We start from the raw sequence: 55,331 nt of genomic DNA, 5'->3' as shown, positions 1-55,331 counted from the left end.
GTGAGCCGGTGCTCCAGATCGTTGACCACCATCGCGCCGCCGTACCCGGCCCACCAGCACACCCGCCCGTCGGGCACTTCCGGGGCCGTCTGCCGCTGCGGCAGACCGTAGCCGATACCGAACCGCAGCGGTACCAGCAGCGCGAGATCCACTCCGTCGGACTGCTGCTGGAAGATCAGATCGATCGTCTCGTCCGACAGCAGTCTCCGGCCGTCCAGCTCTCCACCGCAGGACACCAGCGATTGCACCCGCGCCACCGACCGCGCGTTGCCGTGCCCGTTCACCGCGCCGATCTCGGCTTGCCGCCACGCCGCGCTCGCCGTCTCCGCGATGTCGAGCAGCGGACTGGTGAGCGTTTTGACCAGGACGCTCTCCTGGTCGAGCGCGGCCAGGTCGAATTCCGGCACCGCCGGTGGAATCAGCGTGGCGATCCGCCCGTGGTGTTCGGGTGCGGTGCCGATGTGGAAGTCCGCGCCCAGCGGCCCGGCGATCTCGTCGGCGAAGAACTCGCCGAGCGAGCGTCCGGTGATCCGGCGGATCACCGCGCCGATCAGATGGCCGTAGTCCAGCGCGTGGTACCCGGACGCGGTGCCCGGCTCCCACCACGGCGGCTGGCTCGCGAGCCGGGCGGCGGCGGCCTCCACGTCGTAGATGTCGGTCAGCGCGATCGGCGGCTGCCATCCGGAGACGCCGGAGGTGTGCGCGAGCAGATGACGAATCTCGATGCCGCCCTTGCCGTTCGCCGCGAACTCCGGCCAGTACCTGGCCACCTTCGCGTGCACGTCGAGTTCGCCGCGCTCGACCAGCAGCAGTGCGCACAGCGCCGTCATGGTCTTGGTGAGGGAGAAGACATTGACCAAGGTGTCGCCGGTCCACGGCGTGCTGCGCTCGGGATCGCGGTAGCCGCCCCACAGGTCGACGACGGGTTCGCCGTCGACCGTGACGCAGATCGACGCGCCGAGTTCGTCGCCGGACGCGAGCCGCTGCTCCAGCTCCGTTCGCACCCACGCGAATCGCTCGGCGCAGAATCCCGAGGTGGTGGTGCCTGTCGTAGTAGTCATCGCCGCCTCACACGTGCTGCGGCGCTCGGGCCGGAACCGGCAGCGAATTGCCCGCGGCGGCGGCCCTTTTCGCGCCACGCGCCAGTTCACGCTGCATATCCCGCACGTACGGTTCGAATTCGATTTGGATGGTGTGCCGGGGTGAGTCGTAGTAGCGGCCCGTCCTGGCCGATTCCGCGGACCGGATGGCTGCCAGCATCTCGTCCGCCGTCGGCGGGTGGTAGCGGCCGGTGAGATACGCGGCGACGAACTTGCTCTGCTGCTCGGCGAAATTCACCAGCGTCGGCAGCGGCTGGGCCAGGCCGAGGAAGAACAGATTGTCGATGCCCGGCTTTATCATCTGCTTGAACAGCGGAAAGCGATTCTCGCTGTCGGGCAGCAGGTCCGGATCGGTGAAGAAGGGAAAGGAGATGCGGTAGCCGGTGGCGCAGACGATCACGTCCACCTCCTCGGCGCTGCCGTCGGCGAAGCGCACCCGCGGCCCCTCGAGCGCGGTGATCGCGGGCTTGAAGGCGATGTCGCCGCAGCCGGCCCGGTGCAGGAACTCCTCGCTGGCCGACGGATGCGCCTCGAACGGCAGATGGTCGGGCTTGGGCAGACCGTAGTCCTCCATGTTGCCGCGGAACTTCCGGACGAAGCGCTGCTTGAGCTTGAGCCCCACGGTCGGGGGGATCCAGCGCGGCATCGAGCGCTTGTCGCCGACCTTCCCGTTGACGTACTTCGGCAGCACCCACACCCCGCGCCGGGCGGAGACATACAGCTTCTCGGCGAGGAACCGCTGAGACAGCTCGGAGGCGATGTCGAGGCCGGAATTGCCCATGCCGACGACTACGACGCGCTTGCCGCGCATGTCCACGGGGTCGAACGGGTCGTTGTAGGCGTGGCTGTGCAGCAGCGTTCCGTCGAATGCACCGGGATAGTCCGGAATTCGAGGATCCCAGTGATGCCCGTTGCAGACGACCAACACGTCGTAATCCCGGGTCTGTCCATCGGCTGTGGTGATCAGCCAGCGGCCGTCCTCGCCGCGCTCCGCGCCGGTCACCTTGGTGTTGAACACGATTCGGTGACGGATGCCGAAATAGTCGACGTAGTCGCGGAAGTACCGGAACAGCTGGGAATGATGGGGGAAGTCCGGCCACTCGTCGGGTGCCGGGTAGTCCTCGAACGCCAAACGGAACTTGGACGTGTCGATGTGCAGGCTCTGGTAGCAGGCCGACATGCCGTTGGGGTTCTTGAAATACCAGTTGCCGCCGACCTCGTCGGAGGCCTCATAGCAGTCGAACGGGATGCCGTGGTCGTGCAGGCGCTTGGCGGCGGTGATCCCGGACGGTCCCGCGCCGATCACGCAGACCCGGGGGAGTGCGGTTGACGTCATTCGCTGTCCTCGTGCTGGGCGGCACCGTGCGTGGTGCCTGGCCGAACCGTCCGGCGTCGAGCGCCGGAGTGACGTAGGCAACAAGGTAACACTCGGTAGACTATGTGTCTAGTGAATGACGTAGTGTCTAGTGAAAGCGCTCATGTCTTCGCCCGACGTAGACTCGCTCAGCGGGAGTCGCACGTCAGCCACTGGTTTTCCACGAACGCGAGGTATCTGTTCAGCATGCGAACGAACGCGAACACCAGCCTTCGGGAGGAGCAGAAACAGCAGACCAGGGCCAGGCTGATGGAGGCCGCCAAGCAGCTGTTCGCCGCCCGCGGCTACGCGGCCGTGCGGGTGGACGACATCGCGGCCGCGGTCGGCTGCAGCCGCGCCACCTTCTATCTGCATTTCGCGGGAAAGCTGGAGATCCTGCGGGCGATCGCCGAGCAAGGCACCGCGCCCAGCGCCCTGCACTTCTATCAGGATCTCGACCGGGTACTGGAGACCGGTTCGCGCGCCGAGTTCGTCGGCTGGGTGACCCGCGCGATCGAATGGTTCCACGAGTACAAGGACCTGCTGCCCGCCTGGGACGAAGCGACCGCGCTGGAGCCGGAGTTCCGCGAGATCGCCCGCAACGGCATCCTGGCATTGCCCAACGCGATGACTGCCTACCTCGCCGCCTGGCCCGACGACCGCAAGGAAGAGGCACGGTTGCGCGTGGAACTGCTTGTGGCGCAACTGGAACGCTTCTTCACCCGGTGGGCGATGCAGGGCACCATCGAGGTCTCCGCGGAGCAGGCCGCCGAGGTGCTCACCGACATCTGGTTTCCCGCACTGCGTGCGCCGACCACGCCGAGCTGACTCGGCGCCCGAGCGCTGTGGCCTATTCGTCGGGCCGGTCGAAACCTCGCATGCAGAGGGTGATTCCCCGGTTCGGCCACCCGACCGCGTTCGAGCCGTCGGTGTCACGCGGGCAGGTGTCGGCGCCGGTGGTGTAGGGCAGGACGGCGGTGACCCGGATGATCTTCTTGCCGACTCGGGCGCAGTCCACCTTTCGGGGCAGATGCCAGTCGGTGACGTCGTAGCAGACGCCCGCTTGCCAATCGGGCGCGAGGCACAGGTTGGCCTGTTCCCGCCCGGCGCGGCCGGTGGGCCGATGCTCCCGTTCGACACGCGGATCGCTGCAGGAACCGGTCTGGAGGACGCGGAAGTTGGCGGGCAGCGTGTCACAGCGCGCGGGGAGAACGGTGGCGGGGACCCCGCCGGAGGCGTGGGGCGCGGGAATCGCCACGCAATCGCCGGGCCGCGTTGCGGCCAGCGGATCAGGCGCTTCCGCGGCGGTGTCGTCGGTTGCCACCGGCGCGATGAGGACGAGGCAGGCGATGCCGCCGAGCAGCGCCACGACGCCGGCTGCCGCGCCGACCAGGAACGGAATGTCGCTTGTCCGCATGCCATAACGGTGGCCGGTGTCGAAAGGCGGTTGTGGCCTGCGGTTTCCGGCGATCATCGCCAAGACGATCACACCCGCCGCGAGCACGGTGACGGTGACCGCGCCGAAGAGCGGTCCGGTGTGTAGTGGTGCGGCGGCGAGCACCGCCGAATGCCGCGCATGGGTCATGTGGCCCCCCTGGTCGCCTCGTTCCAGTTACCGGTTCGACGCGGACCGCTGCGGGTCGCCGCCGGATCATCGGTGCTGGCAAACGGATTCGCCGGAATCAGATCATGCCGTCCATGCCGGTGTCAAAGCGGGTTGCCGAACGCCCTGCGAGGGTCAACGCGAGCGTAGCCAGAAGTTCGCTGTCTGTGCGGAGCTGGGTGCGGGCGACTCGATTCGACGCCTGCCGCGAGAATCTGTCGGCGTCGTGCGGCATCATCTGTGCACGCAGCCAACCACGAACTTGCTCGGAGTCACCATGCCGTCGCCACGAACCAAGCCGCAGCCTCTGTCGGACAGCGAGATTCAACAGATCGCCACGGACATCGCCGGTGGCCGCCCGCCTATGGTGTGGTTCACCTCGGCCGCGGTCGGCGTCCCGGAGGGGCGCTCGGGCAAGGTGGTCGCGCTCGGCGACCCGGCCGACGGAGACTTCCTGCAGATCCGGCCGACCGGATCGAAGGATGTACTGTCCTTCTCGCCGACCGAGGTGACCTTGACCAAGCCGCCGCGAGGGGCGGCCGGTAGCACCGCCCAGCCGAAGTCGACAACCAGGAAGGAATCCGCTGTGACCCAGCCGTCTACCGTGACGAGCACCGCGCCGGCTCCCGCGAGCGCCCCCACCCCGAAACCGCTGGCGAGCGCCCCCGCAGCGAGCGAATCCGACAGCGCGGGCAAAGGCGCGGCCAAGCAGGCCCCGGCGGCGAACGCGGCGAAGCCCGCGAAGGCCGCTCCTCGCAAATCGAAGGCGCCCGAGGTCACGGTGACGCTGGCCGGCACCGCCGACGGCGAGTGGTCGGTCGACGTGGTGAGCGGCAAGAAGCGCACGGTGCGCGGTCTTCCGGTGGCAAGTTCCGCGGTGGCGCAGGCGGCCAAGATCCTGCACCCGGAGGTCGCCGAGGTGGTCGCCGGGGTCATGGAGACCTTGCGCGGCGCGCAGGAAGCCAAGGTGCAGCAGTTGCAGGCGGAGCTGGCGGAGGCCAAGCGCCTGCTGGAGGAACTGAGCGACTGAGTCACACCGCGGTGCTCGTCGCGCGCCGGACCCGGTCGGAGCGATCGCGTCGGTCTTGTCGACCTGGCCTGCCGGACCGGGGTTCCTCGGCATCGGCGGACGGGCGCCGCGCGTCCTCGTGGAAGGCGTAACCCAGCGAGTACTGCTTCGCGTGGTACATGGCCGCGTCCGCGTCCCGGATCAGCCCGTGCACGGCGGTGTCGGAGCCGCGCGGACCCGCGCAGGCGATGCCGACGCTCGCGGTGATCGGAATCTCGCCCGCGCTCAGCCCGAACGGCCGGACGAACGCGCCGATCAGCCGTTCGGCCAGCACGGATGCCTCCGGCCGTGCGAGCGGGGACAGCACGACGAATTCGTCGCCGCCGTATCGGGATACGACGTCCTCGCGGCGCACCACACGGCGGATGCGGGCCGCGGTGGTCGCGATCAGCTCGTCGCCCACCGCGTGTCCGTAGCTGTCGTTGACCCGCTTGAAGTCGTCCAAGTCGATGAACAGCAGGCAGATCGGTTGCTCGGCCCAGCGTTCGCGATGCTGCCGCAGCGTGCGCAGCAGCGCGGCGCGGTTCAGCAGCCCGGTGAGCATGTCGTGGTCGGCCTGGTATTGCGCGCGCCGCTCGCTGCGGGCGCTGCGCACGATGGCACGCTCGCTGCGCACCAGCATGCCGATCAGTAACAGCGCGAACAGCGACGACACCACCACGCGGTCGAGCTGGTCGAGGCTGGATCCGACCACCGGAACCAACGAGGCCACGATCAAGGCGATCGCGATGAGGCTGGCGCGCTGTCTGGAGTGATGCGGGTGGATGTGCCGCGGCGCTCCGAGCGTCGCCATGGTGGGGTGCAGCGCCGCGGCCCCTACGGTGGCGTAGGCGGCCAGCAGCGGAGCCAGCAGGGCCTCGCGCGCGAGCACCGTGGCGCCCGCGGTCTGCAAGCTGTAGCCCAGATCGCCGAGCAGGATCGCGATCAACCCGGCGTGCAGCACCCACAGCGAGGTTTCCGCACGGGTGGAGGTGGCCATCGAGTGCGCGACCAGGGTGAGCAGCAGCGCGTCGAGCACCGGGTAGACCGCCGCGAGCAGGATGTCCGCGCCGGCTTCGGTGGAACGCAGGATCGGCGAGATGAGGAAGGTCCAGGATGCGAGCAGCGCGCCGAGCCCGATCAGCGCGGAATCGAGCATCAAGTCGTAGTTGCCGTGTACCTGGCGCGGCCACAGCCAGATCAGCGCGGCGAGACCGACACCGAGGTAGCCGAGCAGGGTGAACGCATCATCGATCGGATCGGGATAGCCACCGGACGCGCCGCGCAGTGTGGTGCCGATCGCGAACAGCACGGCGGAGGCCGACAGCAGATACCACGGCAGGGGGTGCGCGGGCCGGTGCGTGTGCACGCCGACGGCGATCATGGCGAGCGTCTCTCCGACGATGATCACCATCGTCACCAGCGACAGCAGCCGTGAGTCGATCGCCAGGTGCATCGCGATCGCGACCGCGCTTCCGCCCAGAAACACTGCGTACCAGCGAAATCCGAGGTGGCGCCGAGAGCTGGTCTGCGGCTGCTCGCTGGGTGTCATCAGCCCCCCTTGGTCGCTCCGTCCCCGGTGAACCGGGCCGCGTAGTAGATCTGTGAATCCTCCACCGCGACTTCGACGTCCGCCTGTTCGTCGAGCACTGCCCGAATACTGTCGGCGAACGAGAACCGAGTGTTGTTGTACGAGCAGATGTCCCAACCGACCGCCGCGCGTTCGGCAACCAAAACCTGGACAACTGATTTGATCATGGCATGGAACGCGGCCCCTTGTCGGGCAGTTGGCGCAACAAGGGTGAAACCCGCGTAATAGATCGCGTCCCGTGCCGCGTGTTCGGGGTAGCGGGCGGCGAAATAGTCCGGGCTGATCCACGGCACGGTCTCGAGATGCCTGGTCAGGGTGGTCACGCCGACGGGCTCGCCGGAGCGGCCGCACGCCACGTGCTTCTGCACGCGCGGATCGCTCATCTCCTCGCGGAACTCCTCGGGATGCAGCACCTGCCGTGCGATCGCCTTCGCGCGCAGCGGGCCGAACGCCTCCTCGTAGAGGCGATGGAACACCTCGATGCGTTCGTCCGGAATCGTCCTCTCGACGGTCACGGAGATCTCGTTCATCGCGGACCCCACGGGCTGGTGTGGTAGGCCGCGAGAACCAGCGCGCAGGCCGGATCGCCGTCGCAGGTGGTGTCGACCGTGCACAGCTGAACCGGGCCGAAGCCGTTGCCGCGGTGGCGGGTCATGTCGGCCAGGCTGGCCCGGATCAGGGCGGTCACCTCCTCGGCCGTCTCGGCCTCGTGCTCCACGAAAAGCCCCGCGCCGGAGCCGTCGTCACGCAGCGTCCAGCCGATGCCTGCCGCGCCGGTCGCCCCCTGGCCGGTAACGTGCCGCACGGCGTAGACGCAGTACAGGCGATCCCCCCAAGGGATCGGCTTGCGCACCCGGTGGATGCGTTCGACGGTCGCGCGCGGCGGGATGACCGACGACAGCCGGATCAAGTTGGCCTCACCGACGCCGAGGCCACGCAATGCCGCGTCGAACGCCGACATGGCGGTCGGCCCCGCGCCGGTCGCCGCGCCGATCTCGATCGTCAGTGGCGCCGGGATCGGACGCAGACGATCGGTCCGAGGCCGTGCGCGTAACTCGCCGAGCGGAATGTCGTGAATCATCATGCCCTCCCGATTCCGGGCGGCCACAGATTTGCAGGGCCGCCTTCCGTCAAAATCGACTGTGCGGGAAGAACGCCGATCGCGCATCCGAACGCGCGGAAAGCCCTGTTCCGGTGGCGTGTCTCGTAACCTGACACGAGCGACGAGGACAGCGAGGTACGAGTTTGCGGACGTGGGTGGCACCAGGGCGGGTCAACATCATCGGTGAGCACACCGACTACAACGAGGGCTATGTCCTGCCCATCGCGCTGCCGCTGGTGGTGCGCTGCACGGCGGCGGCGCGCACGGACGGGCGAGTGTGCGTCGGCTCCCGGCAGCGGCCCGGCGAGCCGGTGGTCGTCGCGGTGTCCGAACTCGCCGCGCAACGGACGCGGGTGCCGGGATGGTCCCGTTATCCGCTCGGTGTGGTCGCCGAGTTCGCGCGGCGCGGGCTGCGGATTCCGGGCGTCGACCTCGATCTGGACGGCGAGGTGCCGATCGGCGCGGGGTTGTCGTCGTCGGCGGCGCTGTCGTGCGCGGTAGCGGTCGCGCTGCGGGACCTGTTCGCGCCCAGCCTGACCGACCGCGCGGTGATCGATGTGGCCAGGGCCGCCGAGAACGACTACGTCGGTGCGCCGACCGGCCTGCTCGACCAGTCGGCCGCGATCCTGTGCACCGCCGGGCACGCGCTGTTGCTCGATGTACGGGGTTTCGCCGCCGACACCACCGCGCCGCGCGGGGTCGCGCACGAGCAGATCCCGTTCGACTTGGACAGCGCCGGACTCGAGCTGCTGGTGATCGATACCGGGCAGCCGCACGAGCTGGTCGACGGCCGCTACGCCGAGCGCCGCGACCAATGCGCGGCCGCGGCCGCCGCGCTCGGCGTCGCCAGCTTGCGCGACGTCGCCTCCGCGGCGGACGCCGACCGGATCGCCGATGACGTACTGCGCCGCCGGGCCAGGCACGTGGTGACCGAGAACGCCAGGGTGCTTGCGGTTGCCGAGAAATTGCGAGGCGGCGTCGACCCGCGGGGTATCGGCCCGATCCTGACCGCGGGGCACGCCTCGCTGCGCGATGATTTCGAAGTGTCCACCCTCGCGTTGGACGCCGCGGTCGATGCCGCGCTGGCCGCGGGTGCGCACGGCGCGCGCATGGTGGGCGGCGGATTCGGCGGCAGCGCCATCGCCCTGGTCGATCAGGAGCGGACCGAGGCCGTGGCGGAGTCGGTGCGAAGGCGGTTCGCCGACATGAATGTCCCCGATCCCCGGACGTTCGTGGTCGTGCCATCGGCCGGAGCGCACCGGATCGGCTGAGCGACCGTCCAGATTTCTGCGTGAATGTGCCACGCCGGCGGGCATGATCACGCACAGTATGTGTCAGCCGACACCATTCGGCGGGCGACGAGGAGGTCGCGCGCGCCGGCAGGACCAGCACGACGCACGATCTCGCACGACGAAACGACCTCGTTCGACGCCCGGTTTCACCGCCAGGAGGAACGCTGTGCCGCTTGCCGATCCATACGTACTCGCCGTGCCGGTCATGTCGCACCACGCGGCGCCGACCACGCACATCGAAGCCGCGGAGACCCTCCGGCTGGACGCGCAGCCGGTCGATTACGCGCTGGTCGCCCTGTACTTCGTGTTCGTGCTCGGCATCGGCCTGCTGGCCAGGCAGCGCGTGTCCTCCAGCATCGACTTCTTCCTGTCCGGCCGCTCACTACCCGCCTGGGTGACCGGTCTGGCGTTCATCTCCGCCAACCTCGGCGCGGTCGAGATCATGGGCATGTCGGCCAATGGCGCCGAGTACGGCTTCCCGACCTTTCACTACTTCTGGATCGGCGCGATTCCGGCGATGCTGTTCCTCGGCGTGGTGATGATGCCGTTCTACTACGGGTCCAAGGTCCGCAGCGTGCCGGAGTTCATGCGCAGGCGTTTCGGCACCGGCGCCCACCTGGTCAACGCGCTGAGCTTCGCCATCGCGCAGATCCTCATCGCGGGCGTCAACCTGTATCTGCTCGGCTCCATCGTGAACGTGCTGCTGGGCTGGCCGCTGTGGGTGTCGGTGATCGTGGCGGCGGCGATCGTGCTGTCCTACATCACCCTCGGCGGCCTGTCGGCCGCGATCTACAACGAGGTGCTGCAGTTCTTCGTCATCGTGGCCGCGCTGCTGCCGCTCACCCTGGTGGGACTGCACAAGGTCGGCGGCTGGGAAGGGTTGCGGGACAAGGTCACCGCGTCGCCAGGTGGAGCGCAGCAGCTGGAATCCTGGCCGGGCAATGCGTTGAGCGGGTTCGGCGACAACTTCCTCTCGATGCTCGGCATCGTGTTCGGACTTGGGTTCGTGCTCTCGTTCGGGTACTGGACCACCAACTTCGTCGAGGTGCAGCGCGCGATGGCGACGCACTCCATCTCGGCGGCGCGGCGCACCCCGATCATCGGCGCCTATCCGAAGATGTTCATCCCGCTCATCGTGGTGATCCCCGGCATGATCAGCGCGGTCCTGGCGCCGCAGATGGCCGAGTACAAAGCGGCGGAGACGGCGAATCCGGACGTCGAGAGCGACACCACCTACAACCAGGCACTGCTGTATCTGATGAAGGACGTGCTGCCCAACGGTCTGCTCGGCGTGGGGCTGGCGGGCCTGCTCGCGGCGTTCATGGCGGGCATGGCGGCCAACGTCTCCGCGTTCAACACCGTGTTCAGCTACGACCTGTGGCAGCAGTACGTGCGGCGCGAGCAGGCGGACGGCTACTACCTCGGCGTGGGCAGGCTGGCCACCGTGGGGGCGACCGTCGCCGCGATCTTCACCGCGTTCATCGCCTCCGGGTTCAGCAACATGATGGATTATTTGCAAACCCTGTTCAGCTTCTTCAACGCGCCGCTGTTCGCCACGTTCATCCTCGGCATGTTCTGGAAACGGATGACCCCGACGGCGGGCTGGCTGGGCCTGGTTTGCGGAACCGGTTCGGCGATCGTGGTTTTCATCCTGCACGAGACCGAGGTGTTCCAATTGTCCGGTCAGGGATCGAGTTTCGTCGCGGCGGGCGTCGCGTTCGTGGTCGACATCGTGGTCAGCGTGGCGGTGACTCAGGTGACCCAGCCGAAACCGGCGGCCGAGCTGATCGGGCTGGTGTACTCGGAGACGCCGAAAGAGGTGCGCACCGACCCCGAGGCCGACACCCTGCCCTGGTATCAGCGCCCGGTCCTGCTGGCGGGCATCGCGCTCGCCCTCGTGATCGCCCTCAACATCTTCGTCGGATAAGGAGCTGGCGCAATGCTTTTCGATATCCGCACCATTGTAGGCGCACTACTCGGCTGTTACGCGGTCGTCCTCGTCGTCACCGGCCTGGTGCACGACACGGCGGCCGAGCAGGCCAAGACGGGTGGCGTCAACGTGAACCTGTGGTCCGGGATCGGCATGGGCGTGGTGGCGCTGGCCTTCGTGGCCTGGGCACTGCTGCGTCCGGTTCAGGTGCCTCCCGAACCGCACGTGCCCGCGGACCACACCGCCGCGGGCACGGACTCCGTGTGACCGTCGGCGGCGCCCCCAGAGCTGGGTGGCGCCGCCGGTCGTCGCGCTGATCAGGCGTCCGGGCGGGGGATGTCACCGCGCCAAGCGCCGGTCTCGTAGCCTTGGCCCTCGATGAACTGCTTGAAGCGCTGCAGGTCACCGTTCACCCGGTGCTTCAGGACGCCGAGTTTGTCGGCGACGTTCTCCACGAACCCTTCGGGATCGACATCCATCTGCGCGGTCACTCTGGTGTGGGTGTCGTCGAGCCGATGGAACGTGACGACGCCCGCATGGTTGGGCCCGCTGTCGGACTTCCAGGCGACTCGTTCGTCGGGATGCTGCTCGGTGATGGTCGCGTCGAACTCCCGCGTCGACGGGCCGACATGAATACGCCAGTGCGTGTGCCGGTCATCTAGCTGTCGGACAGCTTCCACACCCTCCATGAACTGCGGAAACGACTCGAACTGCGTCCACTGGTTGTAGGCGGTGCGAACCGGGACCTCGACGTCCACCGTGGCGGCCATGGTGCTCACTGTGTACTCCTTTCCTCGCCCGGCCGCGCGTAGGCATGTGGATCGGCGGCTGCCTCGCCCTTGCCCGGCCCGGCGCTGGTCTGCGGTCGTACTTCGTCCGGCGCGCCCCTCGGGCGTCGTGGTCGACACCTTCGGGGCGAGTCGGACAGTGGTCGCGTACCCGGGCAACGTGGGCACAAACAGCCGCCTACACCAGCAATACGCCCGCCGCGTAGGAGTCCAGCTCGCGCACCGGTTGCGTCGACGCCCACGGTTCGAATTTCGCTCGCGTCTGCGCGTAGGCCTGCCGCACCCGTGGCGAGGTGTTCTGCGCGGCCAGCTCCAGCGCGGTTCGGGCGGCCTCGCACGCGCGGTCGACATCGTGCGCGACCGTCAGCTGCGCGAGGCTGAGGCTCCACAGCGCACGGTCGCGACTGGCGTGGGCCGGGATGAGGCTCAGCACGTCCTCGATCGTGTCCGCCGCCACGCCCACCTCGCCGCCCTTCTCGAGGCACCGGGCGGTCATGGCGCCGGTCGTCCACGCACTCTGGTAATAGCAGTACGACTCGTCCGGTGTGGTCTGCTCGGTGAAGTCGCCGCTCACCCGGAAGAGTTGCAGCCACGCATCGGATTTCCGTCCGTCGGACGCGAATGCCTGTGCGGCGCAGAGCTTTCGGAAATCGTCGACGCGACCGTCCTGCACGGGGATGCGCAGCATGCCGTCCGCGATGCCCGCGGCGGTGCGGAACTGTCGCTGTTCCACCGCCAGTTGGGTGCGGTGGCAGAGAATCCCGGTCGCGATGTCGGCGTCACCGGATTCCTCCGCGTGCTGGTAGGCGATCCGGAACAGCTGGTAGGCCCGCTCCAGATCGCCTTGGTCCCACGCCGCCCATGCGCTGCTGGCGGCGGCCTCGCCGGTCAATGATTGCAGCGCGGGGCGCAACGCCGCGGGACACTCCCGTAGCAGAGCCGCGCAGGTCTGTGCTTGAGCTTCGATGATCGGTCGAGCGGCATCGGAGCCGAGCTGATCGTCCAACAGCTGCGCCGCGTGCAAGGTACTTCGCAGGTGGCCGATCGCGTCCGGCGTGACGGTCGGAGAACCACCTTTGCTCAGTGTTGCCGCGCCGACGACCGCGCCGGTCGTGGCAATGAAGTCTCGCCGGTTCACGTCCAAGTCTCCAATCAACACTCGGAAACGCTTTTGTGCCCCATGGTCCGCATCTTTGAGAACCCTGTCCAGCCGCGCCTGAAAGCCGACGCTCACCTGGCGGTGTAGCCGGCTTTCCCAAAAGCTGACCGTTCGCTGACCACAACGCAGCAGCTCAGCGAGCTCGCTCTGGGTCAGCCTGCACGCGTCCCGGAGCGCCTTCACCTCCGCGCCGGTCCACATCGTCACCACATCTGCCACGGTGCCCCCTTGCACTGTCAGACGGTCATTGCTGTCGATTGCTGAAGGCTGCATATTCGTTACCTTCCAGGAGGGATTGTGACCCGGCATGATCGGATGTGTACCCGGAACCGGGAAACCTTGTCGCACAACCGAACCCCTATGCGACGGGACATCCGAATCGTGCACGAAGCATGGTGACGGCTGGCGTACCCCCGCGCCCCGGTTCCGGGTCACCCCATGGCGATGAGGGCCGAAATCCATTTCCAGCGACCACAGGCGGCCTCATGAACTACGACCATCGAGCCATGGCCGAGATCGCTGTTCTCGCCGACCTGATCGCGGCGATCGACACCGCCCTGGCCGATGCCGCTTGCCGCGACCGATATCCGGGCACCCGGCGCGCACATGTCTTCGCGGTCGTGCTGTACGAGCTGATCGCCAGCGCACGCACGGTGGTCGGCCCCGACGCCGGACGCGTGTACGCCGCGCCGATCCTGGATTCGCTCATAGACGACGCACCCGCCGCCGACGAACTCTCCATCCTGGACCTCTTGGTGCCGGTACTCGTCGCCTGTCACATCGCGAACGAGCCCTGACTGTCTCGCATGCCCTGCTCATCCGCGATGTGCGAGGACCTTGTGCCGGTGATGTGATTCGCTCTCTCCTCAGAGCCGTCGCATGGAGAAGTGCAGCGAGACATGCGTCAGTCGGGCTCATGGTCCCCGGTAAGTGACGAGTGCACGAAGCAATCGAGCCAAGGAGGACTACGGAATGAAGACGATCGAGATATTCGAGATGCCCACGCGCGGCGACCTGCAAAACCCGTCCGAGGCGCTGAACGATTACTTGTCGGCCGCGGGCGCAGGCCGGGACGACGCGACCCCCGACATCTTCCAATTCGCCTGCATGATGGCTGCCACCCAGGCGGAAGAGGGCGCGAGCGACGACGAGCAATGCCTGAGCATCTTCCAGAACGCCCTGCCGGGCTGGACCAGCCGCTTCGGCTTGAACCTGAAAATCCACGGCTACGGCGTCTTCTATCCGACATACGGTCCCTACGGTGCCGATCGTGGAGACGCGTCGTCGATCTGTTGGGCAGCAACGGGATTCAGCGACAGGCCCCGCGCCTACGAGGCCATCGCCCTATCGCCCGATGCGCCGACGCCCCCCGACTCGCTTGTCGATCAATACAGCGATTGGTCTCAGAATGCTGCCGCTGCGGCGGACGAGGAGACCAACGACTCGGCGCGTTTCTCCGCATTCGTCGACGCGATGAACGAGTCGTTGAGCGCATCCGGTCACGCGTCTGCTGGAACCTCATATGGCTACTTCAACAGCGGGGGTAGTGAGATATACACCCCCGAGCTGCGGGAATCCGGAATGCTCTGGAACGTAGCGCCATTCGGATCCTGGGGCGACCATCGGTATCAGTGCATCACCGTCCTGCCACGATGAGCACCTTCCGGCCCGACGTTTGATCATGCCGACGTCGCGTGAGTTGCTCTGGGGGCAAACGCGCATTCGCCTCCAGAGCACTGACAGATCCGTAGCGGCGTCCGCGCGATAGCAGTTCGCACGTCGGACCGTCGCGGTCCCGATTCCGTTGCATGACTGCGCAGGGCCGGCCGTCGCGCGGCGCCGGATTCGTCGGCGCACTATCCGAGGCGGCGGCCGTCGGAATCGACCGCCGAATTCACCGGCAGCAGTTGGGGTCCAGCACCACACACAGTGCGGCCAGGGCGTCGCGGCGGGCGCGGTGGAAGGTGTTCATGCCGCGGCGTTCGGACTCGACCAAGCCCGCCTTGCGGAGCTGGCCCAGGTGATGGCTGACCGTCGATTCCGACAACCCGACCGCCGCCGCGAGATCGCCGCCGTTCTCCTGCCCATCTTCGCTGGTCAGCAGTAGCGACAGCAGCCGGACGCGCACCGGATCGGCGATCGCCTTCAAGCGCAGCGCCACTTCCAGCGCGGCGTTCTCGTCCACCGGCCCGGCCGCGACCGGCGCGCAGCAGACCGGAGCGGACATGTCGATCACAGGCAACGTCTTGGGCATGCGATCAACACTACCCGCGGCATTGACATATGTCGAAAAGGCGACCAGACTCGACAGCGTCAGTTCTTCGACATATGTCTCACAAGTGGAGGTTGTTTCTCATGTCCCGCATCCAGCTAGCTCTCAACGTCGACGACATCGAGCAGGCCGTGCAGTTCTACTCGACCTTGTTCCATGCCGAACCCGCCAAGCGCAAGCCCGGCTACGCGAACTTCGCCATCGCCGAGCCACCCCTGAAACTGGTGTTGATCGAGAACCCCGGCCAGGGCGGCAGCGTCAACCACCTGGGCGTCGAGGTCGAAACCTCGGACCAGGTCCATGCCGAAATCTCCCGCCTCTCGGAAGCGGGCCTGTTCACCGAGGAACAGATCGCCACCACCTGTTGCTTCGCCACCCAGGACAAGGTCTGGGTCACCGCACCGGACAAGGAGCGCTGGGAGGTCTACACCGTCCTCGCGGACAGTGAGACGTTCGGCACGGCGCCTGAACTCGGTGCCGCACCCGAACTCGGCGATGCCGAAGCGGTCCAGGCGTGCTGTGGCACCGCCGAGGATGCCACGGCCGAAGGGTCGTGCTGCAGCGCCACCGCGAAGAAGGAAGCCATCGCCTCCGGTGCCGGCTGCTGCAGCTGAACTGCGTTCTTCGAACATCCGCGCAGCGAAGGCTTGGGCGGGTGCGGTCCGTCGCTCTCGCAATCTGTGGCCTTCGGCAGCGGGTGCTCGCTGATCGGTCAGCTGGATTTCGCCGACGATCAGGGCGGGGCCCTGGAAGGAAGCGTGCCGTGGGCGGGGGATTGATGCCGAACCGCTCGATCTGCGCACATTTCGAGTGGTCGCCGCGCTGGACTCCAGTTCGGTAGCAGCGGTCGCCGACCCGCCGGTTCGCCGGGGCAAGTTGTTCACCAGGTGTTCGCTTGCCCACTGATTCGATGGACATCAATATCGATGCATGTCTATATCCGAGCTGCCGCTGACGGACGTGACCTCGCCGTCGTGCGAGGTCACGCCCGTCGTTCGGGAACCGCTGACCGCTGCGGCCGCCACAGAGCTGGCGGGCGTGTTCAAAGCACTGGCGGATCCGGTGCGGTTACGGCTGCTGTCCGTCGTCGCCAGCCGCGCCGGGCAGGAAGTTTGCGTCTGCGATCTGTCGGCGGGGTTCGACGTGAGCCAGCCGACCATCTCGCACCACCTGAAAGTCCTGCGCGAAGCCGGATTGCTCAGCAGTGACCGGCGCGGATCATGGGTCTATTACCGCGTCGAACCCGTCGCTCTCCGGCAGCTGTCGCGGGTGCTCGACATCCCGGTCGCCCGATGAACGATCTCGCGCGGCGGCTGATCGCCGAATTCACCGGCACCGCGTTGCTGGTCGCCGTGGTGGTCGGCTCCGGCATCGCCGCCCAGCAGCTCTCGCCGCACGATGTCGGCCTGCAATTGCTGGAGAACTCGACCGCGACCGTCTTCGGGCTGGCCGTGCTGATCCTCGTCTTCGGGCCGGTCTCCGGCGCGCACTTCAACCCCGTCGTCTCCGCGGCCGACTGGCTGCTCGGCCGCCGCCGCGGCACCGGCCTCACCGGCCGCGATCTCGGCGGCTACCTCCTCGCCCAGGTCGGCGGGGGAATCGTGGGAGCGATCTTGGCCAACATCATGTTCGACCAGGCCGCGCTGCAGATCTCCACCCATCACCGCGTCACCAGCGGTCACCTCATCGGCGAGATCGTCGCCACTGCGGGACTGATCGCGGTCGTCTTCGCTCTCGCCCGCAGCGGCCGCGCAGCGTTGTCGGCAGCCGCTGTCGGCGCGTACATCGGCGCGGCCTACTGGTTCACCAGCTCCACGTCTTTCGCCAATCCCGCCGTCACCGTCGGCCGCATATTCTCCGACACTTTCGCCGGAATCGCCCCGGCCTCGATCCCCGGATTCATCGCGGCCCAGATCGTGGGCGCCCTGATCGGGCTGGTGCTGGTCGGCGTCCTGTATCCGGCCGCAGCAGCGGCTGCCGACAACGTCGTCGTCCCGCACAGCACCGACTCCGACCACTCGATTGCCGATTCCCGCTGAACCGCCCGGAGACTCTGATGACAGACAGCCCGCTCGCACCCATCGAGCACCTGCGCAATACCCTCACGATCGATCAGCAAGTCGCTTTGAAGACCGCCGCCACCCGGTTGCAGTCCGAGTTCGCCGACACCTTCGGCGTCGAAACCATCGAACGCTTCCTCTACTCCAGCTACGACCAATTCGCCTCCCGCGCAACTGTTCTCACCTTCCTGCCGTTGCTGGCGGAGCGGTTCGCCCGTCAGCGTCTCCAGGCACTGGCGAAGGTCGAGGGCAAGGCGCTGACCGGCAAGCCGACCGTACTGTTCCTGTGCACCCACAACGCCGGACGCTCCCAAATGGCGCTCGGCTTCTTCAACCACCTCGCCGGCGACGCGGCGATCGCGTGGTCCGGCGGCTCGGAACCCGGCGAGGAGATCAACCCCGTCGCCATCGAGGCGATGGCGGAGATCGGTATCGACATCGCCCGCGAATACCCCAAACCCTGGACCGAGGAAATCCTGCGGGCCGCCGACGTCATCGTCACCATGGGCTGCGGCGACGCCTGCCCCATCTACCCCGGCCGCCGCTACGAGAACTGGGAGCTGCCCGACCCGGCCAACCAGCCGCTCGATGTCGTCCGCTCGATCCGCGACCAGATCGAAGCCCTCGTCCGCACCTTGCTCACCGAACTCGAGACGCCCGCCCCCTGAAAGGCCGCCCACTACCAATGGATTCCAAACCCAGCGTCCTATTCGTCTGTGTCCACAATGCAGGCCGCTCCCAGATGGCCGCAGCCTTCCTCACCCACCTTTCCGACGACCGCGTCGAGGTCCGTTCGGCCGGCTCCGCCCCAGCCGATCAGATCAATCCGGTCGCGGTCGAGGCGATGCGGGAGATCGGCATCGATATGTCCGCGGAAGTTCCCAAGGTGCTCACCACCGAGGCAGTGCAAGCATCCGATGTGGTGATCACGATGGGATGCGGGGACGCCTGCCCCTACTTCCCCGGAAAGCAGTATCTGGACTGGAAACTCGATGACCCAGCGGGTCAGGGCATCGAAGCGGTCCGCCCGATCCGCGACGAGATCGGACAACGCATCCGCGGCTTGCTTGCCGACCTCGGCATCCAGTCCGGCTTCTGATCGCCGTCCGCGCGAGTCAGGTATTCCCGCCGAATCTGCGGCTCGCCACCCGGCGCGCCGGATAGATTCAGCCCACCGACGAACCTGACTAGGAGCCAAGAGTGCCTATCGAGCACGAAGCCAAGATCCTCGGAATCGACCCCGACACCATCGAACAGCACATCCTGGACAAGGGCGGCCGAAAGCTCGGCGAGCGGTTCATGCGCCGCTACGTGTACGACGTCACGCCAGGCGATGAATCGAAGTGGATCAGACTGCGGGACAACGGAGACGGCACCACCCTCGCGGTCAAGCAGATCACCAGCGAGGCCATCGACGGCACCCACGAAGTCGAGGTGAGCGTCGACGACTTCACTGCCGCCAACGCCCTGCTCGAGATGCTGGGCTTCACCGCGAAGTCCTACCAGGAAACGAAGCGGATCAGCTTCGTGCTCGATGGCGCACAGCTCGAGATCGACACTTGGCCGCAGATCCCGCCGTACCTGGAGATCGAGGCCACGAGCAAGGACGAAGTGATCCGGATTGCCGAACTGCTCGGCTACACCGAGGCCGAGCTCACCGGCGAAAACACGATCAAGATCTACGCCAGTCACGGTATCGACCTCAACACCGTCCGCGAACTACGTTTCTGAGCTGACAGCTCACTCGGATTCCTCCCGCAGCCTGTATCCAAGTCGTTGGCGCGCAACGTATTACCGTCAGACGGCCCGGTCGGGTTGGCAATGCCCTCGGTACCGAGAGACGTGCTGTCTCGGTACCGAGGGCCACTGCGGTCTGAGGTAGAACCCGGCTGGTCGCCGGGCATTCCACTACTTCTGCGGTTCGGCCGGCTTGCTCGGCATGGGCGAGTTGACCGTGCTGAAGTACTGGATGGCCGCGCCGATGGCGACCGGGGCGGTGACCAGGATCTGGCCGGCGACCGTGCCCAGTGCGCCGACCGCGACGATGCCGCCGAGGCAGCCGACTGCGGCGGCCGGGATGAACGGGCCGAACATGCCGACGATGGTGGCGGCGGCGACGGTGGCTCCGGCGATGCCGCCGAGGATGCAGCCGACCGACGCGCCGCCGATGCCGCCGACCAGGGTGCCGATGGAGGCGCCCATGGCGATGGTGCTGGTCATGCGGGACCAAGCGGCCTGCTCGCGGTCGTATTCGGTCTTCCAGGGGGCCTTGTCCTCGAAGGGGAGGGCGACCGGCTTGTAGGTGGCGTGCGCCATGTCGAACTGGGGTGTCAACGTGGCGGTGCGGTCGGAAATCTCGGCGGTGATGGGGAATTCGAAGTCGTCGATGCGGAAGGTCAGGGGTGCTCCCGCGATGACGGTGCCGTCGGCTGCCTTGATCTTCAGCATTTGGTCCTCGACCACCAGCGAACCGGCGTCGGTGGTGATGACGCTGGAGGTTTCGGTGGCGTAGGCGGTGAAGCCGACGGCTTCGCCCTTGGCGGAATCGGCCTCGCCGGGCTCAGCCTCCGTGGACGCGCCTTCGCCGGACGCAACCTCGACGGACGTGGCGTCGACGGGAGCGGCGGAGCTCGTCCCCGCGGCAATGCTCACCGCGGCGGTGGTGAACGCGGCGGCCAGGGCTAGTTTCGTGATCTGCATGAGGAGTCCTTGGGTTTCGAGGCATGGCTGTACGACGGCCATACCTATGACGTTTGGTAAGTCGTGGAGGTAACGGGCCTTCGCCCGGTGGGTTTGCGAACTACGAGGTGGCGCGCACCCGTCCGACGAGGCCGAGCAGGATGTCGACGGCGAGGAAGGCAACCAGGCTCAACCCGACCAGCGGGACGAACCAGCCGACCACCAGCGCGGCGGCCGCCAAGGGAACGACCAGCCACGGCGAGCTCTGACGCAACGCGCCTCGCCGCGGAGCCCGGCCCATGGCGAGCCGCCCCGCGTCGCGCGTCGGTCGCCTGCGCCACCACAGGAGATAGCCGCGCACGATCACGGTGATCAGGCCGATCATCGCCGCGAGCAGCAAAAGCTGGTTGAGCAGCCCGAACATCAGACCCATATGGAACTGGATGCCCCAATTGGTGAGCTTGGCCATCAGCGGCCAGTCGGCGTAGGCGAGGCGATCGGTGACCGTGCCGGTAGCGCCGTCCACCGCGACGGCGTCGACGGTGTAGGTGCCGGGCATCCGGCGTTCCTTCACCGCGAAAGCCTTCCCAGGTGCGGCCGGAATCGCGATCTCGGCAGCTCGGGTGATGCCCTCGGCGCGGGCGGTCGTATATACCTGATCCAGCTGGGCGATCCGGTCGGCCGGGTCGGTGGGCGGGTGCTCGGCATGGCCGCCACTGTGATGATCGGAACTCGAATCATGCTCGAGCGCGGTGCTTCCGGGCAGTGCAGTGCTGACCGCCGGGGTGGTCCAGCTCAATTGCTGACGCAGCTCGGTGATGTTCTCGCCCGCGTACGTCGACCAGGTCATGCCGGTCGCCGACAGCAGCAGAGCCAGGAGCAGCACCCACATGCCCACTGCGCCATGCCAATTCAGCGTGCCCCCGCGTGCGCGTTGCGACCGGTCGGCCGCGAACAGCCAACCCCAGCCGTTGCGGGCACGTCGGCTCCGCACGCGACGCACCCACACGACCAGACCGGCCAGCCCCACGATCCACAGCCAGGACGCGGCGAGCTCGCTGTAGATCCGGCCGGGCTCGCCCAGATGCAGGTCCCGGTGCAGTTTGTCGATCCAGGTGCGCATCGGCAGCGCACCCGAGCTGCCGTAGACGACGGAATCGCCGACCGGCAGTGCGGTGTAAGGGTTGACGAACACCGCCCGCCGCTCGGACTCGCCCAGCGAGGGATCGCTGAACAACACCCTGGTGGTGTCCTCGGCGCCGGCGGCCGGAGCGACCGCGACCACCTGCAGATCTGGCTGGATAGCGAGCTGCGTCGTGACGGCAGCGCTGACCTGTTCCGAGAGCGGCTTCGGTGTTCCGGTCTGCGTAACCGTCAACAGGTCGCGCGACGTGATCGACTCGAGCGTCGGCGAGATCGCGTAGAGCGCGCCGGTGATCGCCGCGACCAGGATGAACGGTCCGACGAACACACCTGCGTAGAAGTGCAGCCGCATGGCAAGCCCCGATATGCCGCGGCGCGTGGACTGGCGGGCGGCGGGTGTATCCGATGCCTCAGGTAAGTCGTCGGACGTGGTTATTTCAGTTGTACTCACGGTCGTTTCGTTTCTTATGTCGGGAACCCGGGCGGGAAGCAGGGCAGTTGTCCTGGGTGGCCGATGCGCACGTAGCGCTCCTGGCGATGGCGGACAGCGCGTACCTCGCACACGGCCGACGTTCGCTCGCGGAACTACATTCGGCGACCGACATCTGGACGAGGTGCACGGCGGCGGGTGCGCTCACCTTGCGGAGGCGCGATATCGCCGGGGTACGCGGAAATTGCCGTGCAAACCCGCGCGACTGCGTCGCCCGCACGCTCAGGCGTGCGCACAGGGTGCGGATGACGTTGTGCTGCACGGTGAAAGACCGTGGGCAAGAGCAACACTGACCCACGGCGCTTTTCGCACCGGGTGTGGGGAAAGATCAGACAGCGACCGGAAGCGGCGGACCGCGCGTGCGCAGCGCTTCCGCGGCGAACACCCGCAGGATGACGCGGTCGCGATGGTCCGTATGCAGCGGCGCTCGATCCGCGACGACGGGCGGAATGTGGCGTACCGGTAGCACGCGGGAGAGCACCGCGGTACCGATCCGGTACGCGGCTTCCGCGCCACGGATCACGATGGAGGCCGCGAGGGCCGCGAACAGGTGTGTGGTGAGCATGGTGGGTGTCAGCTGGGCATCACCGTGATGCACATGTCCCGAGCTGATGCCCATGGTGAAGTGACCGAGTAGCTGCCCGGCCACGAGCGCCGCGACCAGCCCGGCCGAGGACTCGCGCAGCGGGGCCAGACCGGCGACCAAGGCGCCGACCACGGCGGACGCGGCGGCGAGCAGCGCCAGCGTGGTGCTGTCGGGCGGCATTCCGCCGGACGCCCACCCGTGTGCGGCAACGGAAATGGCACCGGAGATCGCACCAGCCGAACCACCGCGCACGCGCGCGACGGCGCCGCGTCGTCCCGCGGCAGGCCGGTCGGTCTCAATCACTCGCTGATGATAGCCGACGGCCTGCAACGCAATTCTCGATGAAGGACCGTCCGGTCACAGACGGCGATCCGGCTACCGGTCGAAGAACGGCGTCGGCGGCCCAGCAGGCTCAATCGGACTTATCGGCAGGCGCGGCGACGAGGACGCCGCGCCTGCCGGTCCGGAACGCGAACCGATCAGCCCGCGTCGACCTCCATCTCGATCAGCGGCTTGCGCAGCAGCTTGCCGGTCGCGTTGCGGGGCAGTTCGTCGAGGAAGATCACCTCACGCGGGACCTTGTAGCGGGCCAGGTTCGCCCGGACGTAGTCCTTGATCTCCTGCGGGTCGCGCTTGGAGTCGGGGCCGGGCACGACGACGGCCCGCAGCCGCTTGCCGAACTCGCGGTCGTCCACGCCGACCACCGCGGCTTCGAAGATGTCGTCGCGGCCCGCGATGAGGTTCTCCACTTCGAGCGGAAAGACGTTCTCGCCGCCGGAGACGATCATGTCGTCGTCGCGGCCGTCGATGTAGAGCAGGCCGTCGGCGTCGAAATGCCCGACGTCACCGCTGGACATCATGCCGTCGACCATCTCCTTGGTGCGGCCGTCGGTGTAGCCGGTGAAGGCGAAGCCGTTGTCCACGAAGATGGTTCCGGTGACGTTCGGCTGGGTGATCGGCTTGCGGTTCTCGTCCAGCAGCACGATCCGGATGCCGACCGGGGGTTTGCCCGCGGTGGTCGGCGCCTTGCGCAGGTCCTCGGGAGTCGCGACGGTCATGACGGCGCATTCGGTAGAGCCGTAGAGGTTGTAGAGGCTGTCGTTGAAGTGGTCCAGCGTGCGGGTCACCACGTCCGGCGGGATGGCCGAGCCCGCCGCGAAGATCACCTTGATGCTGCTCACGTCGTACTCGGCCAGCACTTCCTCGTCCAGATCAAGGATGCGCTGCAGCATGGTGGGCACCACCACCAGCGAATCCGCCTTGAATCGGGCGATATTGGCCAGGGTCTGCTCGGGGTTGAACCGGCGCTGCTGGAAGATCACCCGGTTGCCCAGGGCGAGACCGAGGGTGAACTGGGAGAGTCCGGTGCCGTGGAAGATCGGCGCCGCCATGATCATGGTGCCGTTGTTCGGCAGCGGCACCCGGTCGACGAACTGGGCGGAGATGAACGGGCTCACCCGGTCGCGGGGCGCGCCTTTCGGCGTTCCGGTGGTGCCGCTGGTCAGGATCACCATGCCGCCCGGCTTGGCGGGCGGGGGCAGCGGCGCGGTGGAGCGGCCCGTGCTGAGCGTCTCGATGGTCGGAATCGACGGATCGACGTTGTCGGCCTCGTCGACCCAGGTGAGGACGCGCGGGATGGCGGCGGGGATGGCGCTCATCAGGTCGACGAATTCGCTGTCGTGCAGCACCGCTTTCACGTGCTCGCGCTCGGCCACGTCCGCGAACTGCGGTTTGGCGAAACCGGTGTTCATCAGCACCGCGCGCACGCCTAGTTTGCCGGTGGCCAGCAGGCTCAGCACCATGCCGCGGTGATCGCGGGCGAGAATCGCCACCACGTCACCGGGATTGATGCCTCGGGCCTGCAATCCTCGGGCCACGGCGTTGGACTGCTCGTTGAGTTCGCCGAAGGTCAGCTCGCCGCGCTCATCGACGATGGCTCCGGCGTGTGGCCTGGTCTGCGCGGCGTGCATGACGACCCCGGCGAACGGCCCGAATTTCAGCACGTTGCGTGCCGAGCGCGCCGCGTGGTCCGGGCGCAGCGGATTGAACAATCGCCGCTTGACCATCACGTTCACGCCGAGGGCCAGATCACCCGCCTTGCGGGCAGTGTCGGCCAGCGGGGGCAGGGAGAGAGACATCGACAACCTTCCGGCGGCGCACCCGGCGGTCCTCCGAGTGGTGTGGGCCGCAATTTAGAGGGCTAGTGCTGCCGCTAACAGTAGCAAGCTTCTGTGACCGACAGTGTCATTCATCTCACAGATTCCTACCCGCGGGTAGGTGCCTCTCCCTGCCCCTGTCGATCAGGCCTTGACCTCGTAGTCCACCAGCACGCGGCGCAGCAGCTTGCCGGTCGCGTTGCGCGGCAGGTCGTCGAGGAAGACCACCTCACGCGGCACCTTGTAGCGCGCCAGGTTGTTCTTGACGTACGCCTTGATCTCCTCGGGGTCCGGCGTCTGGCCTGCCTCGGGAACGACGAAGGCGCGCAGCCGCTTTCCGAACTCCACGTCGTCCACGCCGACGACGGCCACGTCGAAGACGTCGGGCCGCTCCAGCAGCAGGTTCTCCACCTCCTGCGGGAAAACGTTCTCGCCGCCGGAGACGATCATGTCGTCGTCGCGGCCGTCCACCATGAGCAGGCCGTTCTCGTCGAAGTGGCCGACGTCGCCGCTGGACATGTAGCCATCGATGATCTGCTTGTTCCTGCCGTCGGTGTAGCCCTCGAAGGGCGCGCCGCTGCGGACGAAGATGCGCGCGGAGGTGTTGATCGCGGTGACCCGCTGGTCGTTCTCGTCGTAGAGCCGGACCTCACAGGTGATCGGCGCGCGTCCGACGGTGCCGGGCGCGAGGGCGAGATCCTCCGGGTTGGCCACGGTCGCGACCGCGCATTCGGTCGAGCCGTACAGGTTGTAGAGCACCGGGCCGAACACCTCGGTGGCCTTGATCGTGAGCTCAGGGGACAGCGCCGAACCGGCCAGCACGATTGCCTTCAGTGAGGACGTGTCGTACTTCGCCCGGATCTCCGGATCGAGTTCCACCATCCGGTGCAGCATGGTGGGCACCGCCACCAGCATGTCGGCCTGGTGGTCGGCGATCAGCTTCAGCGTCGCCTCGGCGTCGAAGCGGCGGCGCACCACGGTCTTGTTGGACAGGGCCGTGCCGACCAGCCAGGCGGCCAGTCCGGTGCTGTGGAAGATCGGCGACACGATCACCTGGGTGCCGCGTTGCGGGAAGGGGATGCGGTCCACCAACTGCGCCGTGGACAGCGGGGTGACCTTGGTACGCGGCGCGCCCTTGGGCAAGCCGGTGGTGCCGCTGGTCAGGATGATGAAGCCGCCCGGCTTGCTCGGCATGGGCAGCGGTTCGGTCGAATTGGCCGCGACCAGGTCATCGAGCGTCTGCGCGCCCGGGGGCAGCGGGGTGCCCTCGTCGACCCAGGTGAGGTAGCGCGGCAGGTCGGAGGGCAGCGCGTCGAGCAGGCCGAGGAACTCACTGTCGTGCAGCACCGCCTTGACATTTTCGCGCGCGCATACCTCGGCGAATTGCGGTTTGGCGAACCCGGTGTTCATCAGCGCTATCCGGACGCCGAGCTTGCCCGCCGCCGCCATGGACAGGATCAGGCCGCGATGGTCGCGCGCCAGGATGCCGATCACCATGCCCTCGGTGATGCCAGCCGCCTGCAGGCCGCGTGCGATCGCCGTGGACTGTTCGTCCAGCTCGCGGTAGGTCAGCGTGCCTGCGTCGTCGGCGATACCCGGCGCATCCGGCGCCACCCGCGCGGAATGCCGGATCAGCGTTGCCTGCGGGCCGAGGATCTTCGACTCCTTCATCGTCCGCAGCGTCTCCAGCGGCTTCCGAGGGTCGCTGACGCCCCGGTGCCGCAGCACCCCTAGCGCCTTCACAACCTCCAGCGTGTGCGCCACTTTCATGTCGAAAAAACCTCCACAAAACCCTCGCGTCGGTACTCGACCTAGCGAACCAGTACGGCGTGTTGTCCGCCACCGTAGCAGTGCGGAGTGTGACAGGTCACAACGAAATCAGACAAATCAGTCTCAGAGCGGTCACGGCAGAGAGGGCAGGCGGATCACGGACCGGATTCTGTCCTTTTTGTCCTGTGCCACCAGGCGGACGGGCTACCCTCGCAACGGCTCGAGACCGCTCGAAGGGAGACGCGGCCAATGTCCGATCCGAAGGACCGTGAACCGTTCATCGAAGTTCCCGGCGATCTGCCCGGTATCCGGGGTCTGTTCGCCTTCAAACCCGAAACCGGCGCTGCGCTGAGCGAATTCGCGCAGACCTTGCTGCGCGGGTCTTCGCCGCTCAGCCCGGGGGAGCGCGAGACCATCGCCGCGTTCGTGTCGTCGCGCAACAAGACCTACTTCTGCACCCAGTCGCATGCGGCCACCGCGGCGGTGCTGGTCGAGGGCGGTCGCGACGCGATCGACACCGTCATCGACGACGTGGAGTCCGCGTCCATCGATCCGAAACTGCGCGCGCTGCTCCGGATCGCGGACAAGGTGCGCCAGTCCGGCCTCGATGTCACCCAGGAGGATGTCGAGAACGCTCGCGCGGCGGGCGCCAAAGACGAGGACATCCATGACGCGGTCCTGGTCGCCGCGGCGTTCTGCATGTTCAACCGCTACGTGGACGGCCTCGCCACGATCGCGCCACGGGAGCGCGCCACCTACGAGCAGATCGGCCGGCTGCTGGCCACCGCCGGGTACGTCGCCGCCGGAGCGGCGCAAGCTCCGGGCGCTGCCGAGGGCGACCAGTAGGCAGTCCGGCGGGCGGCCGGTGCAGCGACTCGGTCGCCCCCGAGCCCGCCGCGGACCGGGAAGGCCGGCCTCAGGGCAGCCCCCAGGCGAATCCCGCTGCGATCACAATGCAGCTGACGACGGCGATGAGAACGATGCTCCACATGGGTGCGAAGGCTACGGAGCATACGGCTCCAGGTCCATAGCCGAGACAACACTTCGTAGCCCGCAACAGCAATCCGGTGCGAGTTGAAAACCCGCATCGGATTGCTTTGTGGGACTGTCTAATTCACATCACTTCAGCTCGGCGCTGGTCTTGCCGAGGACACGCCGCGCCACGATGAGCTGCTGGATCTGCTGGGTGCCTTCGAAGATGTCCAAGATCTTGCGGCCGGTTCCGGCTGACTTGGTGAAATAGCACCAAAACCACTCCTGAGCTGCCCGTAAGCGTCTCGGGGGTTCTCGCGTGTTCTGGCCCGTTTTTGGCGTCCCACGGCCTGTAAACGGCCTGAAGCGACCAGGCATGGCCCTGTTGGGTGGTGGGTTGCACCCAGAGGTGGGCTGGCTGCGCCTGCCCCTTATCGGCCTGCCATTCGCGCGTAGAGGCTCCGGGGTCAAGAGTGAGCGAAGCTCATCACGCCAGTGACGCCGTAGGCGCTCTTGACGCTGGAGGGGCGCGGGAACACAATGCAGGCCACTACACAGCAGGGCCAAGCGGCCGAAGGGCGCTCAGCTTCTTGATATCGGACTTACCGCAGCACGAAGTTTTCAATGGCATACGCCACGGTCATCCCGATGGTCGGGACGAGGATGGCTGCCAAGACTCCCGCGAGTGGGCCGGTGGAGTCGAGTTGTTTGAGTCGGACCCGTTGATAGGCCCAGAAGCCTTCGAGTCGGGCTTGGTTCAGCTGCTCAATGCGCTGAACTTCGCGATGGATGGCAATCTCAAGTACCTGGCGGTCTTCTCGCCCTAGGAGATGAGACTTGTCGAGGATCTCGACCAGAGTCTTTAAGGTTTCGTATGGGGTTCCTTGAGCGGTTCGTAGAGCAATTCCCCCAGCGATGATTGCTGCGATGATGACTCCACCCCAACCAAGTATCGGCTGCCACCACGGTGTCACGAGGGGATCATCGCATCGATCCCATCTGTTGTCTTAGGCCGATGGCGATGAGTTTCCGAGCTAGACAACAGCTTTCCTCGGCTGGTCGGCGGTACACGGGGAAAGGGGCCGAAGCCCCCTCCGGGATCAGTACGGGTACCGGGCCGCGGTCTCGATGTTGCGGCGGATCTGGGCGTCGCACTGGTGGCAGCGCCACCGGATCTCCTGCTGCTCGCCGTGGGTGGGGAACTCGTAGAAGAACGGGACGCCGGCGGGGTTGTTGCATCCGCGAAGCTGGCAGGTGGTGGGCTCGGTGACGTTCATTTCGGTTCCTCTCCGGTTGGGGTGGTCTGGCTGAGGGCGTCTCGATCACGACTCCGGCGGGTGTCAAGAGTGGCGACAGCCATCACGCAGTGACGCCGCCGTAGGCGCTCTTGATGCCCGCTGGTGGCGTGATAGCCCTCGGATCAGTCAGACCGCCACGGCCGGAGAGGAACTGGTGACCACCGAGCGTTGTCGGCTGGATGCGGTGACCTGCACGTGTATCCGGGGACCTCGGCGGGACCACAGCCGGTGGACCGGACAGAGTGCCTGGCGGATTCGTGCTCGACTGCGGGAGGTAGGTCGGGTACGGCTCTCGTCGTGCCCAGCACTGCTTCGGTTGATGCAGAAGTGGCCAGACAGGAACTCTGTGCGCCCCGGCGGCCGAGTGTCGCCGACGCGCTCGACGCGCCGCGGGCGACGCTCCATCAGCCGCGTTGCGCGTCGCAGCGCGGCGGCGGCGCGAAGCGCCGCCGGGGCGCTCTTGATCCTGTATGGCGAAATTCGGCAAGAACTCGCACAAGCTCGCACAACGCGCGGCTCGGTCGGTCAGGTACGCCGCTCGGGCCTGAAAGCCGGTCGGATCGCGGTCCGCGGTGGGTGACGTCCTGGCCGATTGGTCGAGTGCCGGAACCTGTTGCGGTTCAACGATTCCTGTCAGCGCGATCACGTAGGGTGGATGCACCTCCAGCCGAGGGGCGGTGGACTTGGTCCACACACCGCGCCCAGGAAGGAGGTGGTGGGGATGGCGAAACATCGCCGGAGAAAGAGGAAGACCCCGGTCGATTACGGCATCGTGTTTGCACTTGCTGCCGTGATCGCCGGGGCTCTCGTCCTGGTCCGCCGAGTGCGGGCTAGCTAACCCACCTGGTGGGGCGTCGGGCCAACGGCGTCCCACCTCTCGGCATCACTGAGGTGACGGACTCGATGTTACTTGACATAGGACCGAGCTGGATAGCGCCTGTCAGTCGATCGGGTCGCTAGTGCCGCGTCCAGGAAGGTTGATGCGGTAATCGCCGGAGTGGCGGATTGATCGTGGGCTGGGAACCGATCAGTTCTCGACAGGCAGTTCCGGATCTGCGTAGTCCAGCTCCTGAGTGACGTTGCACGGACGACGATCCGCCGACCGCCTTGTACTGCCGGTGCAAGGCGCCGACTGGCAGCTGGTAGGAAACCCCATCCAGCGCCAGGTCATGCCGTGCGGCCATCGGCGACTGCGTCTCGCAACGCCCAACCCGATACCCGCTGCGACTTCGCCAGGTAGTCGGCCCGGTTCGCCGCGGCGTTCCCCGGCGGCCTTCGAGGTCAGGGATTGCGGTACCGAAATCCGAGGCCAGTGTCGACTCGGCCCGCGTTTGAGAGTTGATCGGCGCCAGACCCGTCCTCAAGTGCACAGTACGTGATACTTCGAGCATTTACTAGAATAGTATTGACTAGATGATTCAGAGCTGCAATGCTCGATTCATGCGAAGGGCAGACGGTGATCTCACCGTGGAGGAGCTGGCTGCGCGAGCCGGTGTGCCGACCAGCACTGTGCGGATGTATCAGACGAAGGGGTTGCTGCATGCGCCTCGTCGGGTCGGCCGCACCGCACGCTACGACAGCTCCCACCTGCAGCGCCTCGAGTTGGTGCAGCGACTACAGGATCGTGGCTTCTCACTCGCCTCGATCACTGAACTGCTGACCGCCCGCGCACAGGGTGCGTCAGTTGCCGATCTGCTCGCGCTGCCCGGCGGCCCCGAGGATTGGGTACCGTTCGGCCTGCGCGAAATCCGACTGATGATCAAGTCGAAGGACCTGCGGCCGAGCTTGCTGCGCAAGGCAACTCAGCTCGGGCTGATCCGTTGGCGGCGCGGCCGCCCGCAGGCGCGACGCTGGGCGCTGACAAGCGGACTCCGGGTCGCTGAACTGGAAATACCAGCGAGTGAGGTGCTCGACCAAGTCGTCCGGTTGCGTGACCACACCGATCAGATCGCGGCCGACTTCGCCGACACCTTCGAACGCACGCTGTGGCCACGCGTCCTGGCCGACGGCACCGAAACCGATCAGCTCGACCGGGTCAGAGCGCTGCTGGAGGAGCTGACCAGCCTGGCGGAAGGAGTGGTGGTCAGCGCGTTGCGCGAGTCGGTCCGGCGCCATGCCGAGCAATTCGCCGAACGACATCAACTGCTGCCCGCAGAGGGCGAACGGCCTTCTTGGCTGGACCACCCAATTCCTATCCTCAGCGAGCGTCTCCTCGAACCCACCGACGACGACGTCGAGGCCGTGGATCAATTCCTGGCCACCGATCACTCCCCGGAGAACTGATGAATCCGAACACCGGGCCCATTCGGCCCGGCCGAACTGAATACTCTTACGCCGGACTCTGCACCCGGCCTCGATGCATTCACCGCCCGTCGATGAACGGACCGAGAGGGAATGATATAGACAGAGGGGCAGGCAAATGAATGTCCGCAATACGGCCTTGACCTGGTTCAGGTGCTGCTGGCAGGTGATCCTTGGTGTCGCATCGGGCGCCGCTCTGTTCTTTTTCTGCGTGATGGCCCTGGTTGAATTCCTTTCATTCTGGGCCTTGCCAGTGGGATCGTTCTTGGCCCTGGCAATCTGGATTGTGATCGTTGCCATCAATGCCGTACGTATGCACTTTCGTGGCTGGAATTTCGCGCGGATCCAATTTCTGTCCGGGCTCGGAATCATACCCTGCTACTTCGGCATATCCATGATTATCATCGTGTCCATTGAGGGGATGTGGTGAAGTCTAGTCTTTGAATGGTGACGGCGTATGGCATTGAGGCTGGTGGCACCTCTTCCGAGGACACCGCTCTGACGAACACATCCGGATGGCGAGCCACCGACACCACCTCCACCGGCAGCATCATCGGTTCCCAGTCCACGATCAATCCGCCACTCCGGCGATTACCGCATCAACCTTCCTGGACGCGGCACTAGTCTCAGTACAGTCCGCTGCTTCCACCTCGCATCTCAGCCTCGCTGGGCCATCGGATTCCTGGTTGGGGCATCCTGGGGCGTGTCGCTCGGCGTGGTCTGGTCTGGGTGTTTGCGGTAGTGCAGCCCGACGTCACCGATGACCATCCAGGGGCGAAGGTCGATACGGCGAGAAGCATCCCGATGTCTTCGGCTATTGGTAACGCCATCCAGCCGCCGACAGCGATGAGTAGTTCGCGGCGAATGCATATGGTCGCTGGATGAACGCTAAGCACGTCCAGTGCAGTGCTCGACGCGATCGACCAGCACATGAAGTTGTTTCCGCCGCAGCCGGTCACGCTGCCGTGGGGCTCGGCTGATGGTGATCCGGTCACGGTCCGGCTGTTGATCGTCAACGAGCAAGGCGACGCGATGAGTGGGGACCTGTTCACCAAGATCGTGTGGAAGCCAGCGTTCGGCAAAGCGGGTTTGGACTACCAGAACCGGGCCGACGGGATGCACTGCGGGCTCCGGCTTGGTCAAAGAGCTGGCCGACTACCTCGGGCATGAGGACCCTGGCTTCACTCTCCGGGTCTACACGCACTTGCTTCCGTCCAGCCATGAGCGTGCCCGTCAGGCCGTGGACGAGGCGGCCCGAATCTGGGAGCTTCCCGGCGATGACGGCCTACAGGCGGCCTGAGCGAGCAGTTGCCCGATGTGCCCGATGTCGGACGCGAAGAAACCGGTGCGAGTTGATGAGCGGACTCGCACCGGTTTCTCGTTGTCTCCCAGCTTATTTCAGCTCGGCGCTGGTCTTGCCCAGTACGCGCCGCGCCACGATGAGCTGCTGGATCTGCTGGGTGCCTTCGAAGATGTCCAAGATCTTCGAGTCGCGGCCCCACTTCTCCAGCAGCGTGCGCTGCGAGTAACCGACCGCGCCGGCCAGTTCCACGGCCTTGAGGGTGACGTCGGTGCCGGTGCGGCCCGCCTTCGCCTTGGACATGGACGCCTCGAGCGAGTTGGGCTTCTTGTTGTCGGCCATCCATGCCGCGCGCAGGGCGAGCAGGTAGGCGGACTCGTAATCGGCTTCCATCCGCAGGAATTCGGCCGCGGCGGCGTGCTGGTTGTTGGGCGGGGTGTCGTAGGAGATCTCCACGCCCGCCGCGGTCAGGATCGAGCGCAGCTCCTCGAGCGCCGCGCGGGCGACGCCGACCGCCATCGCGGCCACCAGCGGACGGGTGTTGTCGAAGGTCTGCATGACCCCGGCGAAACCCTTCTCCACGTTGACTTCCGGGCTGCCGAGGATGTTGTCCTTCGGAATCCGGCAATCCTGCAGCAGCAGCACGGCGGTGTCGGAAGCCTTGATGCCGAGCTTGTGCTCGAGCCGCGCCACCGACAGACCCGGGGCGTCGCGCGGCACGACGAACGACTTGATCGCCGCGCGGCCGAGGCTCTTGTCGAGCGTGGCCCACACCACGATGTGGGTCGAGCGCTGCCCCGCGGTGACGAAGATCTTCTCGCCGTTGAGCACCCACTCGTCGCCGTCGAGCACGGCGGTGGTGGACACGGCGGCGGAGTCGGAGCCGAAGGACGGCTCGGTGATCGCCATCGAGGCCCACACCTTGCCGAAGCGCTTGAGCTGCTCGTCGGTGGCGACGGCTGCGATCGCCGCGTTGCCCAGACCCTGGTAGGGGATCGACAGCATCAGGCCGACGTCGCCCCACGAGGTCTCCAGCGCGTTGAGCAGCGCGGACATGTTGCCGCCGTTGGTGTTTCCGAGCAGTTCGGTGGCGTGGCGGTCGCTCTCGCTGTCCTCCGCACGGCCACCGGCCGCGCCGCCGATCTTCTGGGTGCCGGAATCGGCCAGACCTTCGACCATGGCGGCCATGGTGTCCAGCTCGACCGGGTAGTCGTGCTCGCCGAGGTCGTACTTGCGCGAGATCGGGCGGAAGATCTCCTGGGCGACCTGGTGGGCCTGGTTCGCGCTGGCCCGCAGCTTCTTGGGAAGTTCGAGGTTGATCATGGGTGGGTCTCCTGAAACGGAACGGGCCGGTTAGACGAGCACGACACCTTCGGCGACGCCGATGGCCCGCAGGTCGCGGTACCAGCGCTCGACCGGGTGTTCCTTGGTGTAGCCGTGGCCGCCGAGCAGCTGCACGCCGTCGAGGCCGATCTGCATGCCCTTGTCGGCAGCGAGCTTGCGGGCCAGCGCGGCCTCCCGGCCGAAGGACAGGCCCTGCTCCGCGCGGGAGGCGCCGCGCAGGGTCACCAGGCGCATGCCGTCGAGTTCGATCGCGATGTTGGCGACCATGAACGCCACCGCCTGGCGGTGCGAGATCGGCTCGCCGAACGCTTCCCGCTCGTTCACGTACGGGATCACGTAGTCCAGCACGGCCTGTCCGGTACCCGCGGCGAGCGAGGCCCATCCGAGGCGGGCCAGGCGCACGGCGTCGGCGTAGTCCTCGGCGCGGGACTTGGCGTCACCATCGCCCAGGATGGCGTCGGCGCCGACGGCGACGTTGTCCAGGATCACCCGGCCCAGTCCAGCCGCGCGCAGACCCATACTCGGGTCGGCCTCGACGACCAGACCAGGTGCGTCGGACTCGACGATGAACAGCGCGGGACGACCGTCCAGTTCGGCGGCGACCAGGAACAGTTCCGCGTCGGCAGCGGCGGGTACCAAAGACTTCACACCCGAGATCCGGTAGCCGCTCGGCGAGCGCACCGCCTTCGTCTGCAGCGCGAACGGGTCGAACAAGGCGCGCGGCTCGCTGATCACGACCGACGCCTGCGGCACGTTCTCCCCGGTGAACGACGGCAGATAGGTCTTCTGCTGTGCATCGCTGCCCCACTGCGCGAGCGCGACCGCGACGCCGCTCGGCGCCAGGATGGGCAGCGCCAGGCCCATGTCGCCGTGCGCCAGCGCCTCGGCGACCAACGAGTTGGTGACCGCGCCGCGCTCGGCGGCAGCGCCCTCGAGTTCCTCCGGCACGTTGATCAGGGTGATGCCGAGCTCGGCGGCCCGCTCCAGCAGATCGTGCGGCGCCTTGGCGGCGTTGTCGGCCTCATAGGCGGCCGGGCGCAGGATCTCGGCGGCGAATTCCTTCACCGTCTCGACGATCATCCGCTGCTCGTCGGTCGGGGTGAGGTCGAAATAGTTCTTGTTCTTCGCCTCGTTCGCCGCCAGGCGCTTGGGCGCTCCGGTGCCGGCGACCTTGGCGAATGCGCGAGTCGCGGCGCCGAGCGTCCGGAAGCCGGTCTTGGTGCCCTCGTAGGTGACGCGCTCGATCGGCTTGCGCAGGTTGTACTTCTCGGCCAGTTCCGACCCGGTCAGGGTCGTCATGACTCGCATCGCCGCGCCCATCCAATCCCGCTTGGGTTGGTTCAGGCCGACCGCGGACGTGTCTGGACGTCGCTTCGTCGCGCTGTCTCGAGTGCTCATCATCTACCTGTTTCTCGGATTCTCGGATGGGTGGTGCGGTCTGTCCCCAGCAATCTTACTCTTGAGTAAGGCTATCTTACTTCAGAGTAAGAAAGGCGTCGAGATGCAGAATATTCGGCGGATGCAGGTCCGGCTCGACATGTGCAGGACGCGCACGGCCGCAGCGAGGCAGAGGGACGCCGGGGCAACATCGACATGAGCGGCCGACGGCGTCGTCGCAGTTAGAATCCGACTCATGTCAGCGATCTTCGACTGGGCCCGGCCGGACAACGTCCAACCCGAGCCGATCACGGTCGACATCTGGCGCGAGCTTCCAGAGGAATTCTGCCGCCTGGTGGAGGTGGTCAACGGAGACGCGGTGCGCTGCGAATCACCGACCCGGGCACATCAGAAAGCCGTCCATCGGCTGCTCGCGATGCTGGAGACGGCGGCCCGAGAACACATGGGCGAAGACCCGTCGGCGTGCCTGGACGCCAACCACGATTTCGATGTGGTGCTCTGGGAGGCCCCCCGCGCGACCATTCGACGTCCCGACATCGCGTTGTTCGAATGCGTACCGGCGGATGTCCGACCGGTACCCGCGCGGCATCTGAAGATCGCCGTCGAGGTCATCTCGCCCAGTCACGTCAAAACCGACCGGCTCGAGAAGATGGGCGAATACGCTGCGGCCGGAATCCCCTGGTATTGGCTGGTCAGCGTGTCGGACAGCGAGGTGACCTCGATCGAGACCTTCGGCCTCGACCACAGCGTCGGGCATTACCGCCTCGCCCGCGTCCTCAAGCCGGGCACAGCGTTCGCCGTCGATCTGCCGATCCGGATCCACCTCGATTGGGACCAGCTGACCGACCTCGTGCTGTGACGCGCCGTGCGGTCCGGTCGGCAAACCGTCTTCGCCAACGGTAGGCGGGTGGTAGAGCCGGTCGAACTGATGAAGCGGATCTCCGGCTCAGGCGATCATTCGCGGACGTAGTACCGCAACGTTCCGTATGCCGTCAGCGCGGCGAACACTATGCCGACCGGGGCGATGACCAGCGCGGTCGTCGCGATGTCCTCGCCAGTGATACGGGGGAAGACCTTGCTGGCGAACAGATCGCCGAGCGCGCGGTCGATCACGAGTGGGCGGGCGGCGAGCAGGCCGAGCATCGCGAGCACCGAACCCGCCAGTGCCGCGACCACCGCCTCGAGCAGGAAGGGCAGTTGGGTGTACCAGCGCGTGGCGCCGACCAACCGCATGATGCCCACCTCGGTGCGCCGGGTGAACGCGGCGATCTGCACCATGTTCGCGATCAGCAGCAACGCGGCCAGCGCTTGCAGCACGGCCAAGCCGAATGCCGCGTTGCGCAATCCGTCGAACAGGCTGACCAGCCGGTCGACAATGTCCTTGTCGTTGCGCACCATGCCGACGCCGGGCCGATCGTAGAACTTCTCGTAGATCGTCGGATACAGCTGCGCGTTCTTCATCTTCACGCGCAGCGACGCGGGCAGCGGCGTCTCGCTGACGTATTTGGCCAGCTCGGGCTGGTCTTTGAAGGTCTTCTCCTTGGCTTCGCGGATCGCCTCGTCCCGGTTGAGGAACTGGACCGATTCCACGCCGCCGGTCGCCTTCAGATCGGCCATCAGCGCCCGGCACGGGTCCTGCGAGCAGTCCGGGTCGTTGGCCGAGACGTCCTCGGTGAGATACAGCCGCACCTCGAGGCGGTCCAGGAAGTACTGCTCGGTCTTGTCCGCGATGCGCACCGCGAGCAGACCGCCACCGAGCATGGTGAGCGAGACCGCGGTGGTCAGGATCATCGCGATGGTCATCGTGACGTTGCGGCGCAGACCAGCCGCGACCTCGCCGAAAAGGAAACTCGCACGCATTATCGGCCCACCCCGTAAACCCCGGTCGCCTCGTCGCGCACCAAGCGGCCGTGATCGAGCTCCACCACCCGCCTGCGCATCGCGTCGACGATGTGGTTGTCGTGGGTGGCCATCAGCACCGTGGTGCCGATGCGGTTGATCCGCTCCAGCAGCATCATGATGTCGGCGCTGGTGTCGGGATCGAGGTTGCCGGTCGGCTCGTCGGCCAGCAGCACCAGCGGCCGGTTCACGAACGCGCGCGCGATCGCCACACGTTGCTGTTCACCGCCGGAAAGCTCGCTCGGCAGCCGGTCGGCCTTACCGCCGAGGCCCACCATGTCGAGCACTTCGGGGACGGTGCGCTGGATGACCTGGCGTCGTTTGCCGATCACCTCCAGCGCGAACGCCACGTTCTCGTAGACCGTCTTCTGCTGCAGCAGCCGGAAGTCCTGGAAGACGCATCCCATGCGCTGGCGCAGCTTGGGCACCTTGCGGCCCGGCAACCGGTCCACCCGGAAGTCGGCGACCCGGATCTCGCCGGACGTGGGCGACTCCTCTTTCAGCAGCAACCGCATGAAGGTCGACTTGCCCGAGCCGGACGGTCCGATGATGAAGACGAACTCGCCCTTGCCCACATCGACGGTGATGTTGTCCAGCGCGGGTCGCGTCGAGGTCGGATACGACTTGGTCACGTTCCGCATGGTGATCACGGGGAGCCAGTGTAACCAGCAACCGCGCGCGGCCTGCGTCGTCAACCGTGGGTGACAGCGTGGCGGCGGTCGGTCCGCCCGGATCAGGGGCTCGGCTGATCGGATAGCACCGCCGCTGGAATGGCGTTGACCAGCGTGGTCGGCACGGTGGTCGTTTCCTCTGGTTTGACGAATACGTACAGCACGAAGGTGGCGACCCAAGTGGCCATCAGGATCGCCGTGGATCTACGTGGTCTCACTGATTCCCTCCCGGCGCAAGGCTGCGGCGACCCGCACCCGCAGTTCGCGTCCGACTTCGAACTGTTTGCCCGGCAATGTCCTGGCAACCATTCGGATGTTCATCTGGTCTACGGTGAGGTCTTCGACACCCATGACGGACGGCTCGTCCAGCAGTAGGGGCTTCAGACGGCCGTCTTCGTACGCCTTTGTACCGACCTCGTGCAGGATCTCGTTGACCCTGGTGATGTCAGCGCTCGCGGCCACCGGCACGTCGATCGCGGCGCGCGCCCAGTCTTTCGACAGATTCGTGACTTTCACGATCTGGCCGTTGGGCACGGTGATCACCTCACCGTCGGCGTTGCGCAACGTGGTGATCCGCAGCGTGACGTCCTCGACCGTACCCTCGGCCTGCTCCGCGGCTCCAGTCACCGCGATGCGGACCACATCGCCGAATCCGTACTGCCGCTCCGTGATCAGGAAGAACCCCGCGAGGATGTCCTGCACGATGCGCTGTGCGCCGAAGCCGAGCGCGGCGCCGAGCACGGCGGCGGGCGCGACCAAGCCGGTGACGGCGAAACCGAGCCGCCGCAGCACCTCCATGGTGATCAGCACGTAGACGATGGTCAGCACCACCCACGTGATCACCTGGGCCAGCGCATGCCGGTGCTTGGCCGCCTCGGTGCGCACCAGCGCATCGCCGCCGCGGAATCCGGCATCGATCTTGCGGGTGACCCGGTCCCTTGCGTACGTGGCGAACCGGCTGAACAGCACCGCCCCGAGAATGAGCAGCACGATCTCCAGGCCCGAACCGCGTAGCCACGTAGTGAAACCGGTGGAGGCGATCGCCTGGATTCCCGCGACATTCATCTAGCTCGCCTGCTCTCGCATTCGCCAGCGGATACCGGACTCGATGAACCCGTCGATGTCGCCGTCGAGCACCGCCGACGGGTTGTTGACCTCGTGGTTCGTCCGCAGATCCTTGACCATCTGGTACGGGTGCAGCACGTAGGAGCGCATCTGATTGCCCCAGGACGCGCCTTCGTTGGTCTTCAGCGCGTCCATCTCGGCGCGCTCCTCCTGCCGCTTGCGCTCCAAGAGCTTGGCCTGCAGCACGCGCATGGCCGAGATCTTGTTCTGCAGCTGGGATTTCTCGTTCTGGCAGGTGACCACGATGCCGGTGGGAATGTGGGTGATGCGGACCGCGGAGTCGGTGGTGTTGACGCTCTGGCCGCCAGGACCCGACGAGCGGTACACGTCGACGCGGATCTCCGTCTCCGGCACCTCGATGTGGTCGGTGGTCTCTACCACGGGTAGCACCTCGACCTCGGCGAAGGAGGTCTGGCGACGGCCCTGGTTGTCGAACGGGCTGATCCTGACCAAGCGGTGCGTGCCCATCTCCACCGACAAGGTGCCGTAGGCGTACGGCGTCTTCACCGCGAAGGTGGCGCTCTTGATGCCCGCCTCTTCGGCGTAGGAGGTGTCGTAGACCTCGACCCCGTACTTGTGCCGGTCGGCCCAGCGGATGTACATGCGCATCAGCATCTCGGCCCAGTCGGCGGCGTCCACACCGCCCGCGCCGGAACGGATGTTCACCAGCGCGTCGCGCTTGTCGTATTCACCCGACAGCAGCGTGCGGACCTCCATCGCCTCCACGTCACCGTGCAGCGCGGCGCGCTCGGCGTCGGCCTCGGCGATCGCGGCGGCCTTGGCCTCGCCCTCTTCCTCCTCGGCCAGCTCGTAGAGCACCGGCAGGTCGTCCAAGCGCTGGCGCAGCTCCTCGACCCGGCGCAGTTCACCCTGGGCGTGCGAGAGCTCGCTGGTGACCCGCTGCGCATGGTCCTGGTCGTTCCACAGGTCGGGGTCGGCGGCCTGGTGCTCGAGCTCGTCGATACGACGGCGCAGCTCGTCGATGTCGAGGACCGATTCGACCGTCTTGAGTGTGGCGTCGAGTTCGGCGAGATCAGCGGAAACGTCAGGATGCACGATCGTCAAGCCTAGCTGCCCCTCGACGGGCGCAGCACACGAGTGCGCGCAGGGTGACGTGGTAGGGCACCGGCACGGCTGAGCGGCCTCGATGGCGGTCCGAGCGGGCAGATCGCCGGGAGGTGCAGCGCTAGCCCCTCACCCGGCACCGCGCGGGTGCGGTGTGATGGACGCGTCATGGCTTCCTACCCTAAACCTCGACCGCGATTGGCGCAGTTGCTGTTTGGAATTCGGCGTGCTGAGCGTGGTGGTCGGCCGTGTGCTCGGTCGCCGCTGATCAGTGACGGGGCCGGGTTCACTCGGCGATAAGTATCTTTGTCGAACTCCACCAGGCTCGGTAATTCGGCGAGCCCATCCTGCGCGGGGCGGTATGTGCTCGGCGTGATGTGAGCCACCTACCAGTCGTTCAAGTCCCAGGGGTAGCAGGCTCACGGGTCTCACGGCGGCCATGCCGACCACTTTCTGGCGAACTTTTGCGGGACGGTGGACCGTTAAGTGGTGCGTCATCGCCATCTCAGTGCGCGGGAATGCTTACGGCGGTGGTCTGGTCGCCGACCGACCGAAACCTGTCGCTGTGATGTTCCCGGCGGGATGCCGGTCTGTCAGCCGGAGACGGCGCGCAGTGCGCCGGGGCGACGGCCGGTGAGGGTGTCGAGCGCGGTGGCGGTGGCGTCGTCCGCGGGGAGATAGACGATCACCTGCTGGTCGTCGTCGGCGGAGAGATCGAGGACCTCGTAGGCAAGGCGGAGCGGTCCGGCATCGGGATGGGCCAGCCGGGTGACACCGGTGGCGGCGGCCAAGCTGGGCACGGTGGCGACGCGGTCGGTGAACGCGGGACCGACGGTGACGGTGAGCTCGTCCGCGAGAGCGGCGATATGCGGGTCCGCGCGGAACGGTCCTTGTTTCAACGTGGCGACCGTCTCATCGGCGACGTGTTCCCAGTCCGCGTAGAAGGTCCGGGCGTCTGCGCAGCGGAACACCGAACGCGCCAGGTTGGGCGGGGTGTCCGGCTCCGGCCCGGTGAAGAGGCCGGTCGGCGCCATCAAGCGGTAATAACCGTCGGTGTAGGCGAGAACCTCGGTGAGGCGGTTGACCACCACGGCGGGCGCGGGCTCGAGACGGTCCAGGATCGCGCGCACCGTGGGCCGCACCTCACGCAGCGGCTGCGCGTCCCCCATGCAGCTGAATCCGCTGTCGACCGACTTGCTCAGGCGGTGCAGGTGGACGCGCTCGGCTGGGCTCAGCCGCAACGCGTCGGCCAGCGCGGACAGCACCGGTGGCGAGGGATGACGGTCGCGGCCCTGTTCGAGGCGGGTCACGTACTCCACGCTCACACCGGCCAGCATGGCCAGTTCGGCCCGGCGCAATCCGGGGGTGCGCCGCCGCGGTCCGGTGGGCAGGCCTGCCTGGGCGGGTGTCACGGCTTCGCGGCGGGTGCGCAGGAAGAGTCCGAGCTCGTTATCACTCACGACTGCGCCTCGCCGGCGCTCGGCTGCGTCGTGCGCGATGGCGCGCTGTGCTTTCGGTTCAGTCGCTGACGCTCGCTCACGTCGACGAACCTAACAAGGCGAAGCGACCGGAGGGTGTCCCTGCCACTACCACTCTTACGGCGGTCTCCCTGGACTGGGCCGCGGGCCGGAGATTGGGGACCAGCGGCCGATCCAGGTCGCTGGGAGTGGTCCGAGGAGGAACAGCATGTCCAACGCCCCACTGAAGCTCGCGGTGATCATCGGCAGCGTCCGGGAGGGACGCTTCGGACCCGTCGTGGCCACCTGGTTCGCCGAGCACGCGCGGCGGCACGGTTCGTTCGAGGTGGACGTCATCGATCTGGCCGAGGCGCAGATTCCATTGGAACTGCCCGCGGACCCGCCGGCGCTGGATCCGGACCCGCAGCGCCCCGCCGGTATGACCGATCTCACCCGTCGGCTCACGGAGGCCGACGCTTTCGTCATCGTCACACCGGACTACAACCGCAGTGTCCCCGCTTCGCTGAAGGCCGCCATCGACTGGCACTTCACCCAGTGGGACGCCAAAGCGATCGGTTTCGTCGGCTACAGCGGAGCCAGCGGCGGCCTGCTCGCCATCGAGCACCTGCGCCAGATCTTCAACGAACTCAACGCGCACACGGTGCGTAATTACGTCTCGTTCCCGCGGTACTACCTGCTCTTCGACGGCGAAGGCCGGTTGCTGGAACCCGACGAGCCCGCGGCCGCCGCCGCGGCGATGCTCGACCAGTTGCACTGGTGGGCAAGCGCGTTGACCGCGGCCAGGTCGCTGCCGGTGGCGTGAGCGCTCGGCAGCCGCATCTGGCGGCATGGTTCGCACGCTCGGTCACCGCACGGCTCCCACGAAGCCCGGGCCACGCGCGGAGGTGCGGTATCCGACGCGTCTGCCGGCCGGTGCGGAGCAGCCCGGGGCGATGTGTCGGAGGCTGGGTTGAACTCGGCCGTCCCGGGGCGATCCCTCCCGGGAGGGCGGTTGGGGCGGAGTGCCCAGCCGATAGGGTGCGGGGCGTGGCTGTGTACTCCTCCGACCTCGAACTCGCCCTGCGGCTGGCCGACGCGGCCGACGCCATCACCCGGGCTCGCTTCGGCGCGCTCGACCTGAAGGTCGACGCCAAGCCGGACCTGACGCCGGTGTCGGACGCCGATCTGGCCGTGGAGAAGGCGATTCGGCAGGTGTTGTCCGAGGCCAGGCCGGAGGACTCGGTGCTCGGTGAGGAATTCGGCGGCGCCGCCGAGTTCAGCGGACGGCAGTGGGTGGTCGATCCCATCGACGGCACCAAGAACTTCGTGCGCGGGGTGCCGATCTGGGCGACACTGATCGCGCTGCTGGTCGACGGTGAGCCGGTCGTCGGTGTGGTGAGCGCGCCGGCGCTGGTCCGGCGCTGGTGGGCCGCCGCGGGTTCGGGGGCATGGGCGAGCTTCGAAGCGCAGCCTGCCAAGGAGATTTCGGTCTCCGCCGTCGGGGAGCTGAACTCGGCCAGCCTGGCGTTCTCCAGCTTGTCCGGTTGGCATGACCGCGGCCTGCGCGATGGATTCCTGGCGCTGACCGACGAGGTGTGGCGCGTGCGCGGTTACGGCGATTTCCTCAGCTATTGCCTGCTCGCCGAGGGCGCCGTCGACATCGCCACCGAACCGGAAGTATCCCTGTGGGATTTGGCCGCCCTGGACATTCTCGTCCGGGAAGCAGGTGGTCGCTTCTCCTCCCTGGACGGCACACCTGGCCCGCACGGCGGCGATGCCGTCGCCACCAACGGCTTGCTCCACGACGAGGTCCTGCACCGTCTTCGTGGCTGATCGCGGGCTCCGAATGGCGTCCTTCTGCTATTCGGTTCCGGCCGCTCCCGCAGGTGTAAGCACGGAAGCGCCGTAGCACAGGTCGCTCTTGTCAGCAGTCCGGTTGGGCCGGTGTACTCAGGATCTTCTCCATCAGGAGGACGTGGATGGTGCCGTGGAACTGGGGTGGCAGTCGGAGAACCTGGTTATCCGAAGCGGCGTCCAGGCGTTGCCGGGTTATGCCGCGTGCGAGGGTGCGGTCGGCGCTGTCGGACGGAGTCCGTCCTCAGCCCGCGCATGGCCGGAGCGGAGGCGGAGGTACGCCTATTCGGCCCGGCCGGGCGTCGCCGGGGTGAGATCGATTCCATTCGGTGGCCGAAGGCGGCGCAGGGTGCCATCCATGCTGGTGACGTACAGGGCCCAGGAGTCCTCGTCGCGGTCGATGCGCACCGATGTGGCGCCGTCGGGCGGATTGCGGAAGGGGCCGGGTTTGATGAGACCGGTGACGATCGCGCAGGTGGCGCCGGTGGCGGTATCGACCTGGTAGACGGCGCCGAGAATGTGATCGGCGACGAAGAGCGTGCCGGCGCGGGTTGCCTCCATGTCGTCGGGCAGTGCGACCAGTTCCGGGATGCCGGAGACGAGACCGGGGTGGGCGGGATCGTCCAGTGGAACGCGCAGGATCTGCAGCGTCATGGTGTCGACGTAGACCGCCTTGCCGTCGGCGGCCAGCGCGATTCCGTTGGAAGGGGGCAGACTCGACCAGTCCCGCTCGTACTCGTTCGTCGCGGGCCAGTAGCGTGATATTCCGTTCGGACCGGCAAGTCCGATGGTGGTGAACAACAGGCTGCCGTCGGGGAGCAACAGCAGACCGTTCGGGCCGTTCAGCCCGGTCAGCAGAACGCTCACCGTGCCGGATTCGGTGTCGTACCGCTGCAGCGTGCCCGGTGGCTCGCTGAGTCCGTCACCGGTGAGGAAGTAGACGTACCGCCCCGCGACGCGCACGCCCGCGGGCCGGTGCAGATCGGTTACCAGCTTCTCCATCCGTCCGGCGCGGTCGACGTGCGCAAGGTACCCGTCCATGAGCCCGGTGACGTAGAAGCCGCCGTGCCCGTCGGCATCGAGGTTCTCCAGATTGCCGACACCCTCGACAACGGTGGTGGCTTCCCACCCATCGGAACAACTCGCGGGAAATGTCTCCGCCTGCGCTATCGGCATCGCGGCGGCGACTCCGGCGACGACGGCGGCGGTGAGCAGTGCCGCTCGCGCCCGGTTTTCAATCCCTGTTGCCATGAGCGACAACATAACAGCGTGGTACGGGTCAGGAAGGCAGGCGATTTCCGGGCAGTACTGGAAAAGCCCACGTCAGCGCGTCGGGTTCGAGTGAGTCACATTCAGTTGTCCCCATGTGTGGAACTCGGCGTTCGACCAGGGTGAACGCCGGACCATGCCGGTACCGCCGAGGCCGAGCGCTCGTAGGATGGGCCGGGTGACTTCCCCCGATGATTTCGCGGCTGTAGCGATCGATGACGCGTCCGGTACGGACGCCGGATCCGTTGCGGCGCAACAGGTTCTACGTCGAGTCTTCGGCTACGACAGCTTCCGCGGCGACCAGCGCTCCATCGTGGAGCACGTGATCGCCGGCGGGGACGCGCTGGTGCTCATGCCGACCGGCGGCGGCAAGTCACTGTGTTATCAGGTGCCCGCCCTGGTACGCCCGGGCGTCGGCGTGGTGGTCTCGCCGCTGATCGCGCTCATGCAGGACCAGGTGGACGCGCTCAGCGCTCTGGGCGTGCGGGCGGGCTTCCTCAACTCCACTCAGTACCCCGACGAGCGTCGCATGGTGGAGGCGCAATTCGTCGCGGGCGAACTCGATCTGCTGTACCTGGCGCCGGAGCGGTTGCGCCTGGAATCCACCGCGCAACTGCTGGATCGCGGCAAGGTCGCACTGTTCGCCATCGACGAGGCGCATTGCGTCTCCCAGTGGGGCCACGACTTCCGGCCCGATTACCTCGGCCTGTCCATGCTGCACGAGCGGTGGCCGGACGTGCCGCGGATCGCCCTCACCGCAACCGCCACCGAGAAGACGCGGGACGAGATCATCCAACGCCTCGACCTCGGCGCGGCCCGCCGCTTCGTGTCCAGCTTCGACCGGCCCAACATCCAGTACCGGATCGAGCCGAAGAACCGCCCAGAGCGCCAGCTGCTGGAATTCATCCGCACCGAACATCCGGGGGACGCGGGCATCGTCTACTGCCTCTCGCGCAACTCGGTGGAGAAGACCGCCGCGTTCCTCACCGAGAACGGCATCACCGCGGTGCCGTACCACGCGGGCCTGGACAATCGCACCCGTGCGATGAACCAGTCGCGGTTCCTGCGCGAAGACGGCTTGGTCGTCGTGGCGACCATCGCGTTCGGCATGGGCATCGACAAGCCCGACGTACGCTTCGTGGCGCACCTCGACCTGCCCAAGTCCGTCGAGGGCTACTACCAGGAGACCGGTCGCGCGGGCCGGGACGGTCTGCCCTCGACCGCGTGGATGGTGTACGGACTCAGCGACGTGGTGCAGCAGCGCAAACTGATCGATGCCTCCGAGGGCGACGCCGCCCACCGCCGCCGGCTCCAACTGCACCTGGACGCGATGCTGGCGCTGTGCGAGACGGTGAGCTGCCGCCGCACTCAGCTGCTGGCCTACTTCGGCGAGCCCGGCCTGCCCTGTGGAAACTGCGATACCTGCCTGTCTCCGCCGCAATCCTGGGATGGCACGGTGGCCGCGCAGAAGCTGCTGTCGGCGGTGCTGCGGCTCGAGCGCGAACGCGGACAGAGTTTTGGCGCCGGCCACATCGTGGACATCCTGCTCGGCAAGAAGAACCCGAAGGTCCTGCAGTACGACCATCACGAGCTGAAGGTCTTCGGTGTCGGCACCGACTTGCGCGACACCGAATGGCGCGGCGTGGTCCGGCAATTGCTCGCCCGCGGCCTGCTGGCCGTACACGGCGACTACGGAGTGCTCACACTCACCGAGGCCAGCAGCGAGGTGCTGTTCGGCGGACGTCAGGTGCTGCTGCGCCGGGAACCCGAGCGGGTGGCCAAGCCTGCCCGCGCCGCGAAGGCCGCCAAGGCGGTAGCCGCCGAAATGGCGCCCACCGATCTGCCGCTGTTCGAGAAGCTGCGTGAATGGCGTGCGGCCACCGCCAAGGAACAAGGGTTTCCCGCCTACGTCGTCTTCCATGACGCCACCCTGCGTGACATCGCCGCACACAAGCCCGCGAACCTGGCCGAACTCGGCAAGATCAACGGTGTCGGCGAGAACAAACTCGCGAAGTACGGCGAGCAAGTGCTCGAAGTACTCGCCGAGGCGTGAGCCCGCCGGCTGCACAGTTGACGAATGGGCGAGGATGGTCGCTGGACGGGGGCGCGAAACACGGTGGAGGACTGCGTGAGTAACAGCGACACGATCGGGCGGCGCGGGTTCCTCGCCGGTGCGGCAAGTCTCGCGGCCGGCGCGACGCTTGTCGGCCGCACCCCCGCCAGCGCCGTACCGGTCGCGGAGGGCGTCACCAAGTTCGCCTTCCCGACCGACCGCCGGGTTCGGGTGCTGGTCACCGGCGACGCAGGCACGGGAACCCGGACTCAGTGGGCGGTCGCCGACGCGATGCGCGCGTTCCACGGCCGCGAACCGTTTTCGCTGGCACTGGGCCTCGGCGACAACATCTACGAGCACGGCCCTGGCGGCGCGGCCGACGTGCAGTTCGCCGACAAGTTCGAAAACCCCAATGCCGGCCTGGACTTCCCCTGGCTGATGGTGCTGGGCAACCACGACAACAGTTCCGTCCTCGGTGGTGACGGCGGATGGCTGCTGCGCGGCAATCTCGAGGTGGAGTACCACGCCACCTCACAGCGCTGGTGGATGCCGAGCCGCTACTACTCGGTGCGGATTCCGGAGCGGAATCCAGTGGTCGAGTTCTTCGTGCTCGACCTCAACCCGCTGGCCGCCTACGTGCCACCGGTCTTCTCGCCCTATTGGGCGGTCGACGGCCAGTTCATGAACGAGCAGCGCGACTGGCTGGACCGCGCCCTCAGCGACTCTCCCGCGATCTGGAAGATCGCCTGCACTCACCACCCGTACCTGAACAACGGGCCGCATGGCAGTGCGGGCTGCTACGAGGGCCTGCCGATCGAGCCGATCAACGGCGTGCACGTGAAGCGCTTCATCGAGGACCACGTGATCGGGCGGTGTCAGTTCATCCTCTCGGGGCACGACCATTCCCTGCAGGTGCTGGAACCGACCGCGGCATCGAAGGGTACCCGGCAGATCGTCTCCGGCGCCGCCGCGAAGACGGTCGGCGCCGAGCCACGGATCACCGCGAACCCGGGCCTCGGCGCGCTGTACGAGAACTTCCACGAACTCGGTTTCATGGTCCTCGAGCTGACCGGGGATGCCGTCGATCTGCGCGTTCACACTGTGGACCTGGCATCCGGCGCTTCCGCCGAGGCCTTCCGGCGCCGCCTGGCCTGAGTTCCAACTGTGTTGCGCGGCGCGGGAATTGCGGCGTGTCGCCGTCGCGGCGGCTACCGTGCTGGCTATGGCACCGGGTGAGGGTTCCAGCGATGAGGGCGGCGAGCTTTCCTCAGGCTCGTCGGGTGGCGAGTCCCCGGACGCGTCGCCGAACGTCCGCAACAGGATCGATCCGTCGGTGGACGGCGTATGGCTCCGGCATCGCCCGCCGGGCCGTTCCGGCATGCCGCGGACATCGACAGTGGTAATGCTCGTCGCGTTCTTCGCCGTCCTCGCGCTCTACATCGTGCTGGGCAACGGCCGCTGACCGTGTCCGCGACCTGCGGGAATAAACCGGTTGCCGGGTCACTTAGAGTGGACCGTTATGAAGGAGAAGGGGCGCAAGGTCATCGCGACCAACCGCCGGGCGCGGCACAACTACACGATCCTGGACGTCTACGAGGCCGGGATCGCGCTGGTCGGCACCGAGGTGAAGAGCCTGCGTGAGGGCAAGGCCTCCCTCGTGGACGCCTTCGCGACGGTGGACAACGGCGAGGTGTGGCTGCGCGGGCTGCACATCCCCGAGTTCAGCCACGGCACCTGGACCAACCACTCGCCGCGGCGGGTGCGCAAGCTGCTCCTGCACAAGCGCGAGATCGAGCGGCTGGTCGGCAAGTCGCGCGAGGGCAACCAGACGCTGGTTCCGCTATCGATGTACTTCTCCGACGGCAAGGTGAAGGTCGAGCTGGCCCTGGCCAAGGGCAAGCAGGACTACGACAAGCGCCAGGACCTGGCCCGCCGCACCGCCGAACGAGAGGTCACCCGTGAACTGGGACGCCGGGTGAAAGGCATGCGCTGACCGCCTGGCCCCGGTAGCCGGGTGAGCAACGTTTGCAAGTGACTTGGTGCGGCGGGAGTCGCCTGGACTACCCGCCGTCCGTCTATACGCGGCCAGAGTTGCCGATACCGCCGATCCGGCGGATCACCACGTGCAGGGTTCGTGCATCGAGATCCGCTTGAGAGTGGGACTGCGGTAATCGGCGACCACCGTCCGCGAACCCAGCGACGTGGTCGGATCGGGCACATTGACCACCGCCCGCTGTGCCGCCACGTCGGGCTCGTCACGCCCGTAGACCTGCGGCGCCGCCATCCCTTCGGAATCCACGGCCAGCCCGGCGACGGACTTGCGCACGGCCGCCCGGTCCAGGCGGCCAGTTTGCGCGGCCTTGGTCAGCAGCGCCTTCATCGGATACGAGATGGCGAAGCCCAGGTTGTAGCCGAAATTGGTCGGTTCGCGCGTGGCGGCGTTCCGGGCGCGCTGGGCTCCGGCGCTGACCCCGTCCCAGCCGTCGAATGGCGAGGTGTAGTTGTACAGCGAGATGAGCGCGGGCGCGGCCGGTGTCTTGAGGAGCGCGGGGTTCCAGGTCGGGGTGGACCCGAGGAACCGGCCGGTGTAGCCGGACCTCACGAGTTTGCCGATGATTTCGGCGCTCTCGGCCGGGCCGGTGGCCAATAACACCAGATCAGGCTGGCTCGCCAGGATCTCGGCGACCGGGTAGTCCTGGTTGCCGACCTCCGCGTTGGGTCCCGTGTCGATGCGCGAGGTGATCCTCGCCCCGTTGTCCAAGGCCCACTTGAGCGCGCCGCTGGCGTAATCGCCGCCGTAGTTGCCGCGATAGACGACGACGCCGAGCGTGTGCGGCTGATAGTGGTTCTGCGCGAACCAGTCGAGGCCCAGCACGGCTTCGGTGCAGTAGGAATAGCCGTCGTCCAGGACCAGATCACGGTCGGTGGAGCGGTACTGCCAGCCCGACCAGAGTGTGCCCGCGCCGGTCACCAGATCTGCCTCGTCCATCTCGTGCAGGACCGCGAGCGTCTGCGCGGTACCGAAACTCATCGCGAGGGCAAGGACATGCGGCGCCACGTTCTCGAACTCGGTGACATGTCTGCGCGGGTCGTAGGCGGTGTCGCGGGTGTAGGTCGCGATGTCGATCTCGTAGCCGCCGATCCCGCCCTGCTTGTTCACCTCGTTCCAGAAGGCCAGTTGCCCATCCTGCAGTGACTTGCCGAGCGGGGCGAAGGGGCCGTTGTTGAGGTCCGACAGAACGCCGAGGTAGATGCAGCCCTTGGCACGGTCGATCGCGTGCGGACAGGGCTCACGGGTGACGCCGGGTGTCGCTGCGGGCGAAGCGGTCGAGCAGGCACCGGTCAGCACGAGTGCGAGCGCGAGCGGCGCGGCCACCAGGTGAAAAAGGCGACGGAAATTGCTGTTGAAACGCATGTATTGCTCGCTTACGGCTGGACGCAGGGCTCGGTGAGGGTGATTCGGTCCTGGGTCGGGCCGTGGTATCCGGACGCCAGAGTCTTGGCGCCCAGTGGCGCTGTCTGGTCGGGCGCCTCGATGACGGCCCGCTGCCGGGAAAGGTCGGGTTTGGGTGCGCCGTAAGTGTATTCGGGGATCGCGCCCTCGTAGTCGACGCGCAGGCCCTGCACCGATTGGCGGACGCCCTTTCTGGTGAGCTTGCCTTCGACCACCGCCCGGGTCAGCAGCGCCTTCATCGGGTAGGAGAACATCCAGCCCGCGCTGTAACCCCAGGTGGAGGGCTCCCGGTGGGCCGAGGCTCGCGCCTTCCTGGCCCCCGCGCTGGTGCCGTCCCAGCCGTCGAGCGGCGACGTCATGTTGTATCGCGCCGTGATCGCCGTCGCCGCAGGGCTTTTCAACAATCCGCCGTTCCAGGTCGGACCCGAGCCGAGGAAACGGCCCTGGAATCCGGCCAACGCCGCTTTGCCCATGATCTCGCCCGCCTCCGCCGGACCCGTGGCCAGCAGTACGAGATCGGCTTTGGCGGCCAGGATCTTGGCGACCGCGGCGTCCTGGTTGCCGATTCGCGTGTTCGGCTCGGTGTCGATCTGTGCCACCACGTCGACGCGGTTGGTGGAAGCCCACTTCTTCGCGCCGGTGGAGTAGTCGCCGCCGTAGTCGCCCTGGTAACTGACCGTCGCGAGCGAGCCCGGCTTCGCCATGTGCTCCGCGATCCAGTCCAGGGCGATGATCGCCTCGGAACAGTACGAGTAGCCGGATTCCAGCAGCAGCCCCTTGTCGCTGTTCTCGAATTGCCAGCCCGACCAGAGAGTTCCGGCGATGGCGACCATGTTCGCCGCATCCATCTTGGCGAGTACCCTCTGCGTCTGCACGGTGCCGAAACTCATCGACAGGGCCAGCACATGCGGTTCGATTCGCTCGTACGCCTCGGCATGCTTCTGCAGATCGTAGGCGGTGTCCTCGGCGTAGGTGGTGATATCCACCTCGTATTTGCCGCCGATCCCGCCCGCCTCGTTCACCGCCTTCCAGAACGCCAGCTGACCGTTGTGAATGTCCTTGCCCAGCGCGGCGAACGGCCCGCTCGTCAGATCCGACAGCACGCCGAGATAGATGCACCCCTTGCGGGAGTCGACCGCGTTCGGGCACGGGTCCGAGGTGACACCGGGCTCGGCCCGGGTCGATCTTTCTCGCATGGCCGAGCAGCCGGACAGGAGGAGCCCGGCTATGACGGCGAGGGCGGACAGGCGCAGCAACCTGTCCCGAATGGTGCGAACTGCCAAAGTGTTTCCTTAGTCTGAAATCGAGATCCGCTGCTCAGAGCCGATCGTACGGCTCGTGCAGTGTAAGTCGGGTTCGGCTTCAGGCCACCGGAATTGGCTACCAGCATCCGGGAAGCCTCGATAGTTTCCGGCCCAGCGGTGCTTCGAGGACGGCGGCCAGGGCAGCCGCTGGCCGTTCTCTCTGGTCGGAAGCGGTGCGAGCACCGTACCCATAGCCGGGGAGTCGCCGACGGCGCGATGAGGTCCCAGACTCTGATGGTCGACTACTGCGCGCGGCCGCGTCCGGCGGGGGTGCCGCGACTCGCGATAGGGCGGTGGCCGGTGCCCGCCGACCAAGACCGTGTCAGCGGCGATCGGACCGTTCCGCCGCAGCTGGGCGCGCAAGCCGTCATCGACGCTGTCCACCACGAGCGCGGTGGTCACGGACCCGGGCCAGCGCCACTCGCCGCAGCGGGTGTGCTGCTGGATCGATGTCACCTGGCTTAGCTGCCACGCCGCTGACCTGTCCATGTGTGGCGTCCGGCACCGCCGTTTATCGGGATGATCCGATCCCGGGGTGGTGTTAATATGGACAGCCCGGCAAGGTGCCGGGGCGTACGGGGCTGAACGGTTTCGACTGCGTACGTAGATTTAGGGGAAGCGTGTCGGTGCAGGCAAGAGACCACCGTAAGCGTCGCTGCAACCAATTAAGCGCCGATTCTCATCAGCGCGAGTACGCTCTCGCTGCCTGATCAGCAGAGCGTCTCTGTCGGCCCGGGGCATGCCCTCGGCTCCGGTGCCGGCATCAGCTAGAGGGCTCACCGTCCGGCTCGGTCGCGGAGTAGGACGGGACATCGAACAGCGACTGGGATCGTCATCCGGGCTTGTTCGCGAGACCCGGAGATCCGAGTAGAGGCACAGCGGACTGCACACGGAGAAGCCCTGAAGACGCGGCGGAGGACCCGGGTTCGATTCCCGGCAGCTCCACCAATAGAGGCGAGCGCTCGCGGAGAGCGCTCGCCTTTTTGGTGGAGCTGTGTGTTTTGTGGGGGTGCAACCCCCACGCCCCGCCCGGCGGGCTCCGCCCCCGGACCCCCGATCCTGTGGTTGCGTTGGGTGGTCCTCGCCCTGCTCACTCGGGGGGCGCAGGTGGCGCAGCAATGCAGTTGTCACCCGAGAATACGAAGCAACTCTGCCGCAGGAAGAAGACAGCCTCGAGTCCGACGGTCGATCGGAAACGATAGACCTGCACGTCGGCGCTCGTTTCGATCGGGAGGAGAGACCCACGCTGCGCCAGCCACGCAATCTTGTCTTCGTCCCCCCGGCTCGCAAGAACCTGCTCCACCGCTCGGCTTTGGGAGAAGAGGTCGATCAGCGCGAAGGCTGTGCTCATGGCGCTACACCGTTCTGAGGTCGAGCATGGCTCGGACTGCTATGCCGCGTTGGTTTGGAGATCGCCTGTTGATGGTAGAGGTCGCGCTATGGGCGTCGTCACCGCTCAACGGGCAGATCCCGGCCTTTTGATGCTTCCTCGCCATGGCATAGGCGCTCTTCGGGGCATGCCCTGTTTGCCTCGCTGACGGGTGGGCATGTGTGCGGTGTGAACGGACTGCCGAAAGACCGAGAACAGGATGAATCGGGCGAACATGGCGGATTCTGTTTGATTGCTATGGGGGGTGGAATAGCGGTGTTAATGGCAATTGAGCTGGGAAAATGGGGTGTTAGCCCCCTGGTATCTGGATGGCTGCTATGACGCTCGAAGCCGAGGTGCTGTGCTATCGCTCCCGGAGTGGGAGCGGAGGTCGGCGGGGGCTTAAGGGGTTGTCATGACCGCAGGAGTCACGGAGAACGGGATGCGGTCGGTGTTGCGGGCCGCCTGCGTGAGCGTGGGGATCGACTCGGCGGGCGCCGAGCCGGCCGGATCGCAGACGGTGTTCAAGTTGCGCGACGGCATTGTGGCGCGGATCGGCGGGCGGGGCCAGAAGCTGGCGGTCGGGCGGGAGGTCGCCGTGGCCCGGTGGCTGGAGACGTGTGGGGTGTCCGCGGCGCGCTTGGTGCCGGACATCCCGCAGCCGGTGGTGGTGGATCGTCGTCCGGTGACCTTCTGGCAGGACCTGCCGCCGCATCATTCTGGGACGCCCGCGGAGATCGCCGAGGCCCTGGCTCGGCTGCACCGGCTGCCACTGCCTGGGTTCGAGCTGCGTCGAATGATGCCTCTGGCTCGCCTGGAGGAGGAGATCGAGGCCGCGCAGACCGTCACGGAGGAAGACCGGCAGTGGCTGCGCGGGCATCTGGAGGAACTCCGGGGCCGGTGGAAGACCCGGCCCGACGGTATGCCGTGGTCGGTGATCCAGGGCACCGAATGGGGCGAGAACGCCGTGGTCGGTGACGACGGCAACCTGATCCTGGTGGGTTTCGGCCGGGCGGTGATCGGTCCGCCGGAGTGGGATTTGGTGCATACAGCGATCGAATGCTGGACGGCGGCCACGCTCACCGCCGCGCAGTACGCCGACTTCTGTGCCGGGTACGGCCGCGACGTGACGCGCTGGGACGGTTTCTACCTGCTACGCGATATCCAAGAATTCCGGCTGACACTGCAATCGCTGCGCGCGGCCACAGGAAACCCGGCCTATCAGGGGCAAGCGCTGCGCCGCCTCGAATACATCCGTGGCGACAAAGGCATGCGCCCGTGGCCGGGGTGGGCAGACCTCGACTAGGCGGTGTTCGGTCCCGCTCAGCCGCGAGGCCCGTCCACTGAGCACCGGAGGCATCGAACCGCACGGTAGGACAGCGTCGAGCGTCGAAGGACGGAGTGAGAACCGGTCCTGACCCGCTCGACCCATCCCGGTGTGAGGCACTTGGGAGAACGCGCAACGCGCGACCGGTCCAGCTCGGAGAATCCCCGTCAGCGAAGGTGTTTCACGTAGCGGTGGGCAGGAACCGGGACGGGGCCGGTGGGGCCGGGTGCCGCGTGGGTGAAGACGCCCTCGTCGACCCAGCCACGATTGGTGTAGAACTGGCGGGCCCGGGTGTTGCCTGGGACGACGGCCAGCCAGGCACGGTCGTGGCCGTTTGCGTGTACACGCTGTTCGGCCGCGGTGAGCAGCAGCGCGGCCACACCGGTTCCCCGGTGCTCGGCGGTTACGTAGACCTGATCGACCTCGTCTCGGTCGACCATGACGAACCCCGCGATCGCGCCGTCCACCGTGGCGACGGTGGTGTCGGCGACCCGGTCGGCCGCGCGAACGTCGAACGAGTCGCGCGGCCGGACGGCCAGCAAGGCGTCGGGGACGTGGCCCAGGTGGCCGTCGCGCCAGCCGTGGTACCAGATCTCGGCGATCGCCGAGGCGTCCTCGGGCCGGGCGGGGCGCAGAACCGGGGCGATGTCCGTCATCCGCCGGACTGTAGCAGCGGGTGCACCGGTGCTCAGCCCTGGTGAGTCGGGACCACGATCAGCTCGGCCACGTTTACGCGCTTGGGCGCCGAAACGGCGTACGCAACTGCGTCGGCGATGTCGCCGGGTTCCAGGATCTCGATCTGGGTCCGCCACTGCTCCAGCCCCGCGCGCTGTTGCTCGTCCCGCATCCCCGCGCCGAGTTCGGTGCCGACGAAGCCGGGTTCGATGTTCTTCACGCGGACGCCGCGCGGCCCGAACTCGGCGCGCAGGTTGCGAGTCAGGTGCGCGACCGCGGCCTTGGTGGCGGTGTACACGGCGTAGTTGGGAAAGACCGTGTGCCCGCCGATCGATCCGACCAGCACCAGATCCGCTTGCTTGCCCGCACTCGCCGCCGCGAGCAGGTCGTCGATGAAGGCGCGTCCGGTGTAGAGCAATCCGTTGATGTTGGTGCCGACCATCTGGTCCCACTCGTCGGTGAGCGCGGACTCGAACGGCGCGGCGAGCATGACGCCCGCGTTCGCGACGACCAGGTCGACGGGGCCGAAGGCCGCACGCACGGTGGCGGCGGCATCGCGTACCGACTGCTGGTCGCCGACGTCGGCGACCATGGCGAGCGCGTCCCCGCCGATCTCGGCCGCGAGTTCTTCGATGCGATCCTTGCGCCTGCCCAGCAGGGCGACCTTGGCGCCGCCCCGCGCCAGCTGCCGCGCGGTGGCGGCGCCGATTCCACTCGATGCTCCGGTGATGACCGCGACGCGGCCGGTGAGGTTGTTTGTCATGTCCACTACGTTCGGCCCGGCCGCGCGTCCCTGCCAGGTCGCGGACTTCCTGGTAGTCGCGCGGCCACCCAGCCGGGGTGCGGCTCGCCTACGCTCGGGTCATGGACTCCGACAATCGACTGGGCGCGTTCCTGCGGGCGCGTCGTGAGCTGGCGCGACCGGAGGACTTCGGGTTGTCCGGCGGTGGTCAACGCCGGGTCGCCGGGCTGCGTCGTGAGGAGATCGCGCTGCTCGCGGGGGTGAGCGCCGACTACTACGTGCGACTGGAGCAGGGCCGCGACAGACACCCGTCCGAGCAGGTCATCGCGGC

At 67.0% G+C, this 55,331-nt stretch carries 56 protein-coding genes, 1 other RNA gene and 1 pseudogene (2 of these 58 running past the window's edge); 27 read left to right on the top strand and 31 right to left on the bottom strand.

The window, feature by feature from the left end; all coding sequences use genetic code 11:
• A protein-coding gene (locus tag IU459_RS05930) for a serine hydrolase domain-containing protein (protein WP_195128436.1) crosses the window boundary here: on the bottom strand, window positions 1-1,061 show its 5' portion. The gene continues 97 nt to the left of window position 1, outside the view; only the first 1,061 of its 1,158 coding nucleotides appear in the window; the start codon lies at window positions 1,059-1,061; its stop codon lies off the left edge, out of view.
• A gap of 7 nt (window positions 1,062-1,068) precedes the next feature.
• Window positions 1,069-2,436 carry a flavin-containing monooxygenase gene (locus tag IU459_RS05925; protein ID WP_195128435.1) on the bottom strand — a complete coding sequence of 456 codons (1,368 nt, stop codon included), beginning with the start codon at window positions 2,434-2,436 and terminating at the stop codon, window positions 1,069-1,071.
• Window positions 2,437-2,661: 225 nt separating this feature from the next.
• Between IU459_RS05925 and IU459_RS05920 the strand changes: the two genes are divergently transcribed.
• Complete coding sequence (locus tag IU459_RS05920) at window positions 2,662-3,282, top strand: TetR/AcrR family transcriptional regulator (protein ID WP_195128434.1); 621 nt, start codon at window positions 2,662-2,664, stop codon at window positions 3,280-3,282.
• Between the two features lie 22 nt (window positions 3,283-3,304).
• Here the strand turns inward: IU459_RS05920 and IU459_RS05915 are convergent, their stop codons facing one another.
• Window positions 3,305-4,039, bottom strand: coding sequence for a hypothetical protein (locus IU459_RS05915; RefSeq protein ID WP_195128433.1), 735 nt, complete (start codon window positions 4,037-4,039; stop codon window positions 3,305-3,307).
• A gap of 295 nt (window positions 4,040-4,334) precedes the next feature.
• Between IU459_RS05915 and IU459_RS05910 the strand changes: the two genes are divergently transcribed.
• Window positions 4,335-5,087 (top strand): DUF6319 family protein, encoded by a 753-nt coding sequence (locus IU459_RS05910; RefSeq protein ID WP_195128432.1) that lies wholly within the window; start codon window positions 4,335-4,337, stop codon window positions 5,085-5,087.
• Between the two features lies 1 nt (window position 5,088).
• Here IU459_RS05910 and IU459_RS05905 read toward each other — a convergent pair whose 3' ends face one another.
• The 3 genes from IU459_RS05905 to IU459_RS05895 are packed head-to-tail and all read right to left on the bottom strand — an operon-like array spanning window position 5,089 to window position 7,780.
• Window positions 5,089-6,657: a GGDEF domain-containing protein gene (locus tag IU459_RS05905; protein ID WP_195128431.1), complete on the bottom strand. Its 1,569-nt coding sequence runs from the start codon at window positions 6,655-6,657 to the stop codon at window positions 5,089-5,091.
• Window positions 6,657-7,226, bottom strand: a complete 570-nt coding sequence (locus IU459_RS05900; protein WP_195128430.1) for a hypothetical protein — start codon at window positions 7,224-7,226, stop codon at window positions 6,657-6,659. The genes IU459_RS05905 and IU459_RS05900 overlap by 1 nt, the downstream gene beginning before the upstream one ends.
• Entirely contained in the window at window positions 7,223-7,780 is a 558-nt protein-coding gene (locus IU459_RS05895) for a pyruvoyl-dependent arginine decarboxylase (RefSeq protein ID WP_228837421.1), read from the bottom strand. The genes IU459_RS05900 and IU459_RS05895 overlap by 4 nt, the downstream gene beginning before the upstream one ends.
• Before the next feature lie 161 nt (window positions 7,781-7,941).
• Between IU459_RS05895 and galK the strand changes: the two genes are divergently transcribed.
• The 3 genes from galK to IU459_RS05880 all read left to right on the top strand — a co-directional run bounded on the left by galK (window position 7,942) and on the right by IU459_RS05880 (window position 11,287).
• Complete coding sequence (galK, locus tag IU459_RS05890) at window positions 7,942-9,069, top strand: galactokinase (protein WP_195128429.1); 1,128 nt, start codon at window positions 7,942-7,944, stop codon at window positions 9,067-9,069.
• Between the two features lie 226 nt (window positions 9,070-9,295).
• Complete coding sequence (locus tag IU459_RS05885; RefSeq protein ID WP_195128564.1) at window positions 9,296-11,017, top strand: sodium:solute symporter family protein; 1,722 nt, start codon at window positions 9,296-9,298, stop codon at window positions 11,015-11,017.
• A gap of 12 nt (window positions 11,018-11,029) precedes the next feature.
• Window positions 11,030-11,287, top strand: coding sequence for a hypothetical protein (locus IU459_RS05880; protein ID WP_195128428.1), 258 nt, complete (start codon window positions 11,030-11,032; stop codon window positions 11,285-11,287).
• Between the two features lie 50 nt (window positions 11,288-11,337).
• On the opposite strand, the gene IU459_RS05875 is transcribed toward IU459_RS05880, so the two are convergent.
• The 3 genes and pseudogenes from IU459_RS05875 to IU459_RS40025 all read right to left on the bottom strand — a co-directional run.
• The gene (locus IU459_RS05875) at window positions 11,338-11,790 is read right to left on the bottom strand and encodes an SRPBCC family protein (RefSeq protein ID WP_228837473.1); all 453 of its coding nucleotides are present in this window, start codon (window positions 11,788-11,790) and stop codon (window positions 11,338-11,340) included.
• 196 nt (window positions 11,791-11,986) lie between these two features.
• On the bottom strand, window positions 11,987-12,946 hold the full coding sequence (locus tag IU459_RS05870; RefSeq protein ID WP_228837420.1) for a hypothetical protein: 960 nt from the start codon (window positions 12,944-12,946) through the stop codon (window positions 11,987-11,989).
• 69 nt (window positions 12,947-13,015) lie between these two features.
• A pseudogene (locus IU459_RS40025) lies at window positions 13,016-13,168 on the bottom strand (helix-turn-helix domain-containing protein); the annotation flags it as partial.
• Between the two features lie 284 nt (window positions 13,169-13,452).
• Here IU459_RS40025 and IU459_RS05865 point away from each other — a divergent pair.
• Together IU459_RS05865 and IU459_RS05860 are read left to right on the top strand one after the other, a co-directional pair.
• On the top strand, window positions 13,453-13,764 hold the full coding sequence (locus IU459_RS05865) for a hypothetical protein (RefSeq protein ID WP_195128425.1): 312 nt from the start codon (window positions 13,453-13,455) through the stop codon (window positions 13,762-13,764).
• A 175-nt stretch (window positions 13,765-13,939) separates the two neighbouring features.
• Window positions 13,940-14,623: a hypothetical protein gene (locus IU459_RS05860; RefSeq protein ID WP_195128424.1), complete on the top strand. Its 684-nt coding sequence runs from the start codon at window positions 13,940-13,942 to the stop codon at window positions 14,621-14,623.
• Window positions 14,624-14,861: 238 nt separating this feature from the next.
• Here the strand turns inward: IU459_RS05860 and IU459_RS05855 are convergent, their stop codons facing one another.
• Complete coding sequence (locus tag IU459_RS05855) at window positions 14,862-15,221, bottom strand: Rv2640c family ArsR-like transcriptional regulator (RefSeq protein ID WP_195128423.1); 360 nt, start codon at window positions 15,219-15,221, stop codon at window positions 14,862-14,864.
• A gap of 101 nt (window positions 15,222-15,322) precedes the next feature.
• On the opposite strand from IU459_RS05855, the gene IU459_RS05850 reads away from it, so the two are divergent.
• From IU459_RS05850 to IU459_RS05825, 6 genes are all read left to right on the top strand, one after another.
• Window positions 15,323-15,853: an ArsI/CadI family heavy metal resistance metalloenzyme gene (locus IU459_RS05850; protein ID WP_195128422.1), complete on the top strand. Its 531-nt coding sequence runs from the start codon at window positions 15,323-15,325 to the stop codon at window positions 15,851-15,853.
• 316 nt (window positions 15,854-16,169) lie between these two features.
• The gene (locus tag IU459_RS05845) at window positions 16,170-16,535 is read left to right on the top strand and encodes an ArsR/SmtB family transcription factor (RefSeq protein WP_195128421.1); all 366 of its coding nucleotides are present in this window, start codon (window positions 16,170-16,172) and stop codon (window positions 16,533-16,535) included.
• The gene (locus IU459_RS05840; protein WP_195128420.1) at window positions 16,532-17,278 is read left to right on the top strand and encodes an aquaporin; all 747 of its coding nucleotides are present in this window, start codon (window positions 16,532-16,534) and stop codon (window positions 17,276-17,278) included. The genes IU459_RS05845 and IU459_RS05840 overlap by 4 nt, the downstream gene beginning before the upstream one ends.
• A gap of 17 nt (window positions 17,279-17,295) precedes the next feature.
• Complete coding sequence (locus IU459_RS05835; protein ID WP_195128419.1) at window positions 17,296-17,967, top strand: arsenate reductase ArsC; 672 nt, start codon at window positions 17,296-17,298, stop codon at window positions 17,965-17,967.
• A gap of 17 nt (window positions 17,968-17,984) precedes the next feature.
• Window positions 17,985-18,398, top strand: a complete 414-nt coding sequence (locus IU459_RS05830) for an arsenate reductase ArsC (protein ID WP_195128418.1) — start codon at window positions 17,985-17,987, stop codon at window positions 18,396-18,398.
• Between the two features lie 101 nt (window positions 18,399-18,499).
• Window positions 18,500-19,030, top strand: coding sequence for a class IV adenylate cyclase (locus tag IU459_RS05825; protein ID WP_195128417.1), 531 nt, complete (start codon window positions 18,500-18,502; stop codon window positions 19,028-19,030).
• Between the two features lie 177 nt (window positions 19,031-19,207).
• Here IU459_RS05825 and IU459_RS05820 read toward each other — a convergent pair whose 3' ends face one another.
• From IU459_RS05820 to IU459_RS05800, 5 genes are all read right to left on the bottom strand, one after another.
• The gene (locus IU459_RS05820; RefSeq protein ID WP_195128416.1) at window positions 19,208-19,999 is read right to left on the bottom strand and encodes a hypothetical protein; all 792 of its coding nucleotides are present in this window, start codon (window positions 19,997-19,999) and stop codon (window positions 19,208-19,210) included.
• Window positions 20,000-20,099: 100 nt separating this feature from the next.
• Window positions 20,100-21,572, bottom strand: a complete 1,473-nt coding sequence (locus tag IU459_RS05815) for a PepSY-associated TM helix domain-containing protein (RefSeq protein ID WP_324198756.1) — start codon at window positions 21,570-21,572, stop codon at window positions 20,100-20,102.
• Window positions 21,573-21,939: 367 nt separating this feature from the next.
• Window positions 21,940-22,500 (bottom strand): hypothetical protein, encoded by a 561-nt coding sequence (locus IU459_RS05810; protein ID WP_324198755.1) that lies wholly within the window; start codon window positions 22,498-22,500, stop codon window positions 21,940-21,942.
• A gap of 176 nt (window positions 22,501-22,676) precedes the next feature.
• Complete coding sequence (locus tag IU459_RS05805) at window positions 22,677-24,335, bottom strand: acyl-CoA synthetase (RefSeq protein ID WP_195128414.1); 1,659 nt, start codon at window positions 24,333-24,335, stop codon at window positions 22,677-22,679.
• 162 nt (window positions 24,336-24,497) lie between these two features.
• Entirely contained in the window at window positions 24,498-26,123 is a 1,626-nt protein-coding gene (locus IU459_RS05800) for an acyl-CoA synthetase (protein WP_195128413.1), read from the bottom strand.
• Between the two features lie 249 nt (window positions 26,124-26,372).
• On the opposite strand from IU459_RS05800, the gene IU459_RS05795 reads away from it, so the two are divergent.
• Window positions 26,373-26,969 (top strand): carboxymuconolactone decarboxylase family protein, encoded by a 597-nt coding sequence (locus IU459_RS05795; RefSeq protein ID WP_195128412.1) that lies wholly within the window; start codon window positions 26,373-26,375, stop codon window positions 26,967-26,969.
• A gap of 728 nt (window positions 26,970-27,697) precedes the next feature.
• Here the strand turns inward: IU459_RS05795 and IU459_RS05790 are convergent.
• Both IU459_RS05790 and IU459_RS05785 read right to left on the bottom strand, forming a co-directional pair.
• Window positions 27,698-28,069: a hypothetical protein gene (locus tag IU459_RS05790; protein WP_195128411.1), complete on the bottom strand. Its 372-nt coding sequence runs from the start codon at window positions 28,067-28,069 to the stop codon at window positions 27,698-27,700.
• A 126-nt stretch (window positions 28,070-28,195) separates the two neighbouring features.
• Window positions 28,196-28,372, bottom strand: coding sequence for a hypothetical protein (locus IU459_RS05785; protein ID WP_195128410.1), 177 nt, complete (start codon window positions 28,370-28,372; stop codon window positions 28,196-28,198).
• Between the two features lie 1,461 nt (window positions 28,373-29,833).
• Here IU459_RS05785 and IU459_RS05780 point away from each other — a divergent pair.
• The 3 genes from IU459_RS05780 to IU459_RS05770 all read left to right on the top strand — a co-directional run bounded on the left by IU459_RS05780 (window position 29,834) and on the right by IU459_RS05770 (window position 31,864).
• A complete protein-coding gene (locus tag IU459_RS05780) occupies window positions 29,834-30,676 on the top strand; it encodes a MerR family transcriptional regulator (RefSeq protein WP_195128409.1) in 843 nt (280 codons plus the stop codon).
• Between the two features lie 136 nt (window positions 30,677-30,812).
• On the top strand, window positions 30,813-31,124 hold the full coding sequence (locus tag IU459_RS05775) for a hypothetical protein (RefSeq protein ID WP_195128408.1): 312 nt from the start codon (window positions 30,813-30,815) through the stop codon (window positions 31,122-31,124).
• A gap of 476 nt (window positions 31,125-31,600) precedes the next feature.
• Window positions 31,601-31,864, top strand: coding sequence for a hypothetical protein (locus tag IU459_RS05770; protein WP_195128407.1), 264 nt, complete (start codon window positions 31,601-31,603; stop codon window positions 31,862-31,864).
• Between the two features lie 223 nt (window positions 31,865-32,087).
• Here IU459_RS05770 and IU459_RS05765 read toward each other — a convergent pair whose 3' ends face one another.
• Window positions 32,088-33,317, bottom strand: coding sequence for an acyl-CoA dehydrogenase family protein (locus tag IU459_RS05765; RefSeq protein WP_195128406.1), 1,230 nt, complete (start codon window positions 33,315-33,317; stop codon window positions 32,088-32,090).
• A gap of 30 nt (window positions 33,318-33,347) precedes the next feature.
• Window positions 33,348-34,739 (bottom strand): acyl-CoA dehydrogenase family protein, encoded by a 1,392-nt coding sequence (locus IU459_RS05760; protein WP_440446463.1) that lies wholly within the window; start codon window positions 34,737-34,739, stop codon window positions 33,348-33,350.
• 232 nt (window positions 34,740-34,971) lie between these two features.
• Between IU459_RS05760 and IU459_RS05755 the strand changes: the two genes are divergently transcribed.
• Window positions 34,972-35,595, top strand: coding sequence for a Uma2 family endonuclease (locus IU459_RS05755; protein ID WP_195128404.1), 624 nt, complete (start codon window positions 34,972-34,974; stop codon window positions 35,593-35,595).
• A 95-nt stretch (window positions 35,596-35,690) separates the two neighbouring features.
• Here the strand turns inward: IU459_RS05755 and ftsX are convergent, their stop codons facing one another.
• From ftsX to IU459_RS05730, 6 genes are all read right to left on the bottom strand, one after another.
• The gene (gene ftsX, locus IU459_RS05750) at window positions 35,691-36,596 is read right to left on the bottom strand and encodes a permease-like cell division protein FtsX (protein ID WP_195128403.1); all 906 of its coding nucleotides are present in this window, start codon (window positions 36,594-36,596) and stop codon (window positions 35,691-35,693) included.
• The gene (ftsE, locus tag IU459_RS05745; RefSeq protein WP_195128402.1) at window positions 36,596-37,285 is read right to left on the bottom strand and encodes a cell division ATP-binding protein FtsE; all 690 of its coding nucleotides are present in this window, start codon (window positions 37,283-37,285) and stop codon (window positions 36,596-36,598) included. Before ftsE ends, ftsX begins: the two co-directional genes overlap by 1 nt.
• 83 nt (window positions 37,286-37,368) lie before the next feature.
• Complete coding sequence (locus IU459_RS39265; RefSeq protein ID WP_267469767.1) at window positions 37,369-37,494, bottom strand: hypothetical protein; 126 nt, start codon at window positions 37,492-37,494, stop codon at window positions 37,369-37,371.
• 16 nt (window positions 37,495-37,510) lie between these two features.
• Entirely contained in the window at window positions 37,511-38,371 is an 861-nt protein-coding gene (locus IU459_RS05740) for a mechanosensitive ion channel family protein (RefSeq protein ID WP_195128401.1), read from the bottom strand.
• Window positions 38,372-39,487, bottom strand: a complete 1,116-nt coding sequence (prfB, locus tag IU459_RS05735) for a peptide chain release factor 2 (protein ID WP_195128400.1) — start codon at window positions 39,485-39,487, stop codon at window positions 38,372-38,374.
• A gap of 602 nt (window positions 39,488-40,089) precedes the next feature.
• Window positions 40,090-40,956, bottom strand: a complete 867-nt coding sequence (locus tag IU459_RS05730; protein WP_195128399.1) for a helix-turn-helix transcriptional regulator — start codon at window positions 40,954-40,956, stop codon at window positions 40,090-40,092.
• Between the two features lie 226 nt (window positions 40,957-41,182).
• Between IU459_RS05730 and IU459_RS05725 the strand changes: the two genes are divergently transcribed.
• Window positions 41,183-41,776, top strand: a complete 594-nt coding sequence (locus tag IU459_RS05725; protein WP_195128398.1) for an NADPH-dependent FMN reductase — start codon at window positions 41,183-41,185, stop codon at window positions 41,774-41,776.
• A gap of 224 nt (window positions 41,777-42,000) precedes the next feature.
• Window positions 42,001-42,786, top strand: a complete 786-nt coding sequence (hisN, locus tag IU459_RS05720; protein ID WP_195128397.1) for a histidinol-phosphatase — start codon at window positions 42,001-42,003, stop codon at window positions 42,784-42,786.
• Between the two features lie 303 nt (window positions 42,787-43,089).
• On the opposite strand, the gene IU459_RS05715 is transcribed toward hisN, so the two are convergent.
• Window positions 43,090-44,058, bottom strand: a complete 969-nt coding sequence (locus tag IU459_RS05715; protein WP_195128396.1) for a hypothetical protein — start codon at window positions 44,056-44,058, stop codon at window positions 43,090-43,092.
• 196 nt (window positions 44,059-44,254) lie between these two features.
• Between IU459_RS05715 and recQ the strand changes: the two genes are divergently transcribed.
• The 4 genes from recQ to smpB all read left to right on the top strand — a co-directional run bounded on the left by recQ (window position 44,255) and on the right by smpB (window position 48,122).
• Window positions 44,255-46,129 carry a DNA helicase RecQ gene (recQ, locus tag IU459_RS05710; RefSeq protein ID WP_324198754.1) on the top strand — a complete coding sequence of 625 codons (1,875 nt, stop codon included), beginning with the start codon at window positions 44,255-44,257 and terminating at the stop codon, window positions 46,127-46,129.
• Window positions 46,130-46,204: 75 nt separating this feature from the next.
• Window positions 46,205-47,284, top strand: a complete 1,080-nt coding sequence (locus IU459_RS05705; RefSeq protein WP_195128394.1) for a metallophosphoesterase — start codon at window positions 46,205-46,207, stop codon at window positions 47,282-47,284.
• A 67-nt stretch (window positions 47,285-47,351) separates the two neighbouring features.
• The gene (locus IU459_RS05700) at window positions 47,352-47,591 is read left to right on the top strand and encodes a hypothetical protein (protein ID WP_195128393.1); all 240 of its coding nucleotides are present in this window, start codon (window positions 47,352-47,354) and stop codon (window positions 47,589-47,591) included.
• Window positions 47,592-47,648: 57 nt separating this feature from the next.
• A complete protein-coding gene (gene smpB / locus IU459_RS05695; protein WP_063024160.1) occupies window positions 47,649-48,122 on the top strand; it encodes an SsrA-binding protein SmpB in 474 nt (157 codons plus the stop codon).
• Window positions 48,123-48,245: 123 nt separating this feature from the next.
• On the opposite strand, the gene IU459_RS05690 is transcribed toward smpB, so the two are convergent.
• Window positions 48,246-49,544, bottom strand: coding sequence for an ABC transporter substrate-binding protein (locus IU459_RS05690; protein WP_195128392.1), 1,299 nt, complete (start codon window positions 49,542-49,544; stop codon window positions 48,246-48,248).
• A gap of 11 nt (window positions 49,545-49,555) precedes the next feature.
• Window positions 49,556-50,866, bottom strand: a complete 1,311-nt coding sequence (locus tag IU459_RS05685; RefSeq protein WP_228837418.1) for an ABC transporter substrate-binding protein — start codon at window positions 50,864-50,866, stop codon at window positions 49,556-49,558.
• A gap of 598 nt (window positions 50,867-51,464) precedes the next feature.
• Between IU459_RS05685 and ssrA the strand changes: the two genes are divergently transcribed.
• Window positions 51,465-51,835: a transfer-messenger RNA gene (gene ssrA, locus IU459_RS05680) on the top strand.
• Between the two features lie 142 nt (window positions 51,836-51,977).
• Here ssrA and IU459_RS05675 read toward each other — a convergent pair.
• The gene (locus tag IU459_RS05675) at window positions 51,978-52,238 is read right to left on the bottom strand and encodes a hypothetical protein (protein ID WP_195128391.1); all 261 of its coding nucleotides are present in this window, start codon (window positions 52,236-52,238) and stop codon (window positions 51,978-51,980) included.
• A gap of 433 nt (window positions 52,239-52,671) precedes the next feature.
• Here IU459_RS05675 and IU459_RS05670 point away from each other — a divergent pair, with 433 nt between their 5' ends.
• Window positions 52,672-53,562 (top strand): phosphotransferase, encoded by an 891-nt coding sequence (locus IU459_RS05670; RefSeq protein ID WP_195128390.1) that lies wholly within the window; start codon window positions 52,672-52,674, stop codon window positions 53,560-53,562.
• A gap of 188 nt (window positions 53,563-53,750) precedes the next feature.
• Here IU459_RS05670 and IU459_RS05665 read toward each other — a convergent pair whose 3' ends face one another.
• Together IU459_RS05665 and IU459_RS05660 are read right to left on the bottom strand one after the other, a co-directional pair.
• Window positions 53,751-54,239 (bottom strand): GNAT family N-acetyltransferase, encoded by a 489-nt coding sequence (locus IU459_RS05665; RefSeq protein WP_195128389.1) that lies wholly within the window; start codon window positions 54,237-54,239, stop codon window positions 53,751-53,753.
• 32 nt (window positions 54,240-54,271) lie between these two features.
• Window positions 54,272-55,021, bottom strand: coding sequence for an SDR family oxidoreductase (locus IU459_RS05660; protein WP_195128388.1), 750 nt, complete (start codon window positions 55,019-55,021; stop codon window positions 54,272-54,274).
• 101 nt (window positions 55,022-55,122) lie between these two features.
• On the opposite strand from IU459_RS05660, the gene IU459_RS05655 reads away from it, so the two are divergent.
• Window positions 55,123-55,331, top strand: partial view of a helix-turn-helix transcriptional regulator gene (locus tag IU459_RS05655; RefSeq protein WP_195128387.1) — the 5' portion only. It continues 679 nt past the right edge of the window; 209 of the gene's 888 nt are visible here — the first part of the coding sequence; the start codon lies at window positions 55,123-55,125; its stop codon lies off the right edge, out of view.

Source organism: Nocardia amamiensis (genome assembly GCF_015477605.1).
GTDB lineage: Bacteria > Actinomycetota > Actinomycetes > Mycobacteriales > Mycobacteriaceae > Nocardia > Nocardia amamiensis_A.
This window is presented reverse-complemented; position numbering and strand designations above follow the sequence as displayed.

What these genes read in the sequence shown, in the direction of transcription:
- IU459_RS05925 (WP_195128435.1), bottom strand. Translation starts at nt 2,436, where the DNA reads ATGACGTCAACCGCACTCCCCCGGGTCTGCGTGATCGGCGCGGGACCG.
- IU459_RS05920 (WP_195128434.1), top strand. Translation starts at nt 2,662, where the DNA reads ATGCGAACGAACGCGAACACCAGCCTTCGGGAGGAGCAGAAACAGCAG.
- IU459_RS05915 (WP_195128433.1), bottom strand. Translation starts at nt 4,039, where the DNA reads ATGACCCATGCGCGGCATTCGGCGGTGCTCGCCGCCGCACCACTACAC.
- IU459_RS05910 (WP_195128432.1), top strand. Translation starts at nt 4,335, where the DNA reads ATGCCGTCGCCACGAACCAAGCCGCAGCCTCTGTCGGACAGCGAGATT.
- IU459_RS05905 (WP_195128431.1), bottom strand. Translation starts at nt 6,657, where the DNA reads ATGACACCCAGCGAGCAGCCGCAGACCAGCTCTCGGCGCCACCTCGGA.
- IU459_RS05900 (WP_195128430.1), bottom strand. Translation starts at nt 7,226, where the DNA reads ATGAACGAGATCTCCGTGACCGTCGAGAGGACGATTCCGGACGAACGC.
- IU459_RS05895 (WP_228837421.1), bottom strand. Translation starts at nt 7,780, where the DNA reads ATGATGATTCACGACATTCCGCTCGGCGAGTTACGCGCACGGCCTCGG.
- IU459_RS05885 (WP_195128564.1), top strand. Translation starts at nt 9,296, where the DNA reads ATGTCGCACCACGCGGCGCCGACCACGCACATCGAAGCCGCGGAGACC.
- IU459_RS05880 (WP_195128428.1), top strand. Translation starts at nt 11,030, where the DNA reads ATGCTTTTCGATATCCGCACCATTGTAGGCGCACTACTCGGCTGTTAC.
- IU459_RS05875 (WP_228837473.1), bottom strand. Translation starts at nt 11,790, where the DNA reads ATGGCCGCCACGGTGGACGTCGAGGTCCCGGTTCGCACCGCCTACAAC.
- IU459_RS05865 (WP_195128425.1), top strand. Translation starts at nt 13,453, where the DNA reads ATGAACTACGACCATCGAGCCATGGCCGAGATCGCTGTTCTCGCCGAC.
- IU459_RS05860 (WP_195128424.1), top strand. Translation starts at nt 13,940, where the DNA reads ATGAAGACGATCGAGATATTCGAGATGCCCACGCGCGGCGACCTGCAA.
- IU459_RS05855 (WP_195128423.1), bottom strand. Translation starts at nt 15,221, where the DNA reads ATGCCCAAGACGTTGCCTGTGATCGACATGTCCGCTCCGGTCTGCTGC.
- IU459_RS05850 (WP_195128422.1), top strand. Translation starts at nt 15,323, where the DNA reads ATGTCCCGCATCCAGCTAGCTCTCAACGTCGACGACATCGAGCAGGCC.
- IU459_RS05845 (WP_195128421.1), top strand. Translation starts at nt 16,170, where the DNA reads ATGTCTATATCCGAGCTGCCGCTGACGGACGTGACCTCGCCGTCGTGC.
- IU459_RS05840 (WP_195128420.1), top strand. Translation starts at nt 16,532, where the DNA reads ATGAACGATCTCGCGCGGCGGCTGATCGCCGAATTCACCGGCACCGCG.
- IU459_RS05835 (WP_195128419.1), top strand. Translation starts at nt 17,296, where the DNA reads ATGACAGACAGCCCGCTCGCACCCATCGAGCACCTGCGCAATACCCTC.
- IU459_RS05830 (WP_195128418.1), top strand. Translation starts at nt 17,985, where the DNA reads ATGGATTCCAAACCCAGCGTCCTATTCGTCTGTGTCCACAATGCAGGC.
- IU459_RS05820 (WP_195128416.1), bottom strand. Translation starts at nt 19,999, where the DNA reads ATGCAGATCACGAAACTAGCCCTGGCCGCCGCGTTCACCACCGCCGCG.
- IU459_RS05805 (WP_195128414.1), bottom strand. Translation starts at nt 24,335, where the DNA reads ATGTCTCTCTCCCTGCCCCCGCTGGCCGACACTGCCCGCAAGGCGGGT.
- IU459_RS05800 (WP_195128413.1), bottom strand. Translation starts at nt 26,123, where the DNA reads ATGAAAGTGGCGCACACGCTGGAGGTTGTGAAGGCGCTAGGGGTGCTG.
- IU459_RS05795 (WP_195128412.1), top strand. Translation starts at nt 26,373, where the DNA reads ATGTCCGATCCGAAGGACCGTGAACCGTTCATCGAAGTTCCCGGCGAT.
- IU459_RS05785 (WP_195128410.1), bottom strand. Translation starts at nt 28,372, where the DNA reads ATGAACGTCACCGAGCCCACCACCTGCCAGCTTCGCGGATGCAACAAC.
- IU459_RS05780 (WP_195128409.1), top strand. Translation starts at nt 29,834, where the DNA reads ATGCGAAGGGCAGACGGTGATCTCACCGTGGAGGAGCTGGCTGCGCGA.
- IU459_RS05775 (WP_195128408.1), top strand. Translation starts at nt 30,813, where the DNA reads ATGAATGTCCGCAATACGGCCTTGACCTGGTTCAGGTGCTGCTGGCAG.
- IU459_RS05765 (WP_195128406.1), bottom strand. Translation starts at nt 33,317, where the DNA reads ATGATCAACCTCGAACTTCCCAAGAAGCTGCGGGCCAGCGCGAACCAG.
- IU459_RS05760 (WP_440446463.1), bottom strand. Translation starts at nt 34,739, where the DNA reads ATGATGAGCACTCGAGACAGCGCGACGAAGCGACGTCCAGACACGTCC.
- IU459_RS05755 (WP_195128404.1), top strand. Translation starts at nt 34,972, where the DNA reads ATGTCAGCGATCTTCGACTGGGCCCGGCCGGACAACGTCCAACCCGAG.
- ftsX (WP_195128403.1), bottom strand. Translation starts at nt 36,596, where the DNA reads ATGCGTGCGAGTTTCCTTTTCGGCGAGGTCGCGGCTGGTCTGCGCCGC.
- IU459_RS39265 (WP_267469767.1), bottom strand. Translation starts at nt 37,494, where the DNA reads ATGGCCACTTGGGTCGCCACCTTCGTGCTGTACGTATTCGTCAAACCA.
- IU459_RS05740 (WP_195128401.1), bottom strand. Translation starts at nt 38,371, where the DNA reads ATGAATGTCGCGGGAATCCAGGCGATCGCCTCCACCGGTTTCACTACG.
- IU459_RS05725 (WP_195128398.1), top strand. Translation starts at nt 41,183, where the DNA reads ATGTCCAACGCCCCACTGAAGCTCGCGGTGATCATCGGCAGCGTCCGG.
- IU459_RS05715 (WP_195128396.1), bottom strand. Translation starts at nt 44,058, where the DNA reads ATGGCAACAGGGATTGAAAACCGGGCGCGAGCGGCACTGCTCACCGCC.
- IU459_RS05700 (WP_195128393.1), top strand. Translation starts at nt 47,352, where the DNA reads ATGGCACCGGGTGAGGGTTCCAGCGATGAGGGCGGCGAGCTTTCCTCA.
- smpB (WP_063024160.1), top strand. Translation starts at nt 47,649, where the DNA reads ATGAAGGAGAAGGGGCGCAAGGTCATCGCGACCAACCGCCGGGCGCGG.
- IU459_RS05690 (WP_195128392.1), bottom strand. Translation starts at nt 49,544, where the DNA reads ATGCGTTTCAACAGCAATTTCCGTCGCCTTTTTCACCTGGTGGCCGCG.
- IU459_RS05675 (WP_195128391.1), bottom strand. Translation starts at nt 52,238, where the DNA reads ATGAGCACAGCCTTCGCGCTGATCGACCTCTTCTCCCAAAGCCGAGCG.
- IU459_RS05670 (WP_195128390.1), top strand. Translation starts at nt 52,672, where the DNA reads ATGACCGCAGGAGTCACGGAGAACGGGATGCGGTCGGTGTTGCGGGCC.
- IU459_RS05665 (WP_195128389.1), bottom strand. Translation starts at nt 54,239, where the DNA reads ATGACGGACATCGCCCCGGTTCTGCGCCCCGCCCGGCCCGAGGACGCC.
- IU459_RS05660 (WP_195128388.1), bottom strand. Translation starts at nt 55,021, where the DNA reads ATGACAAACAACCTCACCGGCCGCGTCGCGGTCATCACCGGAGCATCG.